The organism is Streptomyces sp. NPDC020983, from assembly GCF_044333485.1.
In the GTDB taxonomy this organism is placed as follows: Bacteria; Actinomycetota; Actinomycetes; order Streptomycetales; family Streptomycetaceae; genus Actinacidiphila.
The window spans coordinates 331072-388083 of record NZ_JBIRRA010000009.1; the positions used below are offsets into that span (position 1 = coordinate 331072).

General features: G+C 74.9%; 49 protein-coding genes (2 of these 49 cut by a window edge). 24 read left to right on the plus strand and 25 right to left on the minus strand.

Going from position 1 to position 57012, the window contains the following annotated elements:
• Positions 1-2626: the 5' portion of a CHAT domain-containing protein gene (locus ACH4SE_RS22415; RefSeq protein ID WP_398545182.1), read on the minus strand. It extends 887 nt beyond the left edge of the window; 2626 of the gene's 3513 nt are visible here — the first part of the coding sequence; it begins with the start codon at positions 2624-2626; the stop codon falls past the left edge of the window.
• A gap of 203 nt (positions 2627-2829) precedes the next feature.
• Between ACH4SE_RS22415 and ACH4SE_RS22420 the strand changes: the two genes are divergently transcribed.
• Positions 2830-4998 (plus strand): CHAT domain-containing protein, encoded by a 2169-nt coding sequence (locus tag ACH4SE_RS22420; RefSeq protein ID WP_398545183.1) that lies wholly within the window; start codon positions 2830-2832, stop codon positions 4996-4998.
• A gap of 64 nt (positions 4999-5062) precedes the next feature.
• Entirely contained in the window at positions 5063-7267 is a 2205-nt protein-coding gene (locus tag ACH4SE_RS22425) for a CATRA conflict system CASPASE/TPR repeat-associated protein (protein WP_398545184.1), read from the plus strand.
• A gap of 42 nt (positions 7268-7309) precedes the next feature.
• On the opposite strand, the gene ACH4SE_RS22430 is transcribed toward ACH4SE_RS22425, so the two are convergent.
• Together ACH4SE_RS22430 and ACH4SE_RS22435 are read right to left on the minus strand one after the other, a co-directional pair.
• Positions 7310-8530: a helix-turn-helix domain-containing protein gene (locus tag ACH4SE_RS22430; protein ID WP_398545185.1), complete on the minus strand. Its 1221-nt coding sequence runs from the start codon at positions 8528-8530 to the stop codon at positions 7310-7312.
• Positions 8531-8998: 468 nt separating this feature from the next.
• Positions 8999-9949: a hypothetical protein gene (locus ACH4SE_RS22435; protein WP_398545186.1), complete on the minus strand. Its 951-nt coding sequence runs from the start codon at positions 9947-9949 to the stop codon at positions 8999-9001.
• A gap of 298 nt (positions 9950-10247) precedes the next feature.
• On the opposite strand from ACH4SE_RS22435, the gene ACH4SE_RS22440 reads away from it, so the two are divergent.
• The 5 genes from ACH4SE_RS22440 to ACH4SE_RS22460 all read left to right on the plus strand — a co-directional run bounded on the left by ACH4SE_RS22440 (position 10248) and on the right by ACH4SE_RS22460 (position 14901).
• Positions 10248-10988 carry a M24 family metallopeptidase gene (locus ACH4SE_RS22440; protein WP_398545187.1) on the plus strand — a complete coding sequence of 247 codons (741 nt, stop codon included), beginning with the start codon at positions 10248-10250 and terminating at the stop codon, positions 10986-10988.
• A 242-nt stretch (positions 10989-11230) separates the two neighbouring features.
• Positions 11231-12079, plus strand: a complete 849-nt coding sequence (locus tag ACH4SE_RS22445) for a YqcI/YcgG family protein (protein ID WP_398545188.1) — start codon at positions 11231-11233, stop codon at positions 12077-12079.
• Between the two features lie 154 nt (positions 12080-12233).
• Complete coding sequence (locus ACH4SE_RS22450) at positions 12234-12959, plus strand: B3/4 domain-containing protein (protein WP_398545189.1); 726 nt, start codon at positions 12234-12236, stop codon at positions 12957-12959.
• A 353-nt stretch (positions 12960-13312) separates the two neighbouring features.
• Positions 13313-14251, plus strand: coding sequence for an NADP-dependent oxidoreductase (locus tag ACH4SE_RS22455; RefSeq protein ID WP_398545190.1), 939 nt, complete (start codon positions 13313-13315; stop codon positions 14249-14251).
• A complete protein-coding gene (locus ACH4SE_RS22460; RefSeq protein WP_398545191.1) occupies positions 14248-14901 on the plus strand; it encodes an HD domain-containing protein in 654 nt (217 codons plus the stop codon). The genes ACH4SE_RS22455 and ACH4SE_RS22460 overlap by 4 nt, the downstream gene beginning before the upstream one ends.
• Before the next feature lie 192 nt (positions 14902-15093).
• Here the strand turns inward: ACH4SE_RS22460 and ACH4SE_RS22465 are convergent, their stop codons facing one another.
• Together ACH4SE_RS22465 and ACH4SE_RS22470 are read right to left on the minus strand one after the other, a co-directional pair.
• Positions 15094-15909: a crotonase/enoyl-CoA hydratase family protein gene (locus tag ACH4SE_RS22465; RefSeq protein WP_398545192.1), complete on the minus strand. Its 816-nt coding sequence runs from the start codon at positions 15907-15909 to the stop codon at positions 15094-15096.
• Between the two features lie 23 nt (positions 15910-15932).
• The gene (locus tag ACH4SE_RS22470; RefSeq protein ID WP_398545193.1) at positions 15933-16505 is read right to left on the minus strand and encodes a helix-turn-helix domain-containing protein; all 573 of its coding nucleotides are present in this window, start codon (positions 16503-16505) and stop codon (positions 15933-15935) included.
• A 78-nt stretch (positions 16506-16583) separates the two neighbouring features.
• Between ACH4SE_RS22470 and ACH4SE_RS22475 the strand changes: the two genes are divergently transcribed.
• From ACH4SE_RS22475 to ACH4SE_RS22485, 3 genes are all read left to right on the plus strand, one after another.
• Complete coding sequence (locus ACH4SE_RS22475; protein WP_398545194.1) at positions 16584-17318, plus strand: AzlC family ABC transporter permease; 735 nt, start codon at positions 16584-16586, stop codon at positions 17316-17318.
• Positions 17315-17638, plus strand: coding sequence for an AzlD domain-containing protein (locus tag ACH4SE_RS22480; RefSeq protein WP_398545195.1), 324 nt, complete (start codon positions 17315-17317; stop codon positions 17636-17638). The genes ACH4SE_RS22475 and ACH4SE_RS22480 overlap by 4 nt, the downstream gene beginning before the upstream one ends.
• 216 nt (positions 17639-17854) lie before the next feature.
• On the plus strand, positions 17855-18952 hold the full coding sequence (locus ACH4SE_RS22485; RefSeq protein ID WP_398545196.1) for a phosphatidylinositol-specific phospholipase C domain-containing protein: 1098 nt from the start codon (positions 17855-17857) through the stop codon (positions 18950-18952).
• Positions 18953-18981: 29 nt separating this feature from the next.
• Here ACH4SE_RS22485 and ACH4SE_RS22490 read toward each other — a convergent pair whose 3' ends face one another.
• The 6 genes from ACH4SE_RS22490 to ACH4SE_RS22515 form a co-directional block, all read right to left on the minus strand.
• Positions 18982-19374, minus strand: coding sequence for a nuclear transport factor 2 family protein (locus ACH4SE_RS22490; protein ID WP_398545197.1), 393 nt, complete (start codon positions 19372-19374; stop codon positions 18982-18984).
• A 233-nt stretch (positions 19375-19607) separates the two neighbouring features.
• On the minus strand, positions 19608-20531 hold the full coding sequence (locus ACH4SE_RS22495; protein WP_398545198.1) for a L,D-transpeptidase family protein: 924 nt from the start codon (positions 20529-20531) through the stop codon (positions 19608-19610).
• Positions 20532-20643: 112 nt separating this feature from the next.
• Entirely contained in the window at positions 20644-21348 is a 705-nt protein-coding gene (locus ACH4SE_RS22500) for an alpha/beta hydrolase (protein WP_398545199.1), read from the minus strand.
• Positions 21349-21636: 288 nt separating this feature from the next.
• The gene (locus ACH4SE_RS22505; RefSeq protein WP_398545200.1) at positions 21637-22383 is read right to left on the minus strand and encodes a Mut7-C RNAse domain-containing protein; all 747 of its coding nucleotides are present in this window, start codon (positions 22381-22383) and stop codon (positions 21637-21639) included.
• Positions 22384-22476: 93 nt separating this feature from the next.
• Complete coding sequence (tsaA, locus tag ACH4SE_RS22510) at positions 22477-22905, minus strand: tRNA (N6-threonylcarbamoyladenosine(37)-N6)-methyltransferase TrmO (RefSeq protein ID WP_398545201.1); 429 nt, start codon at positions 22903-22905, stop codon at positions 22477-22479.
• A 69-nt stretch (positions 22906-22974) separates the two neighbouring features.
• On the minus strand, positions 22975-23805 hold the full coding sequence (locus tag ACH4SE_RS22515; protein ID WP_398545202.1) for an exodeoxyribonuclease III: 831 nt from the start codon (positions 23803-23805) through the stop codon (positions 22975-22977).
• An 85-nt stretch (positions 23806-23890) separates the two neighbouring features.
• On the opposite strand from ACH4SE_RS22515, the gene ACH4SE_RS22520 reads away from it, so the two are divergent.
• Positions 23891-24400, plus strand: coding sequence for a GNAT family N-acetyltransferase (locus ACH4SE_RS22520; RefSeq protein WP_398545203.1), 510 nt, complete (start codon positions 23891-23893; stop codon positions 24398-24400).
• A 35-nt stretch (positions 24401-24435) separates the two neighbouring features.
• Here the strand turns inward: ACH4SE_RS22520 and ACH4SE_RS22525 are convergent, their stop codons facing one another.
• The 7 genes from ACH4SE_RS22525 to ACH4SE_RS22555 form a co-directional block, all read right to left on the minus strand.
• Complete coding sequence (locus tag ACH4SE_RS22525; protein WP_398545204.1) at positions 24436-24678, minus strand: LapA family protein; 243 nt, start codon at positions 24676-24678, stop codon at positions 24436-24438.
• Positions 24679-24860: 182 nt separating this feature from the next.
• Positions 24861-26096: a M14 family zinc carboxypeptidase gene (locus ACH4SE_RS22530; protein ID WP_398545205.1), complete on the minus strand. Its 1236-nt coding sequence runs from the start codon at positions 26094-26096 to the stop codon at positions 24861-24863.
• 486 nt (positions 26097-26582) lie between these two features.
• Positions 26583-27497, minus strand: a complete 915-nt coding sequence (locus ACH4SE_RS22535) for an LD-carboxypeptidase (protein WP_398545206.1) — start codon at positions 27495-27497, stop codon at positions 26583-26585.
• Positions 27494-29470: a prolyl oligopeptidase family serine peptidase gene (locus tag ACH4SE_RS22540; RefSeq protein WP_398545207.1), complete on the minus strand. Its 1977-nt coding sequence runs from the start codon at positions 29468-29470 to the stop codon at positions 27494-27496. Before ACH4SE_RS22540 ends, ACH4SE_RS22535 begins: the two co-directional genes overlap by 4 nt.
• Positions 29467-30861, minus strand: coding sequence for a M20/M25/M40 family metallo-hydrolase (locus ACH4SE_RS22545; RefSeq protein WP_398545208.1), 1395 nt, complete (start codon positions 30859-30861; stop codon positions 29467-29469). Before ACH4SE_RS22545 ends, ACH4SE_RS22540 begins: the two co-directional genes overlap by 4 nt.
• Positions 30862-30913: 52 nt before the next feature.
• Positions 30914-31750 carry a M55 family metallopeptidase gene (locus ACH4SE_RS22550; RefSeq protein WP_398545209.1) on the minus strand — a complete coding sequence of 279 codons (837 nt, stop codon included), beginning with the start codon at positions 31748-31750 and terminating at the stop codon, positions 30914-30916.
• 11 nt (positions 31751-31761) lie between these two features.
• Positions 31762-32484, minus strand: coding sequence for a class I SAM-dependent methyltransferase (locus ACH4SE_RS22555; protein WP_398545210.1), 723 nt, complete (start codon positions 32482-32484; stop codon positions 31762-31764).
• Between the two features lie 579 nt (positions 32485-33063).
• Between ACH4SE_RS22555 and ACH4SE_RS22560 the strand changes: the two genes are divergently transcribed.
• Entirely contained in the window at positions 33064-34662 is a 1599-nt protein-coding gene (locus ACH4SE_RS22560; RefSeq protein ID WP_398545211.1) for an MFS transporter, read from the plus strand.
• 194 nt (positions 34663-34856) lie between these two features.
• Here ACH4SE_RS22560 and ACH4SE_RS22565 read toward each other — a convergent pair whose 3' ends face one another.
• The gene (locus ACH4SE_RS22565; RefSeq protein WP_398545212.1) at positions 34857-37427 is read right to left on the minus strand and encodes an MFS transporter; all 2571 of its coding nucleotides are present in this window, start codon (positions 37425-37427) and stop codon (positions 34857-34859) included.
• A 202-nt stretch (positions 37428-37629) separates the two neighbouring features.
• Positions 37630-38079, minus strand: coding sequence for an SRPBCC family protein (locus ACH4SE_RS22570; protein WP_398545213.1), 450 nt, complete (start codon positions 38077-38079; stop codon positions 37630-37632).
• A gap of 126 nt (positions 38080-38205) precedes the next feature.
• Between ACH4SE_RS22570 and ACH4SE_RS22575 the strand changes: the two genes are divergently transcribed.
• The 9 genes from ACH4SE_RS22575 (at position 38206) to pssA (ending at position 49609) form a co-directional block, all read left to right on the plus strand.
• Positions 38206-39258, plus strand: coding sequence for an Rv2578c family radical SAM protein (locus ACH4SE_RS22575; RefSeq protein WP_398545214.1), 1053 nt, complete (start codon positions 38206-38208; stop codon positions 39256-39258).
• Positions 39259-39612: 354 nt separating this feature from the next.
• Entirely contained in the window at positions 39613-41457 is a 1845-nt protein-coding gene (locus tag ACH4SE_RS22580; RefSeq protein ID WP_398545215.1) for a 3-hydroxyacyl-CoA dehydrogenase family protein, read from the plus strand.
• A 99-nt stretch (positions 41458-41556) separates the two neighbouring features.
• Complete coding sequence (locus tag ACH4SE_RS22585; protein WP_398545216.1) at positions 41557-42348, plus strand: TetR family transcriptional regulator; 792 nt, start codon at positions 41557-41559, stop codon at positions 42346-42348.
• Positions 42349-42751: 403 nt separating this feature from the next.
• On the plus strand, positions 42752-44161 hold the full coding sequence (ccrA, locus tag ACH4SE_RS22590) for a crotonyl-CoA carboxylase/reductase (protein ID WP_398545217.1): 1410 nt from the start codon (positions 42752-42754) through the stop codon (positions 44159-44161).
• Positions 44158-46194 carry a protein meaA gene (locus ACH4SE_RS22595; protein WP_398545218.1) on the plus strand — a complete coding sequence of 679 codons (2037 nt, stop codon included), beginning with the start codon at positions 44158-44160 and terminating at the stop codon, positions 46192-46194. Before ccrA ends, ACH4SE_RS22595 begins: the two co-directional genes overlap by 4 nt.
• Positions 46195-46196: 2 nt before the next feature.
• Entirely contained in the window at positions 46197-46715 is a 519-nt protein-coding gene (locus ACH4SE_RS22600) for a MaoC family dehydratase (RefSeq protein WP_398545268.1), read from the plus strand.
• A 1-nt stretch (position 46716) separates the two neighbouring features.
• On the plus strand, positions 46717-47931 hold the full coding sequence (locus tag ACH4SE_RS22605) for an acyl-CoA dehydrogenase family protein (protein ID WP_398545219.1): 1215 nt from the start codon (positions 46717-46719) through the stop codon (positions 47929-47931).
• Between the two features lie 192 nt (positions 47932-48123).
• Positions 48124-48771 (plus strand): phosphatidylserine decarboxylase, encoded by a 648-nt coding sequence (locus ACH4SE_RS22610; RefSeq protein ID WP_398545220.1) that lies wholly within the window; start codon positions 48124-48126, stop codon positions 48769-48771.
• Positions 48758-49609 (plus strand): CDP-diacylglycerol--serine O-phosphatidyltransferase, encoded by an 852-nt coding sequence (pssA, locus tag ACH4SE_RS22615; RefSeq protein ID WP_398545221.1) that lies wholly within the window; start codon positions 48758-48760, stop codon positions 49607-49609. The genes ACH4SE_RS22610 and pssA overlap by 14 nt, the downstream gene beginning before the upstream one ends.
• Positions 49610-49878: 269 nt before the next feature.
• Here pssA and ACH4SE_RS22620 read toward each other — a convergent pair whose 3' ends face one another.
• Complete coding sequence (locus ACH4SE_RS22620) at positions 49879-51015, minus strand: glycerate kinase (RefSeq protein WP_398545222.1); 1137 nt, start codon at positions 51013-51015, stop codon at positions 49879-49881.
• Between the two features lie 101 nt (positions 51016-51116).
• Between ACH4SE_RS22620 and ACH4SE_RS22625 the strand changes: the two genes are divergently transcribed.
• Positions 51117-51620 carry an NUDIX domain-containing protein gene (locus tag ACH4SE_RS22625; protein ID WP_398545223.1) on the plus strand — a complete coding sequence of 168 codons (504 nt, stop codon included), beginning with the start codon at positions 51117-51119 and terminating at the stop codon, positions 51618-51620.
• A 6-nt stretch (positions 51621-51626) separates the two neighbouring features.
• Here the strand turns inward: ACH4SE_RS22625 and ACH4SE_RS22630 are convergent, their stop codons facing one another.
• Entirely contained in the window at positions 51627-53036 is a 1410-nt protein-coding gene (locus ACH4SE_RS22630; RefSeq protein WP_398545224.1) for a PLP-dependent aminotransferase family protein, read from the minus strand.
• A gap of 47 nt (positions 53037-53083) precedes the next feature.
• Between ACH4SE_RS22630 and ACH4SE_RS22635 the strand changes: the two genes are divergently transcribed.
• Positions 53084-54283 (plus strand): MFS transporter, encoded by a 1200-nt coding sequence (locus tag ACH4SE_RS22635; protein ID WP_398545225.1) that lies wholly within the window; start codon positions 53084-53086, stop codon positions 54281-54283.
• Here ACH4SE_RS22635 and ACH4SE_RS22640 read toward each other — a convergent pair.
• Both ACH4SE_RS22640 and ACH4SE_RS22645 read right to left on the minus strand, forming a co-directional pair.
• The gene (locus ACH4SE_RS22640) at positions 54256-54726 is read right to left on the minus strand and encodes an SCP2 sterol-binding domain-containing protein (protein ID WP_398545226.1); all 471 of its coding nucleotides are present in this window, start codon (positions 54724-54726) and stop codon (positions 54256-54258) included. The genes ACH4SE_RS22635 and ACH4SE_RS22640 overlap by 28 nt on opposite strands.
• Positions 54727-54974: 248 nt before the next feature.
• Entirely contained in the window at positions 54975-55874 is a 900-nt protein-coding gene (locus ACH4SE_RS22645) for an aminoglycoside phosphotransferase family protein (RefSeq protein ID WP_398545227.1), read from the minus strand.
• A gap of 300 nt (positions 55875-56174) precedes the next feature.
• Between ACH4SE_RS22645 and ACH4SE_RS22650 the strand changes: the two genes are divergently transcribed.
• The gene (locus ACH4SE_RS22650; protein ID WP_398545228.1) at positions 56175-56507 is read left to right on the plus strand and encodes a hypothetical protein; all 333 of its coding nucleotides are present in this window, start codon (positions 56175-56177) and stop codon (positions 56505-56507) included.
• 34 nt (positions 56508-56541) lie between these two features.
• On the opposite strand, the gene ACH4SE_RS22655 is transcribed toward ACH4SE_RS22650, so the two are convergent.
• Positions 56542-57012, minus strand: partial view of a phytoene desaturase family protein gene (locus tag ACH4SE_RS22655; protein WP_398545229.1) — the end only. Its footprint extends 963 nt past the window's final position; 471 of the gene's 1434 nt are visible here — the last part of the coding sequence; its start codon lies off the right edge, out of view; the stop codon is at positions 56542-56544.

Consider the following 57012-nt stretch of genomic DNA (forward strand, 5'->3'; position numbering starts at 1 on the left):
CGACCGCGTCCAGCCACCGGCCGCTGCGTTCCAGCACTTCCGCGTGGGACACCCCCGGCAGGTCGACGACCGCCGTCCCGCCCGGGCGGATGACCAGGGTGTGGCAGCCCAGCCGGCTGGTGTTGGCGAGGAGGACCGGCCCGGGGAGGTCGGAGCCGTCCAAGGCCGGGTGCGAAGCGGCGGGGAAACCGGCGAATCCGTCCAGTCCCTGCACGTGTGCGACGAGAGCGTCCCATCTGCGCGCCAGGCGGCGGCGTTCGACGAGCGCCTCGTCGGGCGACGGCCCCGCGCCGGCCGCCCGCAGCCGCCGGATCCGGGACCACTCGGCCGGCTGGTCGAGCCGGGCCCGCACCGTCCGCAGTTCGGCGGCGATCTCGGGCGCGACGTCGTCCAGGTGCTGGAGGGGGGTGCGCAGACGCGTGGTGTGGGCCCACAGCACCGACCGGCCCCGTTCGGCGAGCTCCACCGCCCGGTCCGCCCGCCCGATCGCGGCCAGGCAGCTGACGGCCTGGGACACCAGTCCGCTCCAGGCCGCGAGCGTGTCCTCCTGGGTGTCCCGGTCCAGGCCGGGCCATGCGAGCAGCGGCAGCAGTCCGACGGCCGCGGTGTAGCCGTCCGCAGCGTGTTCGCGGCGCCCCAGGTCCCAGGCCCACCGGCCCCAGCGGTACGCGGCCTCCAGCCGGTCGGCCGCGGGTGAGCTCTCGCACCGCGCGGCCTCGCGCACATGGTCCAGCGCCTGCGTGAGTTCGTCCGCGTCGCGGGCGAACGTGCCGTGGGCGTGGCACGCCTCGGCGAGCACGGTCAGGAACCCGGCCCGGTCGGGGTGGTCCTCGGGTGTCCCGGCCAGCGCCGCGCGGGCGTGCCGCCGGGCCTCCCGCACGTCGGTGCCGTCGCCGCCGTGGCCGGACCTGAGGAGGAGGGCCGAGGCCAGCGCGGCCGTGTACGCGGGCTTCATCAGATCCCGGTCGTCGGAGGACGAGACCGCGCGGCGGCCGAGTTCCACGGCTTCGTCGAGGTCCCGCGGGTTGCCGTCGACGTCGAAGCGATCCCGGAGCGCGAGGCCGAGGTTGTGCCGGTACATGGCGATGTCGGGGTGCGAGGTGTCGCAGGCCGCGACGGCGTCGCGGCTGAGGCGCACGCAGTCCGCGAGATCCTCCCCGGCCGAGGTGCGCGCGTGGCGGGCGTGCAGCGCGGTGGCCAGGTTCGACAGGAGCGGGGCCCGGCCGTAGCCGGCGCCGCGGGCGGCCTCCACCGCCCTGCGGGCGACGCGGATGGCCTCGTCCAGGTCCCGGGCGACGCCGAGGCGCTCGTGGCGCGCGCGCAGGCTGAGCGCGAGGTTCGACAACCGGTTCACCAGCTGCGGGTGGTCGTCCGGGAGGTTGCGCACGGCCCTCTGCTCCATCTCGACGGCCTCGTCCAGGTCGCCCGTCGAGCCGGTGCGGAAGAAGCGTTCCCGGAGTGCCATGCCCACGTTGGCCAGGCACATCGAGTGGCGGACGTCGTGTTCGGAGGTCTTCCGCGCGGCCTCGGTCCCGACGCGGACGGCCTCGTCGAGGTCGCCGGGGTCGCTCGTGTAGGTGTACCGCGCGCACAGCATGCCGCTGAGGTTCCCCTTGTACAGCACCAGGTCGGCGTGTCCGTCCGGCAGGAGCGCCACCGACGCCCGGCCGGCCTCGACCGCGGCGTCGAGGTCGGCCGCCTCGCCGAACCGGTCGAAGCGGGAACGCAGCGCCAGAGCGGTGTTGGCCAGGTACGCGGGGAGGTCGGGGTCGTCCTCGCCGGTCGCGTCGACGGCTTTCCGCAGGGCGTCGAGCGCCCCGCCGATGTCCTCGGGCGCCTCCGACCGCTCGAAGCGGCACAGCAGCGCCAGTGCCAGGTTCGACTCGTACATCGCCCCGTCCGGGTCGTCCGGGTCGGCGGTGCCGACCGCCTCCCGGCCGAGGCTGACGGCGGCTTCGAGGTCCGCGTCGTCGCCGTACCACTCGTACCGGGTCCGGAAGGCGCCGCAGAGGTTCGACAGCCAGGCGGGCCGGTCGGGGTCGTCGGCGTCGGCCGCGTCCGCCGCGCGCCGGCCGGTGTCGATGGATTCGTCGAGGTCCCCGGCCTCGCGTGTCTCGTCGAACCGGACGCGCAGGGCGAGGCTGAGGTTGGCCAGGTACATCGGCAGCATCCCGTCCCCGGGGGGTGCGGCGGCCACCGCGGCCCGGCCGGACGACACCGCGCGTTCCAGAGGGGCCAGGGCTCCCGTGTGCTCCGCGAGCGCCCGCAAGCCGTTGCCCAGGTTGGACAGGTGCATCGCGTGCTGGGGGGACCCCGGGTCCCCTGCGCCGACGGCCGCCTCGGCGTACCCGACCGCCGATTCGAGGTCCGGGAGCTCTCCGGTGCACTCGTACCGGACGTGCAGCGTGTTCGCGAGGCAGGACAGGTGGAAGGCGCGGTCGGGATGGTCGGGCGCGGTCAGTTCGACGGCCCTGCGCCCGTGCTCGACGGCGGCGTCGATGTCCGCCGTCACGCCGGTCTGCTCGAACCTCGCCCGCAGGGCCAGTCCCAGATCCGCGGCCCGGACCGCTTCGTCGGCGCGAGGGGGATCCGGCTCCTGCGGGACTTCCGGCTTCCGCCCGCCCATGGCCGTCCAGTTTATCCGCCCGGCGCCGATTGGTGGGCTGATACGTCGGCATGACGGTCCGGCAGGACGGTGGCCCGCCGTCCGCCGCCTGCGGCGACGGGGCCGCGTCACGGCGGATTGCGGCGCACGGCCCCGCGGCGGCCGTGTGCTCACTACGATGGGATCCGCCGTGTACCAGCCGTGCCAGCCGTTGGGCGACAGCTATGGACGTCTACAGACCCGACCGGTTGGCCGAGGCGCTGAGAGGACCGGTCGCCGAGGCGATCGCGGTCGTCGGGCGGATGATCGACGGTGCCGAGGAGCAGGGCGACCGGTCGACGGCGGCCCAACTGGCGGTCGAAGCGGCGTTGCTGTGCGTCAAGGCGGGCGACACCGGCCGCGCCGAGTCCTACATGGGCACGGCGATGGCGGCCGCCGAAGCCAGTGGCAGCGAGACCGTCCGGCTGGTCGTCGCGTGGCGGTACACGGCGATGATGTCCATGCTCGACCGGACGGCCGACGCCGTCCGGTACGCCAAGGCGCTCAGCGCGTCGCTGGAACCCGGACACCCCCTGCACGTGCGCGTGATCGGCCTGTCGGTCTCGGGCACGGTGGCCGCGGCCAGCGGCCGCTGGCGGGAGGTCCTCCGCGTGAGCGAGGCGCTGTCGGAACTGCTGGCCGAGGGCGCCGGGTCCGACGCGCGGCCCCTGCAGGGCCTGGTGGCGCAGGCGGAACTGGGCATCGCCGAGGCGTCGATGCGTCTCGGCGACGAGGGCCGGGCGACCGTGCACGCGAGCAGGGCCTTCGAACTCGCCCGCCGCCACGGGATGTCCGCCGTCGGCTCCAGCGCCCTCGGCATACTGTTCCTGACGAAGAGCACGCCCCCCGGCGTCGATTTCGGCTCCTGGCTGGAGGCGGCCGTCGCCGGGTACAAGGAGCGCGGTGACGTGCTCGGGCAGATCGGATCCGGCCTCGTCCTCGCGTGGCTGTACCGGGAACAGGGTGCCACCGAGCGGGCGCTCGCCCTCTTCGCCGACCTCGAGGAGGCCGCCGTCGCGGCCGAGCAGGGGTTCGCGTGGGCGAAGGTGATGATCTGGCGGGCCCAGCTGCGCACCGACGTCGACCGGGCACTGCACGAGCTGACCCGCGGATGGGCGGTGCTGTGCGAGGTGGCGGGCGCGATGGCCGACCCCGGCGCACGCCAGTCGCTCCTGATCGACTGGCGCACACTGGCCGCCGACACCCTGGAGTGGCTGCACGGCCGTTGTCCCCGGCCGCTCCCGGCGGCGGCGGGCCGGCTGGCGGTGACCGTGATGACGGCGCTCGCCGGCGACGGTGTGGCCGCGGCCCTCCACGGGGGCGGCGAGGACGAGGACCCGGCGCAGGAGGGTGCCGGTCCCGCACTCGACGACCTGGCGGACGCGCTGGCCGCCCGGTGGAGGGCCGACGCGCTGGCGCCGCCCGACACCCTGGAGTCCCTGGCCGGCCGCGACGTACTCGCCTACCGCGTACTGGAGGCGCGCGCCGACCTGCTGCGCGGATGGCGTGTCCACATCGACCCGTACGGGGCGGTGGAGGTCGCGCCGTTCGCCGTCGAGGGGGCGGCCGCGCAGGAGATCAAGCGGCTGGCCGACGGCGATCCCCGCGCGCCGTCCCCGGACCCGGAGGTGTGGCGTCAGGCGGGCGCGGCCCTGCTCCCGGCGGGACTGGCGGCCGGCGCCGCCGAGGAACTGCTGCTCGTGCCGCACGGGCCGCTGTGGCTCGTTCCGTTCGGCGCCCTCGACCTGTGCGGCTCGGCCCTGGTCGAGCAACGGACGCTGAGCCACCTGCCCTCGCTGTCGCAGCCGCGGGGCACAGCCGTGGGCCGCCCCCTGACGGCGGCGGTCCTGGCCGATCCGCTCCTGCCCGGCATCGAGCTGGAACTCGGGGCGCTGGCCGAGGTGACCGCCCGGCCGCCGGTCACGGCGGCCACCGCGGCGGGGCTGGAGCGCGCACTGGAGGACGCCCCCGAGATCCTCTTCCTGGGCGCCCACGGCGAGGGCAGCGGACCGGCCTTCCGGCTGGAGCTGGAGGAGGAGGAACTGGCGCTGGAGCGCCTGCTCGCGTGGCGCCTGCCGGGGTGGGTGATCGCCAGTTCGTGCCTGTCGGGCCGCCACAACGCGGAGGTCTGGCCGCCGAGTCTGGTCACGGTCTGCCGGCTCCGGGGCGCGGCTCACGTCCTGGGCGCCACGTGGGAGGTGCCCAGCCGTCCGACCGGCCGCATCGTCGCCGACACGATCCGCAACGTGGGCGGCGGGGACGGCCCCGCCCTCGCCCTGCGCCGGGCGCAGCGGGCCGCCCGCGCCAGGGGCTGGCCGGTCCGGAACTGGGCCGGGCTGGTGACTTTCGGATAGCGGTCGGACGGCGCCACGACCGGTGCACCCGGGCGCCACGGGACCAGGAGGGGGCGGAACGCCCATGACAGCCGGTTTCCCGGCTCAGGACCGGATCGGTCGCTCGGTTCGCGCCGCGCTGTCCGACCTCGCGCAGTGGGACCTCGGTGAGGCCGGCTGGGTGAAGGTCGAGCGCGTGCTCGTGGGGATGGACGACGCCCTCGCCAGGGGCGAGACCGGCGCGGTCCGCGACGCCCTCGACGAGCTGGACATGCTCAGCCCGGTGCGCGCCGCCCGCCGGCTCCAGAGGATCAGGGCGCCGCGCACGGTCCAGCTCGTGGCCAACCGCCTGGTCCACCGTCTCGGTGAACGGGCCGGCGACCCGGCCCTGGGCACGCCCTTCCTGACCGGTCCCCTGCCCCCGCGCACCGCCTCGGTCACCGGGCAGGAGACGGTCGTCCACCGGATCGCCGCGGCGGACGGCGACCACGCCGACCGGGCCTACCAGCAGCTGCGCCGCACCTGGCTCCGGTGCCGCCGCAGCCTCGGCACGAACCGGGCGGTCGACGCGCTCGGCCTCCCGGCCGAACTGCCGGCCGAACTGCCCGAACTGCCCGAACTGCCGCTGTCGTCGCCGATCGCCGCCGCCACGACGCAGGACGACAGCGCCCAGGCGCTGCTGTGGCGCGAGCACGACGTCCTCGTCCTGTCCGTCATCCTCGGGCAGGACCCCGGCGGCGCGCAGGAGGCGCACGCGCGCTGGGAGGACCAGGACGCGGCCTGGGACCTGGCCACCGCGGGCGACAGCGACCACCTCCTCGGGTCGGTCCGCCTCTACCTCGGCGCGGCCCCGCCGGACGGCGCGGACCCGGGTCTCGGCCGGGATCCGGAGCACACCACCCGGGCCGGGGGCTGCACCGTCACCGACCTGACGCAGCCGGGCGACCCCCGGGCCGAGCGCCGGCTCGTCGTGCTGACCGACGCGTCCGGGCCGGACTCCCTCGGGGACTGGGCCTGGTCGCAGGGGCAGCACGGCGTCTTCGCCCGGTACCTGGTCACGGCGGCCAAGCTGCGCTACCAGGCGAGGGTCCGCCAGGCCCTCGGCGAGAGCATCGACGTCGCCGACGAGCCCGTGCAGGGGCTGACCCGCCTCCTCACCGAACTCGACGACATGAGGACCACGGCGCGGGTCGCGCGGCGGAACATGGCGAAACTGCTCGGGCCGGTGCCGCCCGGCGGATTCGCCGCCGACGACGGGGAGATCGGCGACTGGCTCCTGGACCAGCTCGACGCCGACACGGCCTACCTCCAGCACGAACGGACCCGGCGGTCGGCCACCGCGGTGACCCGCGGACGGCCGCAGGGGGCGGGACCGCCCACTCTCGCCCTCGTCACGGCGATGGCCGAGGAACGCACCGCGGCGTCGCTGGTACTCGACGGCCCGGAGCCCGACTGGGTCGACGGCGACCCGGCCGACTACACGGTGGGCACGCTGCCGAGCGTCGATCCGGCCCAGCCGCACCGCGTGGTGCTGTGCCAGCTCGGCGGGACGGCCACCGCCTCGGCGGCCGAGTCGGTGGCGCACCTGATCCGCAGCTACCCGAGCGTCGACCAGATCGTCATGACGGGCGTCGCCGCGGGCTTCCCGGCACCGTCCGACCCGGCGCGGCACGTGCGCCTGGGCGACATCCTGGTCGCGACGTACGGCGTGGTGGCGTACGACCACATCGTGGACCGGGCGGCCGGGTCCGAGCTGCGCGCCGGGTTCCCCCGCCCGTCGGTACTGCTGAGCCGCCGGGTCGAGCGCCTGAGAGGCGGCGTCCTCCTGGGAGAGCGGCCGTGGGAGGCGCTGATCGAGCGGGCCGTCCGGGCCGCGCCCGGCTTCGCCCGGCCGGACGACGCCACGGACGTGCTCCACGACGGCGACGGCGACGGCCTCGTCCCCCATCCGGATCCGGCGCTCAGCGGCCACCTCGCCGGGCGGCCGAAGATCCACTACGGGCGCATCGGCAGCGCGGACCGGTCCCTCAGGCACGCGGTGAACCGCGACGAGCTGGCCCGGCGCTTCGGGATCATCGGTGTCGAGATGGAAGGGGCCGGGGTCGGCACCGCCGCGTTCGCCACGGGCCGGAGCTGGTTCGTGGTGAAGGGGGTCAGCGACTACGCCGACCGGCACATGAACCAGGCGTGGCGGAACTACGCGGCGCTCGCCTCCGCCGCGTACGTCAGGTCGCTGCTGGCGGTCTGCCCCGTCGTCGCCCCGCACGCGGCAGGCGCCCGTGCGCTCTGACGTCCGGCCGCGGGCCGTACGTCCCGTCCCGGGCGCCCGTGGTCAGGCGGTGACCCGGACGAGCCGCTCGTCGCCGGCGAGCACCGCGGTCAGCGCCTCCCATTCCCGGACGTTGAACCCCAGCAGCTGCACCTCGGTCAGCGGGGTCCGCGGACGGTCGGCCAGGAAGTGGACGGCGGTGTCGACCATCGTCATCACGGTCGACCTGACGTGCCCTCCCCCGGTGCCGACCCCCAGGAGCGGGAACAGGACCGTACGCACCGCGGGGTCGGCGGCCGCGACGCGCTCGGCCTGCGCCAGCACGTTGGTCACGCAGGCGGCGATGTTGTAGACCTGGCGAAAGCCCGCCGCCGGTTCGCCGGCCACCGAGGCCACATGGATGACATGGCGTACGCCGTGGCTCTCGGCCAGGGCGCCGGACCCGGTGACGAGCGCCGTGCCGGGGGCGACCGACGGATGGTGGCGGACCCGCTCGGCCAGCTCGTCGGCGATGACGTCGTCGACGATCCGGCCGGAGCCGTCGCGGCGCGCGCCCCAGTACCGGATGATCGCCGAGATGGAGAACTCGCTCGGCCGCGCCATCATCATGTCGGTGTTCTCGCTGTTGACCCAGATGTCGGCGCCCCGGGAGCGGTAGAGGCTGCCGGCCACCGCCGCGATGCAGCGGCGCGGGCCGTCCGTACCGGCGATCGCGTAGCGCTGGCTACCCGCCTGCACGGGCCGGCGCAGGTCGTCGACCTGCGCGGCGTGCGTCCGCGCCTGACGTTCCAGATCGGACGCGGACGAGCCGTGCCCCGCGTCCCGGGCGGGCGGCGGGGAACCCGCGCCCCCCGCACCTCCGGCAGCGCCGTCCGCCGACGGCGCGGACGTCGGCGGCGGGCCGGCCGCGGTGTGCGGGTCGGCGCCCTGGGGCACGGCCGCGGCCTCCTGGCGGAGCGCCCGCTCGGCCCGCCGCTGGAAACGCCTCAGCTCGCCCAGCGCCTCGGAGAGCCGGCGGACCTCCAGCACGGCGCGCTCGTCCGCTCCGAGGGCCTGGGCGATCCGGGCCGCGGCGTCGGACCGCGGCGCCTTCATCCCGTTGAGGATCTCGCTGACGTAGCCCGCCGAGAGCCCGGCGCGCCCGGCGATCTGGCGGACCGACAGCGGGCGCCGGAGCCTCAGCATGCGGAAGCGGTCGACGAGGTCGCGCGCCGGACCGGGCGGGAGCACCTGCCCCGGCCCCTGCGACGGGTGAGCCTCACCGGAGTGCCGTGACGCCGTCAATCCGGCCTCCTCCCCACGAACGGAGATCCCCCCACCAGGACCCTACGAGGGCGGGAGGCGACGGGGAAGCGGCCGGGCCGCGGGCGGTGTTCGCCGCCGTTCGCGGGGCGAACACGAGGTGCCGGCCGTCCACCGAGGCCCGCGGTCCGCCCGTACCCGGTGTTCGCCGGCGTTCGGCGTTCGCCGCCGCCGGCCGCGAACTGCGGTGAGGTGCTCCTGCGGCCGCGCGGCGGCCGACCGCCGGGAGGAGTGACCGCCCGGGACCCCGGTCCCGGTGCGGCACAGCGGCGGGGAGGGGAGGTGACCCGCACGGCATGGAATGGCATGGGCTGGTCCCGCTGTCCCCGGGCACGTGACGTGAGGCGCCCTGGTGGTCCGGGACGTGAACTCGCCGCTGCCGGACGGCGGCAGCGGCGTGGCGGAACGGCTGGGCGGGCACCGGACGGCGGTGCCCGCCCGGCCCGCCCGTCAGGAGTGCCACTGGGCGCCGTATCCGAGGTGCATCGCCGGGGCCGCGAACTCCAAGCGCACCTCGCCGGACGGGTCCGGCTCGAGCAACTCGCCGGACGGGCGGCCCGCGTCGAACTCCCGCACCGTCTCCCCGTGGACGCACCGGACCCACGACGGCGCGCTGTCCGGGGCGAACCGGACCCGTAAGGTGAACAGGTCGCACCGCATCTCCGGCACGAACAGGTAGTGCGGACGCATCGCTTCCGCGGGCATGCGCAGGAGCAGGCCGAACTCGTGGCTCTGGCCGCTGCGCAGCGGCCACGGGAGCCGGACCGTGTAGCGGAAGCGGCCCGGGCCGGGAGCCTCGCTCCGGACGAGCGTGCCGCCGAAGGCCACCTCGACGGACGGCGCCGGCGGCTCGGCTCCGGGCCGTGCGGGGGCGTCCAGCCAGGCCGCGACCTCGCTGAGGCCGTCGCGGGTGGCGACGATCCGCCGGGTCTGGTGCGTCTCGGGTGCCGCCTTGTCCAGACGCAGGAGGGCGTGCAGTTCACCGAGGTACCACCCGCCGGAGCTGTCGCGGACGCGCGCGCTGCGGCGGTCGAGTTCGTCGGCGACCTGTTCGGCCAGGAGCTGCCCGGCGGTGTCCATGCGCCGCAGCGCCGTGCGGAAGTCGCGTTCGAGGTGCTGGGCCAGCCACGCGACCCGGTCCTTGAAGTAGATCATGTCCGCGGTGTCGGCCGTCAGCCCCAGGGCCGCCAGGGCAGCGGTCCGCAGATCCGGCTGGAGGTGGCCGGCGCACCTGCCGAGTTCGGCGGCGAGCGCCTGCCGGCGGGGATCGGCCCCCCGCGTCCGCGCGTCGACCAGCTCCCACAGCCGCGGGCTCACCCGCCTGTCCAGGTCGGCGGCGCGTAACCCGCGGCCCTTGCGCAGGACCCGCAGATCCTCCGCGATGCGTCCGATGTCTGCCATCACGAGTCCCTGGCTGGCGCGTTGCGTTCCCGGTGGGCCGGCCGGTCCCGGCCCGCGCACCGCCGGGTGGCCGGGCCGCCGACGGGCGGGACACGCCACGGTTCGATACCGCCCGTCAGGATGCCGCCGCACGATAGCCTAACCGGCGGCGGGATCACGGGCGGGTGTTCAGACATCTCTTTTCTTCGGCGCAATCGCCCCGCCTCATCGTGCGGCGGCTGACGCCCGTGCCCGGCCCACGTGTCCGAGTGAGCGGTTGTCCACTGCACCGCGCGAATGTCATGGAGCAGGTTTTCACATGGGCTCTGTCAATCCTGCGGCGGTGCGTGCCCGCACCCCCGCCGGGTCCACCGGTCGGTCGGAGGCCGACCGGGCGGCCGCGCTGCTGGCGGCCGAAGCCAAGGCGGTCGAACTGTTCGACGAGGTCGAGCGACGCGGGCTGATCGCCGCCGGCCGGCGGGACCGGGAAGTGAGCGACCTCATCCGCGACCTGTCCGGCGAGATGTTCGGCGTACGGCGGTTCTGGCACAAGCGGATCGTCCGGTCCGGCCCGCACACCCTGCAGCCCTACCGGCACAACCCGCCGGACCGGGTCATCGAGCCGGACGACATCGTCTTCTGCGACTTCGGCCCGATCTTCGAGGAGTGGGAGGCCGACTTCGGCCGGACCTTCGTGCTCGGCGAGGACCCGGTCAAGCACCGGCTGCGCGACGACCTGCCCCGCGTCTTCGACGCCGGGCGCCGGTACTTCGAGCAGCACCCGGACGTCACCGGTGAGCAGCTGTTCGAGGAGGTGCTGCGGCTGACCGAGCAGGCGGGGTGGGAGTACGGCGGCCCGCACGCCGGGCACCTGGTCGGGGAGTTCCCGCACGAGCGGATCAACGGCGACGCGTACGAGTTCTACATCACCCGCGGCAGCACGCAGCCGATGCGGCGGGCGGACCGCGCGGGGCGCCGGTGCCACTGGATCCTGGAGATCCACCTGGTGGACCGCGGCCGCGGCATCGGCGGCTTCTACGAGCAGCTGCTCAGCCTCTGACCGCCCCGCGGCCGGGCACGGCGGCGGTCCGGCGCCGCGGTGCCCGGACCGCCCTTCCGTGTGCCCGGCGGTGTCCTGGCGCGTGTCATGTTTTCGCCGTTCCCGGCGGTGGGTGTCGTCTTCCCCGGCTTGTGTCACCCGGCGTGAGTGTTGCGCCGTGACGGCGGCTGCCACGCTCGTCCGGCGGAGCTCTCGCTCCGGGGGGAGAGCAGCGGCAGCACACGGAAGAAACCGGGGTAGAGATGAACGACTCTGTCATGCCGGCGGTCATCGAACACGTTCCCGTCCTGACGAATCTGGCCGACGCGACAGGCGCCCACCCGCTCGCGCCGTTCGCCGCCGCCGTCCGCGCACGGATGGTGGCGGCCGATTTCCCCTGCACGTTCGTCAGGGGAGCGGTCAACAAGCACAGCATCTACTGCGCGCACGTGGACCCGGCCGACGAGACCTGCGTGCCGGACGCGCACGCGCTGATCGGCCGCTACCTGGAGCGCGTGGACGCGTGCCCCACCGAGACCGAGGCCGCCATGACCGTGCTCCTGCTGGACGTCGAGGTCACGGCGGGCAGCGGGCCGGACGCCGTACGGGACCTCGCGTGGAACCTCCTGCGGCAACTGCACGAGTACGACGTCCGCTCCGGCCGCACGTGGCCGTCCTTCGTGCCGACCGACATCGAGGACACCAGCTGGGCGTACTGCCTCCACGGTGTCCGGCTCTTCGTCAACATGACGTCGTCGGCCCTCGTGCTGCGCCACAGCCGCGATCTGGGCAGGCCCCTGGTCCTGGTCGTCCAGCCGACGGGCGGGCTCCACTACATCGCCCCGCTCGACGAGTCGGGGGACCGGATCCGCGACCGGATCCGCGACCGCATCGACAGCTACGACGCGATACCGCACTCGCCGGCCCTGAGCAACGCCGGTGCCGAGGGGAACTCGGACTGGCGCCAGTTCTGGCTCGGCGACTCCAACGACGGCTCGGACTGGACCCCGCCGGCCATTCCCGCCACCTCATGTCCCTACCGGCACACGGCGCCGGCGGCGGACGACGGCGGCCGGAGCGGCACGGGCGAGGTGCTGCCCGTCGTCGCCTGACCGCCGCCGCCCCGGACCGCTCCGGCCGCCCACGGCCGGGCGGTCCGGGGCGTGCGGCGCGACCGTGTTCCCCCGATCCCCGCGTGAACGGCCCGCCCCGTGGAGGGGCCGGTCGCCAAGGACAGCCCGAACCGCCCGACAAGGTACGAGGACCATGGAATTCCGCTTCGCCCCCGCGGTGTGCGACCGCTTTCCCGACCTGTTCGCCAGCATCCTCGTCGTCCGGGGGTGGGACAACACCGTCACCGGAGCCGCGGCCGGCGAGATCCTGGACGTGCTGCGCGAGAGCGAGCGCGGCCTGCGCGAGCGCGTCGCGTCGAAATCGGACCTGCAGAACGACGTGCTCGTGAGCTCCTACTTCGACATGTTCCGCTCCTTCGGGGTGAACCCGAAGCGTGTGAAGCCCAGCCACTACGCGCTCGCGGAGCGCGTGGTGGCCGGCGGTTCGCTGCCGGACATCAACCCTGCGGTGAACCTGTACAACGCCTTCAGCGTCGGGCACCTGGTGCCGTTCGGCGGCGAGGACCTCGACCGCGTCGACACCTGCTTCGAGCTCACGATCGCGGACGGCACGGAGCCGTGGACGCCCATCGGCTCGGACGCCCCGCAGACGACACGCGCAGGCGACGTCGTGTGGCGCGACCGTTCGGACGTGTCCACGACCTCGCTGAACCACCGTCAGTGCGAGAAGACGAAACTGACGCCGCAGTCGCGCAACGCCTACTTCATCTCGGAGGGCTTCCGCGGGGTCAACGACGCGCACGTCGCCGAGGTGGCCGGGCTGTTCCGCTCCGCCTTCGGCGACCTCCTGGGCGGACGGTTCGAACAGTTCGTGATCAGCTCGGACGCGCCTTCGGCGAGCACGTCAGGAGGTCTGTGAGGCGAAGGGCCGGTCCCGGCCCCGGGAAGCGTGGTCCCGGCCCCGTGGGGCACCGTCGGCGGGCGGGCGCCCCACGGGGCGGCGGAGCTGCCGCAGCCCGTGAGCCCGCCCGGTCCCGCTCCCGGCGCGGGAGAGGCCGGCCCGCTGCCTTCGGCCCGCGGGGGCCCGGCGGCAGGACCGGCCCGAGCTCCGGAGCCGCTCCCGGAATGGCTCACGGTTTCGCCGCCGAAGTGGCCCACGCGGGCGGATCGCGCGCGGCATACGGTCGAATGCACGACGCGGCGCGTACCGTACCCGCCCTTGCGGGCATCTGTGTGCCCGATCGCCGCCACTCAGCTGCCAGAGGAACGCTCATGCAAGCCATCACCGTCCAGGACCGGGACGCCGGCACCGCCGGACTCACCCTGTCGGAAGTGCCCTACCCCCATGCCGCGGAGAACGACGTCGTCGTGCGCGTCCACGCGGCCGGCTTCACCCGGGGGGAACTGTCCTGGCCGGCGACGTGGACCGACCGCGCCGGCCGCGACCGGACACCGAGCGTGCCCGGGCACGAGCTGTCCGGCGTCGTCGCCGAGCTGGGGTACGGGACCACCGGCCTCACCGTCGGCCAGCGCGTCTTCGGCATGGCCGACTGGGCCCGCGACGGGTCGCTGGCCGAGTACACCGCCGTGGAGGCCCGCAACCTGGCACCGCTGCCCGCGGGCGTCGACCACGTGGCGGCCGCCGCGCTGCCCATCTCCGGGCTCACCGCCTGGCAGGCCCTGTTCGACCACGGGCGGCTCGCGGCCGGGCAGACCGTCATGGTCCACGGCGCCGCCGGGAGCGTCGGGTCGATCGCGGTGCAGCTCGCCCGTGAGGCCGGGGCGCGGGTCGTCGCCACCGGACGGGCCCGGGACCGGGACACCGCCCTCCGGCTGGGCGCCGAGACCTTCGTGGACCTCGAGAACGACCGCCTGGAGGACGCCGGGCAGGTCGACGTCGTCCTCGACGTGATCGGCGGCGAGATCCTCGACCGCTCGGCCGCGCTCGTACGCGCCGGCGGCACCCTCGTCACCATCGCCGCGCCGCCCACGGTCACCCCGGCACACGCGCGCGCGGTGTTCTTCGTCGTCGAACCCGACCGGACCCGTCTCGCCGACCTCGCACGGCGGCTGGCCGACGGGAGTCTCACACCGGCCGTCGGGGAGGTGCGCACCCTCGCCGAGGCCCCCGAGGCCCTCGGCCGCCGCGGACACGGGCGGACGATCATCCGTGTCGTGGACGACGTCCCCGCGGAAGCGGGGAGCCGGTGAACCGCGTCACGCTCGCCGCGCTGCCCCTGCCGCGGACCCCGGCATCGGCCGCCGCCCTGGAGGTGGCGCGCTCCTACCAGTCGACCGCGCTGCTCCACCACACGCTGCGCTCCTACCTGTGGGCGGCCGCCCGCGGGGAGGCGGAAGGTGTCGCCTACGACGCGGAACTGCTCTACGTCGCCGCGCTGTTCCACGACCTCGGGCTCGTACCCGCCTTCGACAGCCACACCGTCCCCTTCGAGGAGGCCGGCGGCCACGTCGCCCGGGTCTTCGCCGCAGGCGCCGGGTGGCCCACGCAGCGCCGCGACCGTCTCGCGGAGGTGATCGTCCGCCACATGGGGCCCCCGGTCGCGGCCGCCGCCGATCCGGAGGGCCATCTGCTGGCCCGCGCCACCGCCACGGAGATCACCGGCGCCGGAGCGGACGACTACCCGGCCGATTTCCGGTCCGAGGTGCTGGAGCGCTACCCGCGGCTGGAGCTGGCCGAGCAGTTCCTGGCCTGCTTCCGGGACCAGGCCGCCCGCAAACCCGACGGTGCCGCCGCCCACGCCGTCCGGTCGGACCTGGCCGCACGGATGGCCGCCAACCCGCTGGACGCCCCCGCCCGAGGCCCGGCCGCCCCCGGGAGCCGGGCCCGTCCGGGCCCGTGACGCACCGGCCGGCCACGCCCTCGTCCAGGGCGTCCAGGGCGCGGGCCGGTCCCTCACGGGTGTACTGCTGCCTGCCGCGCGGCGGTCCACGGCGACGTGCCCGCGCCCGGCTCCGGCCTGCGCCGGGGCGGGGCGGAACGCCCGGACGACGCGCCGGCCCGGGGAGGGCGCCCCGGCCCGGGCGGGGCCGCGTCAGCCGCCGAACGCTCCGTGCCGCCCCTCCCCCGCGGCGAAGCGGGCCGCCCCCTCCGCCGCCCCGGCGAGCGAGACCCGCCCGTGCGCCAGCTCCACGGCCAGCGCCTCGCCTTCGGGCAGGCCCTCCTGCTCCAGCAGGGCCAGCCGGTCCCGGCGCAGGCACACCTGCGGGAAGGCGGCGATCTCCGCGGCCAGCCGTTCGGCCGCGGCGCGCGCGGTGCCGTCCGGCACGACGCGGTCGGCGAGCCCGATGGCCAGCGCCTCGGCCGCGTCCACCGGGCGGCCGGTGAGCACCAGGTCCATGGCACGGCCCGCGCCGACGATCCGGGGCAGCCGCACCGTGCCGCCGTCGATCAGCGGGACGCCCCAGCGGCGGCAGAAGACGCCGAGCACGGCCGACTCCTCGACGACCCGCAGATCGCACCACAGCGCCAGCTCCAGCCCGCCCGCCACCGCGTGGCCGGCGACCGCCGCGATCACCGGCTTGCCGAGCCGCATCCGGGTCGGGCCCATCGGCCCGTCCCCCTCGGGCCCGGGTCCCGCCGACGGGTCGGTGACACGGTTGCCGCGCTCCGTGCCGATCGCCGTGAGGTCGGCGCCGGAGCAGAAGGTGCCGCCCTCCCCCCAGAGCACGGCGACGGACGCGTCCTCGTCGGCGTCGAAGGCCCGGAAGGCGTCGGCCAGCGCACGGGCGGCCGGGCCGTCCACGGCGTTGCGCACCACCGGACGGGACAGCACGACGGTGGTCACCGGACCGTTGCGCTCGCTGCGTACGGGGGGCCGCTCCCGGCCCCCGGGCTGGTCCGCCGCCACCGCGGCTCCTTCCGGCCGACGGGTCAGCGGTGCTCCTGGACCAGCACCGCCGAGGTGCCGGGCTCCAGGGCCCGGAAGACATGGGCGACGTCGCCGGGGTAGGCGATGTAGTCGCCCGGCCCCATCTCGACGGGCTCCTCGGCGACACCGACGAGCGCCCGCCCGGTGCTCAGCACCAGGTGCTCCACGACCCCCGGCATGTGCGGATCGGAATCCCGCGCGCTGCCGGGCTGGGCGGTCACCCGATAGATGTCGCGCCGGGTGCCGGGCGGGGACGAGGCGAGCAGCACGGCGACGTACTCGGCCCGCTCGGCGGCGAACGCCGGTCCCTCACCGGCCCTGATGACCTGCACCTGGGGCCGCGGCGGCTCCACGAGCTGGGCGAAGGGCACGTCGAGGGTGACGCTGAGCGCCCAGAGCGTCTCCACGCTGGGATTGCCCGTGCCCGCCTCCAGCTGGGACAGCGTCGACTTGGCGATCCCGGCCCGCCGCGCCACCTCGGCCAGCGACAGTCCGGCACGGCGCCGCTCCCGCTGCAGCCCGGCCGCGATCACGTCCAGCGGCGGTCCGCCGCGCGGATTCCCGTCCTGCGGCACACCCGCTCCTTCGTTCGGTCTATCAGTCGATGCGTTCGCCTTGACGAACACCACCTCTGGTGTTCAGTATATGCGGCGATGCGTTCGACACAACGAACAAGACGGCTCCCCTTCTCCCACCGCCTCCCGCGCCTCGTCCCGGACGCCCCGGACCTGGCCCGGGACATCGCCCTGGTCTGCGCCGCCGACGCCGTGGTCGGCGTCTCCTTCGGCGCGCTCTCCGCCGGCCTCGGACTGCCCGCCTGGCTCCCGGTGCTGCTGTCCGTGGTCGTCTTCGCGGGCGCGGCGCAATTCCTCTTCATCGGCCTCGTGGCGGCGGGCGGCAGCCCGATCGCCGCGGTGGCCGCCGGGCTCCTGGTGAACGCCCGCCACATCCCCTTCGGCTTCGCCGTGGGCGACGCCCTCGGGACGGGATGGCTGCGCCGGGTCGCCGGCAGCCACCTGATGGTCGACGAGACCGTGGCCTTCGCCCTCGCCCAGCGCGATCCGCTGCACCGGCGCACGGCCTACTGGCTGTGCGGCACCGGTCTGTTCGCGAGCTGGAACGCCGGCGTGCTGCTGGGCGTCCACGGCGGCCACGCACTGCACGACACCGGCGCCCTGGGCCTCGACGCGGCCTTCCCCGCGGTACTGGTCGCCCTGCTGCTCCCGTCGCTGCGGACGGCCGGGCCCCGCAGGGCCGCCCTCACCGGCGCGCTGGTCGCGCTCGCGGCCACGCCCTTCCTGCCGGCCGGACTGCCCGTCCTGCTCGCCCTCAGCGGTGTCGCCGCCGCGGAGTGGCGCCGCCCCGACACCGGGGAGGGCGCCCGGTGACCGGCACCGCCCAGTTGCTGGCGGCCACCGCCGTGCTCGGCGCGGGCACCTTCGCCTTCCGCTTCGCCGGCCCCGCGCTCCGCTCCCGCGTCACCCTGCCGCCCGCGCTGGAACGCCTGCTGGCGACAGCCGTGGTCGTGCTGCTCGCCGCGCTCGTCGCCACCTCCGCGCTCACCGACGGGCACGCCCTGGCGGGCCCGGCCAGGCCCGCGGGTGTCGCCGTCGGCGCGCTGTGCGCGTGGCGCAGGGCCCCCTTCCTCGTCGTCGTCCTCGCCGCCGCGGCCGCCACCGCCGTACTGCGCCTCCTCTCCGTCCCCTGACCCGTCGCCGGTGGCGCCGCACCGCCGTCCGGGGCCACCGCTGCGCCGGCCGCGGGCCCGCTCGGCCACCGCCCGGCGAACCACCGTGCCCCGCTGCAGAGTTGGCCGAACTCGGAGGCGACAGCAGGAATGCAGGTCGTGTTACGTGTCATGTCTCCGTCGCTTCATGCCCGGGCGTCACCGTCCTGACGGAGAGCCATCCCCACAGGAGGACACGTGACCGGTCCGCTCACCCGCCGCCTTCCGCTCCGCCACGCCACCGTGCGGGCGGCGCGCGCCGCACTGCTCGGCGCGCTCGCGGCATGCCTCGCCTTCACCGCCGCCGGCCCCGCCGCGTCGGCCGCCGGCACCGACACGCTGCCGCTGTCCGGCGCCACCACGTCGGGCCTGCACAACAGTTACGATCCCGCCTCCTTCAGCTATCTCGCCCAGGCGCTCGACACCGGCACCTCGATGATCGAGCTCGACGTCTGGGACGACTTCGTCACCCAGGAGTGGAAGGTCAGCCACTCCAACCCGCTCGGCAACAGCAACAACTGCGTCAACGCCTCCACCGCCTCACAGCTCTACTCCGGCGGCGCCAACAAGGACCTGGAGAGCTGCCTCGACGACATCCGCGTGTGGCTGGGCGCCCACCCCGGCCACGGCCCGCTGTTCGTCAAGCTGGAGATGAAGGCCGGTTTCCAGGGGACCTTCGGCATGGGCCCGGCCAAGCTCGACCAGTCGATCAGCGCCCACCTCGGCAGCCTGGTCTTCAAGCCCGCCGATCTGCTCGCCAAGCCGGGCGGCGGCCAGTACGCCACCCTCGACGAGGCCGCGACCGCCGGCAACTGGCCCACCCGCGCCCAGCTCGCGGGCAAGGTGGTGCTGGAGGTCATCCCCGGCACGGTCGAGGAGTCCAACCCGACCGACTCGCTGTGGACGGACAGCGAGTACGCCGGCTACCTCAGGGACCTGCACGCCCAGGGCAGGACCGCGCAGGCCAACGTCTTCCCCTCGGTCCACAACGCCCAGGCCGGCGACCCCCGCACCCGCTACTCCGACACCTCCCTGCGCCCGTGGTTCGTGGCCTTCGACGGTGACGCGGCCACCTATCTGAACGGCAGCATCGACACCTCCTGGTACGACACCCACCACTACCTGCTCTTCATGACCGACGCGCAGAACGTGGCGCCCGCGCTGGACGACGTGAACCCCGCGCCCGCCGACGCGCAGGCCAGGGTCGCCCAGCTGGCCGAGGCCCACGCCACGGTCGCCTCCAACGACTGGCGCGGCCTCACCCAGGTCCAGTCGACGGTGCTGCCGCGCGGCTGATCCCGGCCCACCGGCGGCCCCGCCGGGGGTCAGTCGTCGTCCAACCCGTTCCGGCATCCGGTCGGGCTGAGGTGCACAGCGGCCAGCCTCCACCGTGCGCCGTCCGCGACGATCATCTGCGTGACGCGGAAGTGGCCGTCCGCGTCACGCCCGTCGTAGATGCTCTGCTGGCCCTGCACGCCCACCGCGACCGCGGCCTGGCCGTGCCGGCGTATCGTCACGTCCTCCCAGGTGAAGGAGTCGTGTATGAGGGCGCCCGAGGCGTAACGGTCCATCCACTGCTTCTTGTCGAGCACGAAGCCCTGCGGGCCGACCGCCGTGAAGTCGTCGGTGAGCAGCTCGTCCAGCGCCGCGGTGTCCCCGCGGCGCTCCGCCTCGGCCCAGCGCCGCGCGAAGTCCGCCAGTTCCCGGTCGTCGTCCATGCCGTTGCCTCCCTTGCGCCCGGGGACGTCGGGCGTTCCGTCCTGCCCTCAAGACTCCCCCGGCGGCCCGGATGTGACATCGGCCCACGGCATGGTTTCCCGCTACTCCTCCGGTCAGCGCCGCCACCCGGACGGCGTACTCCCCCGGGAGTAACCCGGCGGCCGCCGTGCGACCGGGAACTGACGCCGCGTCGCTCCGTCGGCCCGCGACCTGCGGCGCAGCCCTCCGGCGGCTACGAGGACAGCGAGCCGCGGTCGCCCATCACGATGACCGGATGATCGGCCGGCTGCAGCGTGTGCAGCAGGTCGACCATGTGGGCGGCCGAGATGCTGACGCAGCCGTGCGTGGGGCCGCCGTGGTCGACGTGCACCCAGATCCCGCCGCCGCGGCTCGCCCCGAGCGGCTGGCTGCCGTCGAGCGGGGAGGTGCCGGGCACCCGGTTGTAGTCGATCGCGATGACGTAGTCGAAGGCCTCGTCGAGCGCTTCCCCGTCGAAGCCGACGCCCCCCGCGTGGAAGCGGCTGGAGTGGTGGTACGGGAGCTTCGCGCCCGGGTCGGGCTCGAAGCCGCCCGCGTCGCTGAGGGTGAAGACGCCGATCGGGCTGTGCAGGTCGTTGGAGTGGTGCGTGGCGGTCCAGCCGTGCAGCGCGTTGTGCGCGGGCCAGGCCTCACCGGGCAGCCAGCGGCCGTTGGCCGCCCTGGTCCACAGCGTGACGACGCTGTCGGAGGAGTCCCTGGCGGCCCCCGAGGCGACCAGTACCTGGCGGCTGGCGGCCGGGATCTCCGCACGGGTCCTCGGGCCGAGGCCGGTGATGGAGGGCAGCGAGCCGGCGGGCGACACGGCGGGCACCGCGGCGCCGGGCGGCGGCCCCTCGGCCCGCGCGGGAACCCCGGCGTGCACGGTGGTGCCGCGGTCCTTCGCGGTCGTGGCGGAGTGGTGGGCGGTGGCCAGGTAGCCCATGCCCGCGACGGCGAGCGCGACCACGACGGCGGCCACGGCCCCCGCGCGCCAGCCACGGCGGCGCGGCCGGCGGTGCCGGTTGCGGCCCTGGTCCCCGCGGTTCCCGCCCTCGCCACCCGGGTCGCCGGGGGCCTGCGGAGCGGGCCCCGGGGTGTGCCGCGGTTCGGCGTACGCGTCGGAGGGAGTGGCAGTCATCGGTACGATCCTCGCAAACACCCGGCTCCCACTCGTCACCCAGCCCCCACGGACGCCCGTTTTTCCCTGCGCGTCCACATTCGCACCCCGGGGCGGGCGAAGAGCGGCAGCGTCACGCCTCGTCGAGCAACTGTGCCGTCAGTTCACGCGGACGGCTGAGGGCGAGCAGATGCCCGCCGGGAATCACCTCGACGTCGATGCCGAGCCGGTCGCGCACCACCTCGCGCTGGAAGTCCAGCGGGAAGAACCGGTCGTCGCGGCCCTGGACGAAGCGGGTCGGCACGTCCGGCCACGCCTCGCGCGGCCACGGCTGCGCGAAGAGCGCGGACGGCGGCCCGGACGGCGGGGCCGCGAGCGCCTCCTCGGTCACCTCGGGCGGTACGTCGTGGAAGAAGTCGGTCCGCGGGTCGAAGACGGCGTCCGGGTCGCGCCCGGTCGCCCTGGCGTACGCGGCCCTGGCCGCGGGCTGCCCGGTGTTGGCCCACCACGCCCCCGCCGTCTCGCCCGGCCGCGGCACCATCGCGTTGACCAGGACGATACGGGCGACCAGGATCTGCCGGTCCACCACCAGCGGCGCGGAGAAGCCGCCGAGGGACTGCGCGACGAGCACGACCGGCGCTTCGGGCCGCGGCGCCGCCCCACGCACCGCGGCGGCGATCGCGTCCGCGAAGGCGTCGAGGTCGGCCCCGTCGTCGTCGGTGTCGGCGGGCAGGTCGACGGCGACCACGGCGTGACCCCGGTCGCGGAGTTCCCGCGCGACCAGGTGCCAGTACCAGGCCCTGCCGTCCGCACCGGGAACGAGCACATATGTCGCCATGGCGCCACGGTACCGCCACCGGCGGGGCTGACCCGACGTCAGGTGCGGCCGCGGCCCGGCCTGCGGGCGGTGCCCGTGACGGGGCCCGCGGGGACGCCCTCGCCGGGCGCCGCGGCCCCGGAGCGGGCGGCCACCGCGCCGGGACGGCGCTCCCTGACCGGGCGGCGGGCTCGCCGGGCCGTTCCCTCGGACGGGTGACGTCCCCGTACGGGTCGTCCCCGGCGACGGTGGAGTTGCCCCGCACCGACTTCGCCGGACCGCACGGGGCGGGGCGTGCCGGCCGGACGCTCAGCCCGCACGGCGCCCGCGACGGTCGGCGTGCTCGCGCAGCGCCCGGTCGACGACGGCCGCGAGTTCGGCGTGGTGGGCGCCGCGCCAGTAGACCCGGCCGCAGGCGGTGCACTCGGCGAAGACGTCGTAGGTCCTGCGGGTGCCGTCGGCGAGGCGGTCGCGCACGGAGTCCTTGTCGGCGTCGCGCAGCTCACCGTTGCAGGCCACGCAGCGCGTCCAGGGGGCGAGGGCCGGTTCGAAGCGGTCCAGCACATCCTGCAGCTGCTCCTCGGGACGGTCGCTGTAGACGTAGCCGCCCGCCCACAGCTCGCGGCGGCGCAGCAGGCCGCGGTCGCGGGAGAGCAGCACGCGGCGCTCGCGGGCGGAGAGCGCGGCGAGGGCCGGGTCGCCGATGTCCTCGCTCTCGTAGGCCGCGTCCACGCCCAGCAGGCGCAGCCGGCGGGCGAGTGTGCCGAGGTGGACGTCGAGCAGGAAGCGCAGCGGCGCGCCGGGCACCTGCTGCGGCCGGGCGACCGGGCGCACCTCGATCACCTCGCCCGCCGCCGGCACGTGGCGTGCGGGCACGTCGCGGCCGTCGACGACGAGCCCGCCGACCTCGGTCAGCGGGATGCCGAGCGATTCGACGACGTGCCCGAGCGAGGACGAGCCGTCCGTGGTCAGCGCCAGCACCGCGGCGCGGCGGTCGGCGGACAGGAAGAGGCGCAGGCCGGCAGGGATCCTGACGGTCACTTGTGGTCGGTTCACGGCGCCAGGATGCCACCGCGGCCGCGCACCGCTCCCGGCCTTTTCCGCACCCCTGCGGCGGCTTCGGGCCGGGAGCGCCCCCGAGTGCCGCCGTCAGCGGTCGGCGATGTCTCCGAGCAGCGGCTTGATGTCGACGACAGGGGTGCCGTCCAGCGCTTCGAGGCCGCTCACCCGCAGCCGCGGCCCCGTGGTGTGCGGCTCGATCGCGGTGACCCGCACGCGGTGCAGGCCCACGGGGTTGGGCCGGTCCGGGGAACGCGTGGTGAAGACGCCCTGGGGCGCGCGGGCCGCGTCGCCGCGCGGGTGCACCAGGAGCCGGGCGCGGTCGGCCCGGTCCAGCCAGGTCAGCACGAGGACCTCGGTGCCGGGCAGCAGGCCGCTCAGCCCCTCGGCCACCTCCGGCCGCAGCGCCAGCCAGGCGTCGGGCGCGCCCTCGTCGCCCTGGCGCGGCGCGTCCTCCCGCGCGAGGAGCGGGGATTCCACCCGCCCGATCGGTTCGACGGCGTACATCGCATCGCTCATGCCCCCGAGCGTATGCCGGACGGGGCCCGCCGTATGACGCGGCGTCACCGCCGGGGGGGCGGGACGGTGTCAGACGGTGTACGTGACGGTGACCGGCGCGTGGTCGGACCAGCGTTCGGCGTAGGTCGCGGCGCGCTCCACGACGGCGGTGGTGGCCGCCGCGGCGAGCTTGGGGGTGGCGAGGTGGTAGTCGATGCGCCAGCCGGTGTCCCGGTCGAAGGCCTGGCCGCGGTAGGACCACCAGCTGTACGGGCCGTCCGCACCGGGGTGCAGCTCCCGGACGACGTCCGTCCAGCCGCCTCCGGCGCCGAGCAGGTCGGCGACCCAGGCGCGCTCCTCGGGAAGGAAGCCGGAGTTCTTGCGGTTGCCGCGCCAGTTGCGCAGGTCGGCCTCGGCGGGGGCGATGTTCCAGTCGCCGACGACCAGCGCGTGGCCGCCTGCCGCCGCGGCACGGTCGCGCAGCGCGTCGAGGTGGCGGCGGAACTCGGCCATGAAGCGGTACTTCGCGTCCTGCCGTTCGGTCTCGGCCTCGCCCGTCGGCAGGTAGAGGCTGCCGACCGTGATGCCGGGGCCCGAGCCGCCGGCCGTGCCGTCGCCCGGCAGGTCGACCTCCAGGTAGCGGCCGGAGGCGTCGAACTCGGCCGAGCCGAAGCCGACGCGCACGGCGGCCGGGGCCACCCGGGAGAAGACCGAGACGCCCGCGCGGCCCCTGGTCGCCGAAGGCGCGTGGTAGGCGTGCCAGCCGTCGGGGTCGCGCAGCTCGTCGGGGAGCTGGTCGGGCTCCGCCCGCACTTCCTGGAGGCACACGACATCGGCCGCCGTCCGCTCCAGCCAGGGCAGGAAGCCCTTGCGCGCGGCGGCCCTCAGCCCGTTGACGTTCACGGTGGTCACGATGGTCACCGCAGGGACGATACCCGCAGCCGCCGGCCGCCGGAAAGCGCGGGTCGTACACCTGTGCGACGAATTGTCGGAGCGACCCCTTACGATGGCGGACGTGGAGATCAGGAAGACGCGATACGACGAGCCGGCCGCCGTCCGGCTCGACGAGCTGGTGCAGCAGGAGTACGCCGAGCGCTACGGCGAGGGCGATCTGACGCCGATGGCCGCCGACCACTTCGACCCGCCGGACGGGCTCTACCTGGTGGCGTACGACGCCGAGGGCGAGCCGGTGGCCAGCGGCGGCTGGCGCGCGCAGGACGCCTCACCGGAAGGGCACGAGGACGGGGACGCGGAGATCAAGCGCATGTTCGTGGTGAAGGAGGCGCGCGGGCGCGGGCTCGCACGGGCGATCCTCGCCGAGCTGGAGGCGAGCGCCGCGGCGGCCGGGCGTACGCGCATGGTGCTGGAGACGGGCTCGCGGCAGCCCGAGGCGATAGCCCTCTACACGTCCTGCGGCTACGTGCCGGTGAAGAAGTTCGGCTACTACCGCCACGAGGAGCTGAGCATCTGCATGGGCAAGCCGCTACGGGTGCCGCAGGCCGTGCCCGGCGCCTGACGGGCGAGGCGGCCGCCGGATCCGGCGGCGGGAGGTCAGCGGCGGCGCGAGCCGCGCAGGACGCGCCCGCACAGCCAGCCGATGACGTACGGGATGAGCAGCGCCAGCCACAGCGGCATCGTGACCTCGGGGACGAGCAGCCGGATCCGCACGTCCTGGGTGTTCTCGAAGATGAAGACCAGCGCGAGGACGCCCAGCACGAGCACGGCGACCCTGCCCGGCGTCAGCCGGTCGCGCAGGCCCCCGCGGGGTTCCTGGCCGGACTTGCCGGGTGCCATACGCCCACCTGCCTCACGCCGGGTCCGCCGCGGTGCGGCCGTGTTCCCTGCCGTCCATGGTCCCCGGAGGGCGCGGCCGGCGCAGCCGGTGCGGCCGCGGGGTGCTCCGAACGGGTGCCGGTGAGGGCGCGGGGGCGAGCGGCCCGGCGGCCGCGCGGGGGGCGGCGGCGCGGCCGCGGCGGTCAGGCGGACAACTCCTCGTAGACCGCGAGCACGCTGCGCGCCTGCTGCTCCACCTGGTCGGCCACCGGCACCCACCGGGGGCGGTAGGCGCGCTCGTACTCCTCGCACCAGGTGTCGACGAGCCGGGCCACCTGCGGGACGTCGGCGACCCTCCGCAGCATCGCGGCGGCCCGCAGCGGGATGCGCTGGGCGAAGACCTCGATGCTGGTCACGCGCGCGGTCGTCATGTCCGGCAGCGGGGCCGCGTCCGGCGGGCGCACCGCCGGGTCCCACTCCGCGGTGAGCGCGGGCCCGAGGCCGACCAGCTCGCGCACGGTGCGCAGCAGTGCGCAGTCCGCCTCCTGGAGAGCCCGTCCGGGGAGCACCGCGGCCAGCACCCGGGCCACGGCGGGCAGGTCGCGGCGCAGCGCGGCGCCCGCCCTCCGCAGGGCGAGGTCAGCGTCGGGATGGGGGGTGGTGTCGGCGCTGCGGTCGCACGCCCACATCGGCACCTCGATGACCGCCGTCACCCCGTGGTAGCGCTGCGCGTGCACCCATGTGGAGTGCGCGCCGTCGCCGATCCCCGGGTCGCCGCACGGCGGCATCACGTAGACGCCCGGCCCGGGGCTCGGCCACTGGAAGGCGTCGGACGACCCGTTCTCCAGTGGGATGTCCAGCTCCGCCGCGGACTTGCCGATCCGCTCCGGCACCCCCGGCACCTCGCTGGTGAGCTGCACGAAGCTGCCGCCGACGTCGATGCTGTGCAGCGAGCACTGGAGCACCGGACGGAGCGCGTCGAGGACGTCGACCAGCGCCCGCGTCTCCGGCAGCGCCGGCCCCGGGCCGCTTCCGCCCGCCGGCAGCCACTCGGGCTGCTCCGCCGTGCAGGGCCGGAAGAAGTGCTCGTAGTGGCCGCGCAGGGTGTACGGGCCGGAGAGCCAGGGCTCGTTGAGGGCGGCGCCGTCCGGGTCGATGCACAGCAGGAAGTGCCAGCTGCTGCCGTCGTCGTCGCCCGCCGCGCGGCGCCGGGCGATCGTGCGGGCGAGCCGCAGGGCCGTCGCGCCGCCGACCGCGGCCTCGTTCGCGTGCGGGCCCGCGACGACCAGCACGTTGCGCTCGCCGTGGCCGACCGAGAGCATCAGCAGCGGGCGGCCCGCCCGGGAGGTGCCGACGACCCCCAGCCGGCAGTGCTCCGGGTGGCTCAGCGCGATCGCGCGCGCACCCGCAGTGACTTCCTCGGTCGTCGGATAGCGCATCCCCGTCATCCCCGTCACCGCAATCCCCCAGGGCCCCGGGGCGGAGCGCGCGGCCCGGGACCGGCTTACGACATCGAGCGCGATCCCGTTAGTACGACACGGCGGTGCGGGGGTGTCAACGGTGCTACGCCGCTTCCCGCCGGGGCGGGCGCGGCGCGGAGACGGGCGGCGCATCCGGCGTCACAGCTGCCGCAGGCGCCCCGTGCGCGTCGCGTCCGGCGGGGCCGGGGCCCGGGAGGGCCGGACCGGATACAGCGTTGCGCGTGCGCGCGGGCGGACCACGGGCGGGGGCCACCCGGGCACGGCGGGGTGGGTGCGCTTACAGCATCTGGGCGAGGTGCCGTGCCCACGCCGGGCGGGCTCCACGGACGGGCGGGCGCTTCCCGCGCTTCCGGTCGCACGCGGGGTGCCCGCGCCCCTCCCGCGGCCGCCCGCCACCTGGCGCGCGCACCGCCGCCCCGGGCCCCGACCGGGCGCGGGGCGCGGCTAGCCCAGGGGCGGGGGGAACGTCAGGGTGGCCGTGGCCGTGTCGAGGGTGGCGGGGGTGTTGAGGGGGAGGGTGAGGGCGGGGAGGCAGTGGCCGAAGGGGAGGGAGCCGAGGACGGGGACGGACAGCGGGGCGAGGCGGTCGAGGAAGAGGGCGCGCAGGTCCTCGGAGGGGCCGCAGTCCTCCCAGGAGCCGAGGACGACCGCCGCGACGCCGTCGAGCCAGCCGCTGCGCAGGAGCTGGGTCAGGAAGCGGTCGAGCCGGTACGGCTCCTCCCCGGTGTCCTCCAGGAAGAGGATGCCGCCGGCGGCGGAGGGGCGGCCCGTGGGGGTGCGGAGGTCGGAGGCGAGCAGGCTCAGGCAGCCGCCCATCGTGACGCCCCGGGCGCGGCCGGGCACCAGCGCGCGGGCGGACGGGGCGTGCAGCACCTGGACCTCCTCGGGGGTGAAGAGGGTGCGGCGCAGGTGCTCGCGTCCCTCGGCGTCGGCGAGGAAGCCGGGGGTGCCGGGCATGGGGCCGTGCAGGGTGGCCACGTCGAGGCGGGTGGCGAAGGCCTCGTGCAGCACCGTGACGTCGCTGTAGCCGACGAAGACCTTCGGCTCGGCCGCCGCCATCGCGTCCCAGTCGACGAGGTCGGCCATGCGCTGGGTGCCGTAGCCGCCGCGGGCGCAGATCACGGCGGCCAGGCCGGGGTCGCACCACGCGTCCCGCAGGTCGTCGGCGCGGGCCTGGTCGGTGCCCGCGAGGTAGCCGGCGGGGTGGGTGTCCAGGACGTGCGGGGCGAGGACGGGTTCCAGGCCCCACGCGCGCAGCTCGGCCAGCCCCGCCGCGAGCAGGTCCGCCGGTACGGGCCCCGCGGGGGCGACGATCCCGACCCGGTCCCCCGGCACCAGCCGGCGGGGCCGCACGGTCACGGGGTGAGGTCCAGCACCGGCACGCCCGGCGGGCGGAAGCCGAAGACCTGGCCGTAGAGGGACAGTTCGGCCTCCAGGCAGGTCACGAGCGTGTCCAGGCGGCGGAAGCCGTGGCTCTCGCCGGGGAAGGCGAGGTAGGCGTGCGGCAGGCCGCGCCCGGCGAGGGCCGCGAGGAAGCGCTCGCACTGCACGGGCGGGCAGATCGGGTCGTCGAGCCCCTGCATGAGCAGGAAGGGCACGGTGACCTGGTCGCTGCGGTGCACGGGCGAGCGGTCGTGGTAGCGCTCGGGCACCTCCAGATGCGGCCCGATGAGGGATTCGAGGTACCAGGACTCGAAGTCGTGGGTCTCGCCGCCCGCCGGTGACCAGCCGGCGAGGTCGAGGATCGGGTAGCTGATCGCGCCGCAGGCGAACGTGGACACGGTGGTGAGCGCGGCCGCGGTGGTCCAGCCGCCGGCGCTGCCGCCGCGGATCGCCAGCCGCGCGGGGTCGGCGGCGCTCTCGGCGACGAGGCCCTCGGCGACGGCGACGCAGTCCTCGACGTCCACGACGCCCCACTGCTCGCGCAGCCGGTTGCGGTAGGCGCGGCCGTAGCCGGTGGAGCCGCCGTAGTTCACCTCGGCGACACCGATGCCGCGCGAGGTGAAGTAGGCGATCTCCAGGTCGTGGACCATCGGGGTGCGGCTGGTCGGCCCTCCGTGCACCCAGATCGCGTACGGGGCCGGGCCGTCGGCGGTGTGGCCGGGGTGGTGCGGCGGGTAGACGTGGGCGTGCACGTCGCGGCCGCCGGGACCGGCGAAGACGCGGGCCTCGGGCGCGGGCAGGTAGGCGGGGTCGACGACGTCGTGGTGCGGGTTGCCGATGACGCGGACACGGTCCTCCGCGGCGTCGAACCGCACGATCTCGGGGCCGCTGCGGTCCGAGGCCGCCACGCCCGCGACCTGCCCGCCGCTGACGGCGAGGACCGGGCTCCATTCCGTCCAGCCGCCGGGCGGGTCGCCGATCCGCCCGCTCGCCGGGTCGAGGAGGCCGAGGCGCTGCGCCCCCACCCCGTGCAGCACCGCGACCGGCCCGTGCGGGAGGGGCGCGAACCACCGCAGCCCGATCCGCCACAGCGGCCCCGCGAACTCCTCCTCCCGCGGGCACAGGTTGACCGCCTCCCCGGTGACCGGGTCGACGCGGTGCAGGTTCCACCAGCCGGTGCGGTCGGTCGCGGCGAGCAGCGTGCCGTCCGCGGCCCATTCGACCTGGGCGACGGATTCCTCGGGCCCGCCGATGAGGGTGCGGGCGGGGCCGAGCGTGCCGTCGCCGCGCAGGTCGGCGACGAGCAGTTCGGTGCCGTCCCAGGGCATGCGGGGGTGGTCCCAGCCGATCCAGGCGGCCGTGCCGCCGTCCGGCGACAGCCGCAGGCCGGTGACGAAACGGTGCCCGGCGGGGCCCATCTCGCGTACGGCGGCGCGGTCCTCGGCGGCGGAGCCGTCCAGCGGCACCGCGGCGTGCAGCCGGCGCAGGTCCGCGGGGCGTTCGCCGGTGAACTCCTCCAGCACCGCCCAGACCTCGCCGCGCCCGGGGTGCACGACGGGCTCGGCCCAGCGCAGCCCGCCGCCGACCGCGGAGACCGGGCTGAGCGGGTACGGCTGCTCGCCGGGGCGGTCCGGGTGGAAGGCGTAGAGGCGCTGGTCGGCCTGGTGGGTGAAGACGACGAGCGGTTCGCCGCCGACGACCGCGCCGCCCCACGGGGTGCCGCCGTACTCCATGACGCGGTTGCGGACGTTCCAGGGCGCGGGCAGCGGGCATTCCTCGGTGCCGTCCGGGCGCCGCCGGACGAGTGCGCGGCGGCCGCCCTCGGCCGGGCGCGGGGCGGTCCACCACAGTTCGGCGCCGACGACCCCGAGGTCGTCGGGCCGGCCGTCGTGGGAGGCGGCGGTGGCCGCGTCGATCGGGGAGTCCCACTCCCCGTAGGTGCCGCTCATACGGTCCCCTCCTCGGCCGTACCGGTACCGCGCAGGAACCGGTCGAGCACGCGCACCCCGAAGTGCAGCGCGTCGACGGGCACGCGCTCGTCCACCCCGTGGAAGAGCGCCTGGTAGTCGAAGCCGGGCGGCAGCCGCAGCGGCGAGAACCCGTATCCGGTGATGCCCAGCCGGGAGAACTGCTTGGCGTCGGTGCCGCCGGTCATGCAGAACGGCACGACGTGCGCCTCGGGGTCGAAGTGCAGCAGCGCCTCGCGCATCGCGGCGAACGTCGGCGCGTCGACGGGGGCGGACAGCGGCACCTCGTGGTGCTGGTAGGCCCACTCCACGTCCGGCCCGGTCAGCTCGTCCAGGGTGGCCCTGAACTCCTCCTCGCCGCCGGGGACCACGCGGCCGTCGATGTGGGCGGTGGCGCTGCCGGGGATCACGTTGACCTTGTAGCCGGCCTCCAGCATCGTCGGGTTGGTGCTGTTGCGGACGGTGGCCCGGACGAGGTAGGCGGCCTCGCCGAGCCGGTCGAGCAGCGCGTCCGGGTCGGCGAGGTCGGAGGGGCCGACGGTGATGCCGTACAGCGCCGCCACCTCCGTGAGCGCGGCCTCGACGGTGGGGGTGAGCCGGACGGGCCAGCGGTGCTCGCCGATACGGGCGACGGCGGCGGCCAGCCGGGAGACGGCGTTGGCGTGGTTGATCTTGGAGCCGTGGCCGGCGGTGCCGCGCGCGGTGAGCTCGACCCACGAGGTGCCGCGCTCCCCGGCCGCGACGGGGTAGATCCGCAGCGGCCGGCCGTCGGGGCCGTCGCCCGCGTGGAAGGTGTAGCCGCCGGACTCGCTGACGCCCTCGGTACAGCCCTCGAAGAGCCCGGGGTGCTCGGTGGCGAGGTAGCCGGCGCCGTAGTAGGCGCTGTCCTCCTCGTCGGCGGTGAAGGCGAGCACGAGGTCGCGTGCGGGGCGGTGCCCGGTCCTGGCCCACGAGCGGACGACGGCGAGCGTCATCGCGACGGCGTTCTTCATGTCGAGGGCGCCGCGGCCCCAGACCACGCCGTCGCGGACCTCGCCGGAGAAGGGGTGCACGGTCCAGTCGGCGGGCTCGGCGGGCACGACGTCGAGGTGGCCGTGCAGCAGCAGCGCGCCCGCGCCCGGATCGGTCCCGGCGACGCGGGCGACGACGTTGCTGCGGCCGGGCGCGCGCTCCATGATGCGCGGCTCGATCCCGGCGCCGGCGAGCTGCTCCGCGACGTACTCGGCGGCGGGGCGCTCGTTGCCGTCGCCGCCGCCGCGGTTGGTGGTGTCCAGCCGGATCAGGTCGCTGGTGAAGCGCTCGACCTCGGTGAGCGCGGTGTCGTCCACGCCGTCCGGGCCCTTCCGGACCGGCCCCGGTGCCTGCTCAGCCATGCCGCTTGTGCTCCGCTCCTGTCGTCGGTACGCCACGGGTGTCCCGCGGCGGCTAGCCGTACTGCTCCTCCACCGCCTGCGACACCAGCGTCGTGACCGCCTTGAAGGCCCGCAGCGCGGCGTACATCGTCGGCAGCGTGTAGGCGACGCGCCGCTCGCCGGTGCGCTCGACGCCGGGCACCGCCGTCGCGGCCCCGACCAGGTGCCACGCGTCGAACTCCAGCTCCACCGTGAACGGACCGGCCTGCACGGGCTCGTGCCGCACGGCGAGGGCCGCGGCCTGCGCGGCGGCGGCGCGGATGTCCGCGGCGGTCCTGGCGGGCGGGCGGCAGACGGCGGCGTAGCGCGAGACGTAGTCCTTGACGGCGACCGTGCGGGCCTGCGGGGCGTAGGAGCGGGCGTCGAGGCCCGTGCGGTCGTCGCCGGTCACCAGGACGACGGGGACGCCGTACTCGGCGACGACGAGCGCGTTGAGCCGGCCCTCGCTCGCGGGCTCGCCGTTGACCCACACACCGGTGATCGAGTTGGCGAGGTAGGTGTGGGCGAGGACGCCCTCGGTGCCGGCGCCCGTGTGGTAGCCCACGAAGGCGATGCCGTCGACGTCGCCGTGCTGGACGCCCTCGACCATGGACAGCTCCTTGTGCCGTCCGGTGAGCATCTCGGCGCGCCCGTCCAGCTGCTCCAGCAGCAGGTTGCGCATCGTCCAGTGGGCCTCGTTGACGAGTACCTTGTCGATGCCGGCGTCGAGGAAGCCGGCGACGGCGGCGTTCACGTCCGAGGTGAACATGTGGCGGCAGCGCTGCCACTGCTCGGTGCCGGGGAGCACGTCGGCCGGCCAGGTGACGCCGGTGGCGCCCTCCATGTCGGCCGAGACGAGGATCTTCCGCATGCGAGGTCACATTACGCGGACATCCCCGCCACCAGCCACAGTGACGGCAGCTCGATCCGTGCGCCGCCGGGGCGGAACTCCGCGGTCACCAGCGGCTCCTCGCCGGCGGCGAGCACCGTGAGGCCCGCGGCGGCGAAGTAGCCGGGCATCGCGGCGTCCTCGGCCCCGGCGGGCGCGACGCCGTGCCGCAGGACGGCGCCGAGCCCGGGCGGCGGACCGGCGGGGCCCTGCGCGATGCCGAGCAGCACCCCCCTGGCGGCCCCGGCCGGCTCCACGGCGAAGACCCGGCCGCGGCTTCCGCAGAGGATCGCGATGCCGTCGACCAGCCGCGCGCGGTCGGCCGGCTCGCTGTGGTGGAGGACGTCGCGCAGGTAGACGTTGGCGTCGCCCAGCTCGTCGTGCAGGGCGCGCACCGCGTCGGTGTCGACACCGTCGAGCTGCTGGTAGGCGGCCAGCCCGTGCGGGTCGTCGCGGGTGGCGCGGGCGACGGCCGCGTGCGCGAGGTCCACGCCGACGACCCGCTCGTAGCGGCCCGCCAGGAAGCGGGTCAGCGTGCCGTTGCCGCAGCCGAGGTCGACCAGCGGCAGGCCGGGGTCGAAGTGGGCGGTGAGGCGCGCCAGGTGCCCGCCCGCGGTCAGTTCCGGTTCGGCGTCCCAGAAGACGCCGCCGCGCCCGTCCGGGGCGGCCTCCCAGAAGCTCTCCCACCTCCTGGCGTATCTGCCGGAGACGTTCACGCGACCCCTCACTCCCCTCGCCGTGACCTGCGAGCGCCCCGGTGGCGGGCGCGGCCCGGCCCACCCCGCTGTCCTGCCCGCGCCCCCCGCCGGGCCGCCGGGAGCGGCGGGCGGGGCGCCGTCGCGGAGGTGGGAGCGCAGACGCTTCCCCGCCCCGGTGCGACACCCGGCCGGCGCAATCCACGATGACCACCGCGGGCGGGATCCGGCCGGGGAGATCCGGGCCTGCGTGGTCCGCCGGGCGACTTCCACCGGCAGCCGCGAGGCGGCTCCCCGGCAGGTGGGGCCACCCGCGTGCGCAATATCTGCGATGCCGGCACCACGGTACGACCGGTACGGTGGAGCGCGGGCCGTAACCACCGAATCCGCCGTACGCCCGCGCGCGGGCAACCGCGCGCGGCGTGCTAGCGTCCGAAGCCTGTGTCGAACCCCGATCCGGGCCTGCTGAGCGTCGGGGTCGGACCCGCCGGAAGCCGCCCGGCCGGCAACGCAACGTCCCCTACCGGAAGAGGCCTTGTGACGACCTGGCAGCCTGCACAGGTTTCCGCTCCACGGAAACCCAGGGAACTGCTGCGCCGCGTGAACGTGCGCCACCCGGTCGTCGTGGCCACCGCGGTGGCCGCCGTACTGCACCTGCTCTGGGCCTTCTACCTGGCCAAGGACTCCGGCGACATGGCCGCGCAGTACGCGTGGACCGACTTCATACGGGCCCACCCGTCGGCGTCGTACAACTTCTCCTGGTACGGCGGTATGCACCCCGCCTCGTACAGCATCCTCTCGCCGTACATCATGGCGGCGCTCGGGGTGCGGACGACCGCGGTGATCGCCGGCACGCTGTCCGCCACGGCCGGCGCGGCGCTCCTGGTCCGCATCGGCGTCCGCCGTCCGATGGTGCCGGCGCTGTGGACGACGTTCGCCCTGTGGTGCGACGTCGTCTCCGGCCGGGTCACCTTCGCGCTCGGCATGCTCTTCGCGACGGTCGCCACACTGGTCCTCTTCCCGGCCGCGCAGAACCTGCGGGGCCGCTCCCCGCAGCTGGCCACCGCGGCGGCGATGACGGCGCTGGCCACCATGTGCAGCCCGGTGGCCGGCCTGTTCGTCCTGGTGCTGGCCGCCTCGCTGTTCCTCACCGGGCGGCGGGTCGACGCCTACGTGCTGACGGCCGTGCCGCCGCTGGTCGTGGGGGCGACCTCGCTGCTCTTCCCCTTCTACGGGGTGCAGCCCTTCGCCTGGTACTTCGCGATCATCCCGTTCGCCATCGCCGTCGTCACCGCACTCGTGGTGCCGCGCAGGTGGCGGGAGATCCACGCCGGCTCCTGGGTCTACGCGGGCGGGGTCGCGCTCACCTGGATCGTCCCCTCCCCCATCGGCAGCAACGTCGAGCGCCTGGCGCTGCTCTTCGGCGGCACGGTGATGCTCCTCGTGGCGCGCGACAGCACGTGGACCGGCTACCGGCTGGTGGCCGTGTGGCTGGCCTTCGCCGGGGTCGCGGCGTGGCAGATCACCAAGCCGATCGTGGACCAGGTCAACACCACCGCCGTCACCTCCACCGTGCGGCACGCCCCGCCGCTCATCGCCGAGCTGCAGAAGGTGCAGGCCGACCGGGGGCGCGTCGAGGTCGTCCCGCTGCGCTCCCACTGGGAGGCCTCGGGCCTGTCCCCGTACGTCAACCTGGCCCGCGGCTGGAACCGGCAGGCCGACGTCGAGCGCAACCCGCTCTTCTACGACGGCACGCTCAACCCCGACACGTACAAGGCGTGGCTGGAGCACTGGAGCGTCTACTACGTCGTGCTGCCCGCCGACGAGCCGGACGGCGCGGCCGTCGCCGAGGCGAAGATCGTCCGCTCCGCCCCGGAGTGGCTCCACCCGGTGTGGAGCGACGCGAACTGGCAGGTCTTCAAGGTCGCCGGCGAGGTCGAGCCGCTCGCCGACCCGCCGGCCACCGTCGAGGAGGCCGGACCGGCCGAGCTGACCGTCTCCATGCCGAACGCCGGCAGCGTGCTGCTGCGGATCCCGTGGTCGCCGGTGCTCGGGATCGAGGGGGCCAAGGACAACCGCCACGGGTGCCTCGCCGCGGACGGCGAGTGGACGCGGCTCTACGTTCCGGCGGCGGGCACGTACCGCATCGGCGGCTCCTACACCGACATCCGGGGCACCCAGTGCCCCAAGCCCGACTGACCTCCCCCTTCAGGGTGCCCGGCGCCCCCGCCGGGCACTGCCCTCCCCGGGGAGGGCCGAGCCGCGCGGACGCCCCCGCGGCCGGCCGGTGGTCTCGGACGGAACCGGGCGGCCCGTGCGGGTCGTGACGGTCCGCGCCCCCGTGGGACGTGCCGGCGCCGTGCGGCGCGGCCCCTGGTGCACCCGCGCGCGGGCTAGTCCGGGTGGCCCAGCTGGAGGTCGCGTTCGGTGCGGCCGCCGCCCGCGACCTGGAGGACCGTGGCCACCGGCGGGTAACCCGCCGCGATGACGGTGTACTCCCCCGCCGCCAGGTCGACGAAGCGGAAGGTGCCGTCGGGGCCGGTCGTGACGGAGTCCACGACGTTGCCCGCCGCGTCCAGCAGGGTCACACGTGCGTCCTCCACCGTGCGGCCGCCGGGCGCGCGGACGGTGCCGCGCAGGACCGCGCCGCCGGCCAGCTCGACGTCCTGCCGGGTCTCGCGGGAGGCCTGGACGGTGACGGGGAGCGCGGCCGGCCGGAAGGCGGGGGCGCTCGCGGCCAGCGTGTACTCGCCGGCGACGAGCTCGGTCAGGACGTACTCGCCCTCGCGCCCGCTGCGGGCGGTGCCCACGACGTCGCCGCGGACGTCGGTGAGCGTCACGACGGCCTGGCGCACCGGTGTGCCGTCCGCGGTGCGCACCGCGCCGGCCAGGCGCCCCGCGCCGCCGAGGACGACGTCGAGGTCGACCGGGTGCTCCCCCACCGTGACACTGACCGCCTGCGGCTGGTGCCCGCCGGCCGCGGCGATGAGCACGTAGCTGCCCGCGCCCGGCGCGCTGAGGGCGAAGCGGCCGTCCGTGGCGGTGGCGCCGCGGCCGACCTGCCGGCCGGTGCCGTCGATGAGGGTGAGCGCGGCGAGGCCGACCCCGCTGCCGTCGGAGTGCTGGACGTTGCCGCACACGGCGACCCCGCTGTGCTGCGGGGACGCGGCCGTCCGGGCGCCGGGCAGCTGCGGGTCGCCCGCCGTGCCGTCCAGGTGCCCGGCGGGGCCGTCGTACGCGGTGGTCGTGGCGGTCGCGGCCCCGGGGCCGTGCTGGGTGACCAAGGGTTTCTCCTTGAGCAGGAAGGCGAAGAGGAAGCCGAGGACGAGCACCGGCACCAGGTAGAGGAAGATGCGCGGCATGGCGTCGGCGTAGGCCCGCACGTAGCCGTCGCGCACCGCCGCGGGCAGGGTGCGGACGAGTTGCGGGGTGACCGACTGCGGGTCGGGCAGCCGGGCGCCGTGCGGCAGTTCGACGGCGAGGCGCTTGCCGAGGCGGTCGGCGAAGAGCGTGCCGAAGACGGCGGCGCCCACGGAGCCGCCGATCTGCCGGAAGTAGTTGTTGGCGCTGGTGGCGGCGCCGATGTCGGAGGGGCGTACGGAATTCTGCACGGCGAGCACCAGCACCGGCAGCACCAGGCCGATGCCCAGGCCGAGCACCGCCATGTAGACGCTGTAGGTGACCTGCGGGGTGTCCGCGTCCATCAGGGACAGCAGCCACATGCCGGCCGCGGACAGGGCGCCGCCCAGGACCGGGAAGACCTTGTACCTCCCGGTGCGGCTGATGAGCTGGCCGCCGACGACGGAGGCGACGACGACGCCGAGCATCATCGGGAGCATCAGCAGGCCGGAGCTGGTGGCGCTCGCGCCGTCGACCATCTGCAGGAAGGTCGGCAGGTAGCTGGCGGCGCCGAAGAGGGCGACGCCGACGACGCAGCCGATGACGGCCGTGACGTTGAAGACGCCGTCCCGGAAGAGCCGCAGCGGGATGACGGGCTCGGCAGCGTACCGCTCCACGACCAGGAAGAGCAGCGCGCAGCCGACGGCGCCCGCGCCGAGCCCCAGGATCTCCCGGGAGCGCCAGCCGTAGGTGGAACCGCCCCAGGTGGTGAGCAGCACCAGGCAGGTGGAGCCCGCGGCGAGCAGCAGCGCCCCGAGCACGTCCAGTTTGGGACGGGCGGCCGGCGTGGGCAGTTTGAGCACCAGCGCGATGACGGCGAGGGTGACCAGGCCGAAGGGGATGTTGACGGCGAAGCACCAGCGCCAGGAGGCGTGGTCGGTGAAGAAGCCGCCGAGCAGCGGTCCGGCGACCGAGGCGAGCCCGAAGGCGGCTCCGATGGTGCCCATGTAGCGCCCGCGCTCCCGGGGCGGGACGATGTCCGCCATGATCGCCTGGACGCCGATCATCAGCCCGCCGCCGCCGATGCCCTGGACGGCGCGGAAGGCGATCAGCTCGTTCATGGAGCGCGACCAGGCCGCCAGCGCGGAGCCGGCGACGAAGGTCAGGATCGCGAACTGGAAGACGCCCTTGCGGCCGAAGAGGTCGCCGAGCTTGCCGTAGATCGGCAGGCCGATCGTGGAGGCCAGCAGATACGCGGTGACGACCCACGACATCCTGTCGAGGCCGTGCAGCTCGCCGACGATCTTGGGCAGTGCCGTCGCCACGATCATCTGGTCGAGCGCGGCGAGCAGCAGGGCCAGCATCAGGCCCAGGAAGACCAGCCGGACCCGGCGCGGCGCCAGACCGGCGGGCCCTGCACCCTCCGGCTCCTGCGCCTCGCCCTGCGCGTCCCGCGGGGGGCCGCCGCCCGCGTCCAGCAGGACGACCGCGCCCCCGGCGCTCTCCGCCGCCTCCCGCGGGCCGGGGCCGCGGGCCCCGCCCCGCTCCCCGTCCTCGCCGCTCCCGCCGCCTGTGCCGCCCTCGGCCAGTGCCGCCGTCCGCGCCGTGAGCGCGCTGCCTGCCACCCGTCACTCCCCTCGTCACACCTGCTCCGCCACCGTCTCCGCCATGAGGCGACAACGAAGCAGGGGCGCGGCGATTCTCAGGAAGTAGGCAGAACCACCCGTATCAGTGAAAGATCGTGAAACCGGTCGGGTGACGGCCCGGGCCAGGGCGGCGGGCGGCGGTCCGGCCCCGTCCGCGGCGGCCGGGCGGCGGGGCCCCGGCTCAGCCGCCGGTCTCGACCTCGGCGGCGAACTTCGCCAGGATCTCGTCGTAGATGCGGTTGAGGCCCTTGGGCGCGAAGGTGCGCTCGAAGAAGCCGCCGACGCCGCCCGCGCCCTGCCAGCGGGTCGTGGCGACGACCTTGCTGCGGCCGCCGCCGGCGTCGCTCACCGTCCAGGCGGTGGTCATGCTGGAGTTGCGGTCGCTCTCCAGCAGCTGCAGCTCGGCGGGAGCGGTGACGTCCAGCAGGCAGTCGCGCACCCGCTTGCTCGTGGCCTGGAGCCGCCAGTGCACGAGAGTGCCGGCACCCTTGCCGCCCTCGCGCACCTCGTACTCACTGAACTGCTCAGGCAGCACCCGGCCGCGGGTGCCCGCGTAGTCGGCGAGGGCCGCGTAGACCCGCTCCGGCTCCGCGGCGACGATCCGCTCGGTGGTGGCCTCGACCAGCGCCATTGATTCTCCTCGGTCCGTGTCGGTGCGCGTTCCTCACGCGCCGCACAAGCCAACCACACCTGATTTTCGAATCTGTGTTCTATTGTGGAGGAGAACGGCACACCGGACGACCGCAGGGAGGGCGCGATGCGCTGGGAACAGCTGGGCGGGGAGGACGCGACAGCCGCGCTCTTCGGCACCGACGCGGTGACCCGCCGGTTCGACACGCCCGAATTCCGCGGCATCACCTTCCACGAGGTGCGCGCCCGGTCGATCCTCAACCGGGTGCCGGGCGCGTCGCGCATGCCCTTCGAGTGGACGGTGAACCCCTACCGCGGGTGCAGCCACGCCTGCGTCTACTGCTTCGCGCGCAAGACGCACAGCTACCTGGACCTGGACACCGGGCTCGGCTTCGACACCCAGATCGTGGTGAAGACCAACGCACCGGAACTGCTGCGCCGGGAACTGGCCGCGCCGCGCTGGCGGGGCGAGCACGTGGCGATGGGCACCAACGTCGACTGCTACCAGCGCGCCGAGGGCCGCTACCAGCTGATGCCCGGCATCCTCGCCGCGCTGCGGGATCGCGCCAACCCCTTCTCGATCCTCACCAAGGGCTCGCTGATCCTGCGCGACCTGGAGCTGCTGCGGCAGGCCGCGCGCGTCACGGAGGTGTCCATCGCGCTGTCGGTCGGCTTCCTCGACGGTGAGCTGTGGCGCAGCGTCGAGCCGGGCACCCCGTCCCCCCAGACGCGCTTGGCGGTCTGCCGCACCCTCGCGGAGAACGGCATACCGGCGTCGGTGCTGATGGCGCCGGTGCTGCCCTTCCTCAGCGACTCGCCGGAGCAGCTGCGCGCGACGGTGCGGGCGATCGCCGCCGCGGGCGCCGGCTCCGTCACCCCGCTGGTGCTGCACCTGCGGCCCGGCGCCCGGGAGTGGTACATGGCGTGGCTGGCCCGCGAGCACCCGCATCTCGTTCGGCGCTACGAGGCGATGTACGCGGGCGGCTCGTACGCGCCGACGTGGTACCAGCGCCGCATCACCCGCCAGGTGCACGAGTTCGCCGCGGAGTTCGGGTGCGGCCCGGCCGGCGGCTTCCGCAGGGCGGGGGCGGACGGCGGGGCGGCCCGGGAGCGGGAGCCGGAGTCCGGAGGGGAGCGGGACCGGGCCGAGCCGGGCGACACGCAGCTGACGCTGCTCTGACGCCGCGCGGAGGCGGCCGTCCGTGCGCCACGGGGGCGCGCGGGCGGCGCCCGGCTCCACTCCCCGGGCCGCTCATCTGTCGGCGACCCAGATCACATGCGCGCGGGGGTGGCGCTCAAGTTACCCGCCGGTTACCCTCGAAAGCACCGTGCGAGGCGGCCTGGTGACGCAGCCGCCGCGCACCGCACGACCACGTTCGGTCCGGCATCGTCGCGGCCCGGCCCCGGGACAGGGCCGGGCCAGGTCTCCCGCGGGCGCGCCCCCACCACACCGGCTGCCCCGCGACTCCACCCACCCTCGTCCCGCCGTGCGCGCCGCGGCGCGCACGCGCTTCCCAGCGTCTGGAGTCACGCGATGTCCCGTCCCTCCGCACCCCCCGCGTCACCCGCATCCGCCACCCGCGCGGCGCAGCCCGCCGCCGCTCCCCTGTCCGTCGTCGCCGTCGTGGGCCTGGGCACCATGGGCACCGGGATCGCCGAGGTCCTGACCCGCGCCGGGCACGAGGTGATCGGCGTGGACACCGACGCCGGCGCCGCCCGCCGCGCGGTCGCCGCCCTGGAGCGGTCGACGGCCCGCGCGGTGGAGCGCGGGCGCTGCACCGCGGACGAGCGGGCCGACGCGCTCGCCCGCTTCCGCACCTTCCCCGACCTGCGGGCGGCCGCCGCCGCGGATCTGGTCGTCGAGGTCGTCGACGAGCGCTACGAGGTCAAGCGGGACGTCTTCACCGCCCTGGACCGGCTGGCCAAGCCGGAGGCGATCCTCGCGACGGGCACCAACGCGCTGTCCGTGACCCGCCTCGCGGCCGAAACCGGGCGCCCCGACCGGGTGCTGGGCCTGCACTTCTTCGCGCCCGCACCCGCCATGAAGCTGGTCGAGGTCGTCTCGACGGTGCTGACCTCGCCGCAGACCACGGCGGCCGTCACCGCGCTGGTGCGCAGCCTCGGCAAGGAGCCGGTCCCCGTCGGCGACCGGCCCGGCTTCATCGCCGACGGCCTGCTGTTCGGCTACCTCAACCAGGCGGCCGCGATGTACGAGTCGCGCTACGCCACCCGCGAGGACATCGACGCGGCCATGCGGCTCGGCTGCGGCCTGCCCATGGGACCGCTCGCGCTCCTGGACCTGATCGGCATCGACACGGCCACGACCGTGCTGGACGCCATGTACGAGGCCACCAGGGACCGCCTGCACTCCCCCGCACCCGTGCTGCGCCAGCTCGCCGCGGCGGGGCTGCACGGCCGCAAGTCCGGCCGCGGCTTCTACCGCTACCAGGCGCCGGGCAGCTCCGCGGTCGTACCCGAGCCGGGCCTCCCTGACGTCACGGCCGCACCCGCCGCCCGCGGGCGCGAGGTCCGCACGGTGGGCGTGGCCGGGTCCGGGACGATGGCGACCGGTATCGCCGAGGTCTTCGCCAGGTCGGGCTTCCCGGTGCTGCTGGCGGCCCGCAGTCCGGAGAAGGCCGAGCAGGCGGTGGCGCGGGTCGCCGCGGGCCTGGACCGCGCGGTGGCCCGGGGACGGCTGGACGCCGGGCAGCGGGACGCGGCGGTGGCGCTCGTGACGCCCGCCGTCTCCTACGACGACCTGGCGCCGGCCGATCTGGTGGTGGAGGCGGTGGCGGAGGACCTGTTCGTGAAGCAGGAGCTGTTCCGGACGCTGGACAAGGTGTGCCGCCCCGGCGCGGTCCTGGCCACGACGACGTCCTCCCTGCCGGTGGTGGCGATCGCCCGGGTGACCGGGCGCCCGCAGGACGTCGCCGGGATGCACTTCTTCAACCCGGCGCCGGCGATGAAGCTGGTCGAGGTCGTCTCCACCGTCCTGACCGGGGAGGACGTGCGGGCGACACTGCACGGGGTGTGTGCGCGGGTGCGCAAGCACCCGGTGGACTGCGGGGACCGCGCGGGCTTCATCGTCAACGCGCTGCTCTTCCCGTACCTCAACAACGCCGTGAAGATGCTCCAGGACCACTACGCGAGCGTGGACGCGATCGACGCAGCGATGAAGCTCGGCGGCGGTTACCCGATGGGGCCCTTCGAGCTGCTGGACGTGGTGGGCCTGGACGTGTCGCTGGCCATCGAGCAGGTGCTGCACGACGAATTCCGCGACCCGGGCCTGGCGCCCGCGCCGCTGCTGGAGCATCTGGTGTCCGCGGGGTGCCTGGGCCGCAAGACGGGCCGCGGCTTCCGCGAGTATGCCCGCCGCTGAACGCCCGGGAAGCGCCGCGGCCGTGCCCCGCCCGCCCCGAACTGGGGCTCTTTTCCCCCGGGTGCCGGGCGGGGCGGTCCGCCGTGTTACGTTCCCCACATGCCCCAGTCCGCGAAGTCCGGCGTCCCCGAGGCCGCGAACGTCCCCCGTGCCGCCGCCCAGCGGCAGCGCGTGCGGCAGGACCTGGCGGCGGCCGCGATGCACCTTTTCGCGACGCAGGGCTACGAGGCCACGACGGTCGACGAGATCGCGGCGGCCGCGGGTGTGGCGCGGCGGACCTTCTTCCGGCACTTCCGTTCCAAGGAAGAGGCCATCTTCCCCGACCACGACGACACGCTGGTGCGCGTGCAGGAGGTGCTGGACTCCGCCGACCCGCACGAGCACCCGCTGGACACGGTGTGCCGCGGCATCACCGAGGTGCTGCGGATGTACGCGCAGCTGCCCGAGGTCTCGGTGGAGCGCTACCGGCTGACGCGCGAGGTGCCGACGCTGCGGGAGCGCGAGATCGCCTCGGTGGCCCGTTACGAGCGCCTCTTCACCCGCTATCTGCTGGGCCACTTCGACGAGAGCGCGCAGGGCTACGGCGACGACGACCCGCTGCTCGCGGAGGTCGCCGCCTCCGCGGTGGTCGCCGCGCACAACCACGTGCTGCGGCGCTGGCTGCGGGCGGACGGTAAGGGCGACGTGGAGGCGCAGCTGGAGCACGCCTTCGACGTCATCAAGGCGACCTTCGGCACGGGCATCGGGGCGGGGCGGATACCGTCCCGGGGCGCGGCCTCCCGGCCCGCGACGGTGACCCGGCAGGACGAGGTCGTCGTCGCGGTGGCGCGCACCGACGCCTCGCCCGCGCAGATCCTGCGCAGCATCGAGGAGGCCCTCCGCAGGGCCTGATCTCCCCACCTGCCACGAAAAGCCCGCTCGGCGGCCGTCCGGATCACCCGGGCGGCCGCTGTTGCCTGCCGCCCCGGGCGGGGTGACACTGAAAAGAAAAATATGGCACGCAGTGTCTTTACGACTGGCACGCGGTGCCATACGGTATCCCCAGTCCGGGCGGACGGCCGCGGTGACCCCCCGCAGGCCGGCTGTTCCCCATGGCCCGGACGCCTGCGTCACAGGCCCTCCGCGCCACCGCGCGGTTCCTTCGCTCCACCCGTTCCGTTTCCGTCCTCGCCGGACCGACGACGGCACCCTCACCCCACCCGACCCCAGCGTTCCCCCGGCGTCCCGCCGCAGCCGCGCACCCGCGGCACGCGGCGGGGCACGGCGGCGGAACGCTTCGCCGGAGGCGAGTCACATGAAGGAAATCCTGGACGCCGTGATCGCGGCCGAAGGCCCCGGCAGCAGCGCCGACTTCGCGGCCCTGCCGCTGCCCGAGTCCTACCGCGCGGTCACCGTGCACAAGGACGAGGCCGAGATGTTCTCCGGCCTGGCCACCCGCGACAAGGACCCGCGCAAGTCGCTGCACCTGGACGAGGTGCCGGTGCCCGAGGTCGGCCCCGGCGAGGCGCTGGTCGCGGTCATGGCCAGCTCGGTGAACTACAACTCGGTCTGGACGTCGATCTTCGAGCCCGTCTCGACCTTCGCGTTCCTGGAGCGCTACGGCCGCACCTCACCGCTCGCCAGGCGCCACGACCTGCCCTACCACGTCATCGGCTCCGACCTCGCGGGCGTCGTGCTGCGCACCGGGCCGGGCGTCAACAAGTGGCGGCCGGGCGACCGGGTCGTGGCGCACTGCCTGAGCGTGGAGCTGGAGTCGGCCGACGGGCACGACGACACCATGCTCGACCCGGAGCAGCGCATCTGGGGCTTCGAGACCAACTTCGGCGGCCTGGCCGAGATCGCCCTGGTCAAGTCCAACCAGCTGATGCCCAAGCCGGAGCACCTGAGCTGGGAGGAGGCCGCCGCCCCCGGCCTGGTCAACTCCACCGCCTACCGGCAGCTCGTCTCCCGCAACGGCGCCGCGATGAAGCAGGGCGACAACGTCCTCATCTGGGGCGCCAGCGGCGGACTGGGCTCCTACGCCACGCAGTTCGCGCTCGCCGGCGGCGCCACGCCGATCTGCGTGGTGTCCAGCCCCGAGAAGGCGGCGATCTGCCGGGCGATGGGCGCGGAGGCCGTCATCGACCGCAGCGCCGAGGGCTACCGCTTCTGGCGCGACGAGCACACCCAGGACCCGAAGGAGTGGAAGCGCTTCGGCGCCCGCATCCGCGAACTGACCGGCGGCGAGGACGTCGACATCGTCTTCGAGCACCCCGGCCGCGAGACCTTCGGCGCCAGCGTCTACGTCACCCGCAAGGGCGGCACCGTCGTCACCTGCGCCTCCACCTCCGGCTACACCCACGAGTACGACAACCGGTACTTGTGGATGTCCCTCAAGCGCATCGTGGGCTCGCACTTCGCCAACTACCGTGAGGCCTGGGAGGCCAACCGGCTGATCGCCAAGGGGAGGATCCATCCGACACTGTCCCGCTCCTACCCTCTGGCGCAGACCGGCCAGGCCGCGTACGACGTGCACCGCAACCTCCACCACGGCAAGGTCGGCGTTCTCGCGCTGGCCCCTGAGGAAGGCATGGGAGTGACCGACCCCGAGATGCGTGAACGCCACCTGGCGTCCATCAACCTCTTCCGCGACGCGGCGACAGCGGCCCCGGCGGCCGCGCCGGCGCCCGCGCGGTCCGCGGGAGCCGCGGGAGCCGTCGCATGAGCGGCCCCGGGCAGCGCGACCGCCCCTGGCTGATGCGGACCTACGCGGGCCACTCGACCGCGGAGGAGTCCAACGCGCTCTACCGGCGCAATCTCGCCAAGGGCCAGACCGGCCTGTCCGTCGCCTTCGACCTTCCGACGCAGACCGGTTACGACTCCGACCACGTCCTGGCGCGCGGCGAGGTCGGACGGGTCGGGGTGCCGGTCGGGCACCTGGGCGACATGCGGCGGCTGTTCGCGGACATCCCGCTGGACCGCATGAACACCTCGATGACCATCAACGCCACCGCCATGTGGCTGCTGGCGCTCTACCAGGTGGTCGCCGAGGAGCAGGGCGCCGAACTGGCCGCCCTCCAGGGCACGACGCAGAACGACATCGTCAAGGAGTACCTGTCGCGCGGGACGCACGTCTTCCCGCCCGTCCCGTCGCTGCGGCTGACCACGGACATGATCACGTACGCGGTCCACCACATCCCGCGCTGGAACCCCATCAACATCTGCAGTTACCACCTCCAGGAGGCGGGGGCCACGCCGGTGCAGGAGATCGCGTACGCGATGTCCACCGCGGTCGCCGTGCTGGACGCCGTGTTCGCCTCGGGGCAGGTGCCCGAGGAGCGGCGCGGCGAGGTGGTGGGACGGATCTCCTTCTTCGTGAACGCCGGGGTGCGCTTCGTCGAGGAGATGTGCAAGATGCGCGCCTTCGGCCGGATCTGGGACACCGTGACGCGCGAGCGCTACGGCGTCGAGGACCCGCGGCAGCGCCGCTTCCGCTACGGGGTGCAGGTCAACTCGCTGGGGCTGACCGAGGCGCAGCCGGAGAACAACGTGCAGCGCATCGTGCTGGAGATGCTGGCCGTGACGCTGTCGAAGGACGCCCGTGCCCGCGCCGTCCAGCTCCCGGCGTGGAACGAGGCGCTGGGCCTGCCGCGGCCCTGGGACCAGCAGTGGAGCCTGCGCATCCAGCAGGTGCTCGCCTACGAGAGCGACCTGCTGGAGTACCCGGACCTCTTCGACGGCAGCCGTGTCGTCGAGGCCAAGGTCGCCGAGCTGGTGGAGCGGGCGACCGCCGAGATGGCGCGCATCGAGGAGATGGGCGGCGCGATGGCGGCCGTGGAGTCCGGCTACCTGAAGTCGGAACTGGTGGCCTCGCACGCGGCACGGCGGGCGCGCATCGAGTCGGGCGAGGAGAAGATCGTCGGCGTCAACGTCCACCAGGCCACCGAGCCGAGCCCGCTGACGGCCGATCTGGACACCGCGATCACCACCGTCGACCCGGCCACCGAGGCACGTGTGGTGGCCGCGCTGGAGGAGTGGCGGCGCGAACGCGACGAGCCGCGCGCCAAGTCGGCGCTGGCCGCGCTGCGGGAGGCCGCCGAGGGCACCGACAACCTGATGCCGGCGACCCTGGAGTGCGCCAGGGCGGGCGTGACGACCGGCGAGTGGGCGGGGGCGCTGCGCGAGGTCTTCGGTGAGTTCCGCGCCCCCACCGGGGTCGGCGGCGCGCCGGTCGCGGTGACGTCCGGCGACGGCGGGCCGCTCGCGGAGGTGCGCCGCCGGGTCGCGGCGACCGCGCGGGAGCTGGGCGGCGGGCGGCTGCGGCTGCTGGTCGGCAAGCCGGGCCTGGACGGGCACTCCAACGGCGCCGAGCAGATCGCCGTACGCGCCCGCGACGCCGGCTTCGAGGTCGTCTACCAGGGCATACGGCTGACGCCCGAGCAGATCGTGGCGGCCGCCGTGGCCGAGGACGTGCACTGCGTGGGGCTGTCGATCCTCTCCGGCTCGCACAGCGCGCTGGTGCCGGACGTGCTGGAGCGGCTGCGCGCCGCGGGTGCGGACGACATGCCGGTGGTCGTCGGGGGGATCATCCCGGCCGCGGACGCCGCCGCCCTGCGGGCGGCCGGTGTGGCGGCGGTGTTCACGCCCAGGGATTTCGGTATCACCGGGATCATCGGCCGGATCGTGGACGAGATCCGGCGCGCGAACGGGCTCGAAGAGTTCGCCGGGCTCGAAGACCCGGACAAGCTGGAGGTATGACTGTGCAGTTCGGCCGCACCTACGAGGAGTTCGAGGTCGGTGCCGTCTACCGGCACTGGCCGGGGAAGACGGTCACGGAGTACGACGACCACCTCTTCTGCCTCCTCACCATGAACCACCACCCGCTGCACATGGATGCCAACTACGCGGAGAAGACCACCGATTTCGGCCGCAACGTGGTCGTCGGCAACTACGTCTACTCGCTGCTGCTCGGCATGTCGGTGCCGGACGTCTCGGGCAAGGCCATCGCCAACCTGGAGGTCGAGTCGCTGCGGCACGTCGCGCCGACCTTCCACGGCGACACGATCTACGGCGAGACGACGGTGCTGGACAAGTGGCCGTCCAAGAGCCGGGACGACCGCGGCATCGTCCGCGTCGAGACCCGCGGCCACAACCAGGACGGCACCCTGGTGTGCGTCTTCCACCGCAAGGTGATGGTGCCGACCGCCCGCTACGTCGAGCAGCGCGGCGGCGAGCAGCCGGGCCGTCCGCAGCCGCAGCCCCTGCCGGAAGGGAAGTGACATGGCCGACCGTCTCGCACACACCGACGGGCTGACCGAGATCCAGCGGGAGATCCTGAGCACCGTCCGGGACTTCGTCGACAAGGAGATCCTGCCGGTCGCCACCGAGCTGGAGCACCGCGACGAGTACCCCCTGGAGATCGTCGAGGGGCTCAAGGCGCTCGGCGTCTTCGGGCTGATGATCCCCGAGGAGTACGGCGGCCTCGGCGAGTCGCTGCTGACCTACGCACTGGCCGTGGAGGAGATCGCGCGCGGCTGGATGAGCGTGTCGGGGATCATCAACACGCACTTCATCGTCGCGTACATGATCCGCCAGCACGGCACCCAGGAGCAGAAGGACCACTTCCTGCCGCGGATGGCGGCCGGCGAGGTGCGCGGCGCGTTCTCGATGTCGGAGCCGGGCCTCGGCTCCGACGTGTCCGCGATCCGGACGAGGGCCGTCCGCGACGGGGACGACTACGTGATCAACGGCCAGAAGATGTGGCTGACCAACGGCGGCTCGTCGAACCTGGTGGCGGTGCTGTGCCGCACCGACGAGGGGCAGCCGGCGGACGCCCCGCCGCACCGCTCGATGACCACCTTCCTGATCGAGAAGGAGCCCGGCTTCGGCCCCAACGCCACCGTGCCGGGCCTGACCGTGCCCGGCAAGATCGAGAAGATGGGCTACAAGGGCGTCGACACCACCGAGCTGGTGCTCCAGGACGTGCGGATCCCCGCGGACCGGGTCCTCGGCGGGGCCACCGGGCGCGGCTTCTACCAGATGATGGACGGCGTCGAGGTGGGCCGGGTGAACGTGGCCGCGCGCGGGTGCGGTGTCGCCAAGCGGGCCTTCGAGCTGGGCATCGGCTACGCACAGCAGCGGCACACTTTCGGCAAGCAGATCGCCCAGCACCAGGCGGTGCAGTTCAAGCTCGCCGAAATGGCCACCAAAGTGGAGGCCGCCCACCAGATGATGGTCAATGCCGCACGCAAGAAGGATTCCGGCGAGCGGAACGACCTGGAGGCGGGCATGGCGAAATATCTCGCATCGGAGTTCTGCAAAGAAGTCGTCGAGGACGCCTTCCGCATCCACGGCGGCTACGGCTTCTCCAAGGAGTACGAGATCGAGCGGCTGTACCGGGAGGCCCCGATGCTCCTGATCGGCGAGGGCACCGCCGAGATCCAGAAAATGATCATCGGACGGCGACTTCTGGAGGAGTATCGAATCCAGGGGTAAATGTCCGGTTTTGAACTGATTTATCCGAGGCAAACATCACACCGATCCGTGGTTTCGGCTGCCCGGCAGCCACCAGAACCGGCCATCGACTCGCCCTCGCGCTTGCCCAGTTACCGGTGTCAGCCGATACCATCGACCAAAGCCGCCGTCCCCAGAAGCAATTCGCGGCATCCTCCGCTACGAAGGTCTTCCATGCCCCACAGCCATTCCCCTGCACCGCTCGGCCGGGTCCGCCTCGCCCGCGGAGCATCACCGTGGCTCCTCCCGACCGTCGCCACCGCAGCGGTCTCCCTCGTCAAGGCGCGCCACTCCGGCCGCTGGGCGACCGTGGCAGTCCCCGCCACCGCCCTGGCTGCCGGGATGCTGTGGTTCTTCCGCGACCCCGAGCGGGAGATCGCCGAGGGCCGGGTGATCAGCCCGGCCGACGGCGTGGTCCAGAGCGTCATGCCGTGGAAGGACGGGCGCACCCGCGTCGCGATCTTCATGAGCCCGCTGAACGTGCACGTCAACCGCGCTCCGCTGGCCGGCACGATCTCCTCCGTCGAGCACGTCCCGGGCGGGTTCGTGCCGGCGTTCAACAAGGAGAGCGAGAACAACGAGCGGGTCGTGTGGCACTTCGACACCGCTCTCGGCGACATCGAGATGGTGCAGATCGCCGGCGCCGTCGCGCGCCGGATCGTGCCGTACGTGCCGCGCGGCTGCAAGGTCGAGCAGGGCGACCGCATCGGGCTCATCCGCTTCGGCTCGCGCGTCGACGTCTACCTCCCCGAGGGCATCGAGGCGGGCGTCGAGGTCGGGCAGACGACCACGGCTGGGGTGACACGCCTTGACCGTGACTGACGGCGACACGGCGCAGTCCGACTGGGTGACCGAACTCCAGGACGAGGTCGACGACCTCCCCCTGTCCACCCGGCTGTCCATCGCGGACGCGCTCACACTCGGCAACGCGATCTGCGGCTTCCTGGCGGTGTACTTCACCACCACCGGGGTGCTCGTCCCGCACCTGAACGGCACCAGCGACGGCGGCATGTCCAAGCACAGCGCCGCCACTGCGGTCTCGCTCATGCTGCTGGCCTCCGTCTTCGACCTCTTCGACGGCCTGGTCGCGCGCAAGCTGCGCAGCTCGGCGATGGGCGCGGAGCTGGACAACCTCTCCGACCTCATCAGCTTCGGGCTCGCCCCGGCGTACTTCGTGGTCGTGTGGGGCCTGGTCGCCGACGACGCGTACGGCAAGGTCTCCGCGGCCGCGGCCGTCCTCGTCGTCCTCGCGGTCGTGCTGCGCCTCGCGCGCTTCTCCTGCACGACGCTGCGGGACGGCGTCTTCCAGGGCATGCCCAGCCCCTTCGGGGCCATGACGGTGGTCTCCCTGGTCCTGCTGGAGCTGCCCTTCGCGCCGACCATCGCCGCGATCGTGGGTGTGGCGTGGCTCATGGTGAGCCGCGTCGAGTACCCGAAGCCGCGCGGGCGGCTCGCCGCGATCACCTTCGCCTGGACCATGGTGAGCATGGGCTGCCTCACGGCCTGGACGCTGGACGTGCCCGGCGGGCACCAGCTGCTCCAGACCGGGGCCGCGCTCCAGTGCGTGGCCGCGGCGGTCATCCCGTGCTTCGCCACGACGCGCCGTGTGAACACGATCCGCGCCAACCGCCGCGAGGCCCGGGCCACCCCCCTGCGGTAACCGCGCGTTCCCTGCCCGGCCGCGAGGAGTGAGCTTCACTCCGCGCGGCCGGGTTTGCGTTTCCCGCCGCGGGGTGCGCCCGCCCGGCTGCGCCCGCGCCGCCGGGCGGGCGTTTCCCGGGGGCGCGGGATCCGCGCGGGCGGCCCCCCACCGCCCGGCGGCCCGGAGGCGGCGGCAACGCCCCCTTCGGGCCGTGGCCACCCGCCGGTGTCGCGGGGCGGTGGGGGGCCGCCCGCGCGCCCGGTGCGCCCGGCGCGGAGCGCCTGGGCTCAGAGCAGCAGGTCCTCCGCGAGGGTGGCGGCGACGCGTTCGAGGAGGGGGCCGGCCGCGGCGATGGAGCGGGCGGGGTCGGGTTCGAGGGCGGACAGCGGGTACGCCGCGCTGATGCCCGCGGCGGCGAGCGCGGCGGGCGGCACCGCGAGCCGCCCGCACACCGCGGCGACCGGCACGCCGCGGGCGGCGGCGGCGCGGGCGACGCCGACCGGCGCCTTGCCGTGCAGCGTCTGCTCGTCGAGGGAGCCCTCGCCGGTGATGACGAGGGCCGCGCCCTCCAGGGCCTCCGCGAAACCGAGGACGTCCAGCAGGACGTCGATGCCGGGCCGGAAGGCCGCCCGCAGGGCGACGAGCGCCCCGAAGCCGATACCCCCCGCGGCCCCCGCGCCGGGCGCGGCGGCGAGGTCGGCGGCGCCGAGGACGTCCGCGTAGTGCGCGAGCGCCGCGTCGAGGGCGCGGACGTCCTCGGCGTTCGCGCCCTTCTGCGGCCCGTAGACCGCGGCCGCGCCCGTGGGACCGAGCAGCGGGTTGTCGACGTCACTGGCGAGCACGACGCCGGTCGCGGCGAGCCGCGGGTCGAGCCCGGCGAGATCGGCGGTGGCGAGGCCCGCGAGCGCGGCGCCGCCGGGTGCGACGGGGGCGCCTTCCGCGTCCAGCAGCCGGGCGCCGAGGGCGGCGAGCATCCCGGCCCCGCCGTCCGTGGTGGCGCTGCCGCCGACGCCGAGCACGATGCTGCGGGCGCCGGCGTCGAGCGCGGCCCGCAGCAGCTCGCCCGTGCCGTACGTGGTGGCGGTGCGCGGCGCGAAGACGCCGCGGGGCAGGTGGCGCAGCCCGGAGGCCTCGGCCATCTCGACGACGGCGGTGCCCTCGCGGAGCGCGTACGACGCCTCGACGGGCTCGCCGAGCGGCCCGGTGACGCGTACCGTGCGCCGCGTGAAGCCCGCGGCGACGGCGGCGTCCACCGTGCCGTCGCCGCCGTCCGCGACGGGCAGCGATGCGATGTCGAGGCCGGGCGCGGCCGCCCGCAGGCCCGCGGCGACGTGCTCGGCGACCTGCACCGCGGTGAGCGAGCCCTTGAACTTGTCGGCGGCGATCAGCACCCGCCCCGGCGACTTCCCTGCGGTGTCGGCCACTTCGTCAGCTCCCGTCCGATCAAGGTGCAGCGGCAGCTCGGACCCTATCCCGCTGCGCCGGGTGCCCCGCGCCGCGGGGCGGTGGACCGTAGATTCGAGGCATGACGACCGATTTCGCGACGTACATCGCCGGGCTGCCGAGGATTCTCGCCGGGGCCAACATGCTCTTCCGCTCGGCGGACGGCCGGGTCCTGCTCGTGGAGCCCAACTACCGTGAGGCCTGGACGCTTCCGGGCGGCACGATCGAGTCGGACGCCAACGAGACCCCGCGGCAGGCGGCGCGCCGCGAGTCGGTGGAGGAGATCGGGCTGGACGTGGAACCGGGCGCGCTGCTGGCGATGGGGTGGACGACCGCGGGACCGGTGCGTCCGCCCTCGGTGACCTTCCTCTTCGACGGCGGGGTGCTGACCGGCGAGCAGCTCGCCTCGATACGCCTGCAGGAGAGCGAGCTGGACTCCTGGAAGCTGGTCGACCCCGCCGACGTGCACCACTACCTCACCCCGAACACCGCGGGCGCCGTGCGGGCTGCGGTGGAGGCACTGGCCTCGGGACGCGGGCCCGTGGAGCTCGTCGACGGCCGCCCGGCGGCCGGCGCCGGCCGCTGACGGCGGCTACGCCCGGCCGGCGAGCAGGCCGCCGGCGGCCGCGATGCCCTCGGCGACGGCCCGCTCGCCCACGTTGCCGTAGCCGAGCACGATCTGCGCGGGTCCGGCGGCCGGGTCCGCGCGGCAGGGGCCGACGCCGTACAGGCCGACGCGGCGGAGACGGGCCGCGGTGACGACGTCGTGCTCGGTGACGCCCGCCGGCAGCCGGGCGACGGCGTGGAAGCCCGCCGCCAGGCCCGTCACGGGCAGTCCGGGGGCGTGTGCGGCGAGCGCGTCGAGCAGGGCGGCGCGGCGCGCGGCGTAGCGGACCCGCATCCGCCGCAGGTGCCGGTCGAAGCGGCCGGACGCGATCAGCCGGGCCAGAGCGAGCTGGTCGAGGGTGGCCGTGCCGCGGTCGCTGAGGTCCTTGTGCCCGGTGAGCGCCCCCGTGAGGGCGGGCGGGCACAGCACCCAGCCGATGCGCAGCGCGGGGGCGAGGGTCTTGCTGACGGTCCCGATCGCGAGGACGCGGTCGGGCGCCAGGCCCTGGAGCGCGCCGACCGGTTCGCGGTCGTAGCGGAACTCGGAGTCGTAGTCGTCCTCGACGACGACCGCGTCGCGCCGCCGGGCCCACCCGGCGAGCGCGAGCCGCCGTTCGGGGGCGAGGACGACTCCGGTGGGCCACTGGTGGGCGGGGGTGACCACGACGGCGCGGGCGCCGGTGGCCTCCAGGGCGGTGACGTCGAGGCCGTGCTCGTCGACGGGCACCGGGACGGCGTGCAGGCCCGCCGCCGCTGCGGCCGCACGGACGGCGGCCGGCGAGCCGGGGTCCTCGAAGGCCACCGTGCGCACCCCCGTGCCCGCGAGGACGCGCAGGGCCAGGGCGAGGCCCTGCGCGTAGCCGTTGCAGACGACGAGGTGCTCCGGATCCGCGGCGGCGGCGCGCACCCGGCGCAGGTAGCCGGCCAGGACCTCGCGCAGCTCGGCGCTGCCCCGCGGGTCGCCGTAGTCGAGTGCGCTCGACGGGATCGCGCGGGCGGCCTCCCGGGTGGCCCAGATCCAGTCCTGGACGGGGAAGGCGCCGAGGTCCGGCACGCCCGCCCGGAAGTCGGCCACCAGCCGCGGGGGCGCGGCCCGCTCCCGTACGGCGGCCGGCGCCTGCGCGTTCCCGGCGGCGACCCGGGTCGCGGAGCCGGGGCGGGTCACGAGGTAGCCCTCGGCCTGCAGCTGGGCGTAGCACTCCTGCACCAGCCCCCGGGAGAGGCGCAGGGTGCGGGCCATCTCCCGGGAGGACGGCAGGCGTTCGCCGACCCGCAGCCGTCCGGTCCTGATCGCGGCCCGCAGCCCGTGTTCGAGCTGGGCGCGCAGCGGCTCGCGGCTGGTCCGGTCGACGGCCAGCAGTAGTTCGGGGGACGAACCGGCCCACTCCAGCGGCATGCAACCGGAGCTTACCGGCGGGCCGGAAGGACGCTTAGCGTCGCGGTGTGACGGACATCCTCGACTCGGCCCACCGCCCTCCCGCGCCCCGCCCCCCGCTGGTGACGCGGCCGCTCCTGCTGCGCTTCGCCTCCATCCTGGGCGCCTCGGCCGGCTTCTACCTGCTGCTGCCGGTCGTTCCCGGCTACGCCGCCGGACACGGCGGGGGCGGCGGGGCGGCCGGGCTGGTGACCGGCGTGCTGATGCTCGCGACGGTCGCGGGCGAGGTCGTCACCCCGGCGCTGGCCGGCCGCCTCGGCTACCGGACCGTGCTGGCCGCCGGGCTGTTCCTGCTGGGCGCCCCGGCGCTGGTGCTGGACGCGGCGCGCGGACCGTTCTGGATCCTCGGGGTGTGCCTGCTGCGCGGTCTGGGGTTCGCCTTCACCGTGGTCGCGGGCGGCGCCCTGACGGCCTCGCTCATCCCGGCCGAACGCCGGGGTGAGGGGCTGGCGCTGGTCGGGCTCGTCTCGGGGGTGCCGGGTCTGGTGGCGCTGCCGCTGGGCCCGTGGCTGACGGCGCACGCGGGATACCCGGCGGTCTTCACGGCCGCGGCCGTCGTGACGCTCGCGGCACTGCCGTCCGTACCGGGGCTGCCCGACCGGATCCGGGCCGCCGGCCGGCCGGTCGGCCTGGCGGAGGGGCTGCGCGCGCCCGGGCTGCGGCGGCCCGCGGTGGTCTTCGCGGCGACCACCGCGACAGCGGGCGTCGTCGTGACCTTCCTGCCGCTGGCGCTGCCGTCACGGCCGGGGCTGGTCGCCCTCGCGCTCTTCGCGCACTCCGCGGCGGCGACCGCGGCCCGCTGGCTGGCGGGGCGTCACGGCGACCGGCACGGCCCGGCCGTGCTGGTCCTCCCCGCCCTGCTGCTGTCCGCCGCCGGAACGCTGCTGATGGCGGCGACCGGCAGCCGGGTGGCCGTGGTCGCCGGAGCCGTGGTGTTCGGCGCCGGTTTCGGCGTGGCGCAGAACGCGACGCTGACGCTCATGTACGCGCGCGTGCCCGCGTCCGGCTACGCGACGGTCAGCGCGGTGTGGAACGCCGCCTACGACGCCGGCATGGGCGCGGGCGCCGCCGCCTTCGGCTGGCTCGCGGCGGGCACCGGCTACTCCTGGGCCTTCACCCTCACCGGCGCCGCCGTACTGGCCGCCGTCCTCCCGGCGTGCCGCGACCGCAGGGCGGGGAGTCAGGCCTTGGGGATGTCGAAGAAGTAGGTGAGCGAGCCGGCCAGCCGGATGTCGCCCTTGAGCTTGAGCTTGCGGGTGAAGAAGAGGGTGGGCCCCGAGGCGTTGCCGGAGACGAGCTTGAGGAACTCCGGTGCCGCCATGACCAGGCTGAGCTGCGGCTCGCGGTCGGTGCGCTCGGGGGTGACGGTGCAGGCGCCGCCGCCGATGTGGGTCTCGTAGACGTCGTCGGGCCCGCCGTCCGCGGCGGTGATGCGCCAGCGGACGAGGGCGTCGCGGCCCGCGGCGGCGTCGGGCTTGAAGAGGGTGTGCATGCGTCCGAAGACCTCGTCGAGGACCCGGCGGCGCTGCGGCCCGGCCATCAGCTCGGCGATCCGCGCCGCGGGCAGGCCCTTGACGATCCGGGCGAAGTCGCGGGGCTCGACCGTGCCGAAGTCCAGGGTCTCCAGGTCGAGGTCGTCCAGTGCGGCCATCGGTCCACCGTCCTTACTCCAGAGTAAACTTACTGACGGGTAAGACTAGTTTCCCCCCGCGCCGCCCACAACCGCGCCCGTGTACGCGGGGGCCGGGGTCCGTTCGCCCGGGAGCGTGCGCCGACGGGAGGCGCGCCCCCGCCGGCCCCGGGCCTCGCCCGCGCGGTCCGGGAGCCGGCCGCACGGCGCGGCACCGGTGTCCGTGCACCGGTCCGGGCCGGGCCGGGGCCGGCCGGTCCGTGACGGCGTCAGAGGCCCTTCAGGACACGGTCGAGCGCCGACCGCCCCGCGGGCCCCCACCCCGGCTTCCCGCCCGGCAGGCCGCGGTCCCCGTTCTGGCCCATCAGCATCAGGAACAGGCTCTTCATCGCGGCCAGTCCGCGCGCCCGCCGGACCGCCGCCTCGTCGGCCCGCCCGTAGCCGTCGAAGAACCGCGGGGCGCCCCCCGCGGGGAGCAGCACCCAGGCCGCCGCGAGGTCCCAGGCCGGGTCCCCGGCGAAGACGTCGCCGAAGTCGACGACCCCCGCCAGCGTCCCCTCCGCGACGACGACGTTCGCGGGGTGCAGGTCGCCGTGAACCCACACGCGCGGGCCCTCCCACCCGGGAGCCGCGACCGCGTCGTCCCACACGGCCCGGACGTCGTCCTCGGCGACGTGGCCGAGATCCACGGCCCTGAGGAAGTGCTCGAAGCCCTCCGTGCACTCCCCGGGGTGGCCGCCGCGGTCCGAGGCGCCCGGTGCTTCGGCGGGCGCCTCCACGTGCAGCGCCCCGAGGAAGGCCGCCAGGACGTCGGCCGCATGGTCGCCGCGGGTGATCGAGCCGTGGTCGAGCGGCGTGCCCTCGACCCATGTCATGACGGTCCAGACCTTGGGGAAGCGCGCGGACGGGACGCCCTCCCGCACCGGGACCGGGATCGGCAGCGGCAGGCGCGAGGCCAGGACCGGCAGCCACCGGCGCTCCTTGAGCTGCGCCTCGGGGCCGGTGTCCATCCGCTGCATCCGGACCGCCAACTCGTCCCCGAGGCGCCACATCTGGTTGCCCCAGCCGCCCGCCACCTCGCGGACGGGCAGCGCGGCGAGGTCCGGATGCTGGTCCCGCAGCAGGTCGCGGACGAGGTCCTCGCTGATCTCGGTCCCGGGTTCGGTCATGCCGGGACACACTACTTGACGCCCACGCGGGCGACCGCGTCCCCCCGGGATCCCGTCTCCCGTCCCGGCGGCCCGGAGGGCGGCGCCCCCCGGCACCTCGGTGACCGCCGCGGGCGAGGGCCCGGAATCACGCCCGTTCCCGTCCGGCGATCGGGGACAGCAGGCAATTCGGCGACGGAGGGCAACATTTACCCCTAAGCTTCCCACTCGGCGCGGGCGAACTGCGGGTTGCCGCAGGCAATGTGCGGCCCGGGCCGCACTGTCCCCAGCGCGCACTCGCGCACCGCGAAAGGCTCCACCATGTCCCAGCCCCAGACCCAGCAGCTCGGCAACGGCCAGACCACGTCGGCCGAGAGCTTCTGGTACGTCCTGCACTGCATCGCCTTCGGCGCCGGCTACTTCGCCAAGGTCCCGGTCAAGAAGGCCCTCAGCGACTACGGCCTGGTCCAGATGACCGGCGCCGAGAAGTTCTGGTACGTGGTGCAGAACATCTTCTTCGGCTCGGGCTACATGGCCAAGGTCATCTACAAGAAGGCGCTGTCCGAGGTGCGGTTCGGCGTGCAGCCGGGTTACGGCGCGCAGCCCGGCTACCCCGCGCAGGCGGCCCCCGGCCAGTCCCCGTACGCGGGCTGACGCCCCGCCTCCCGCCGCGCGGCGGCCCTGCGCTTCAGCGCCGGGCCGCCGCGCGGCGCAGGTGCCGCAGCACCGCGCGGGCGGCGTTGTGGCCGCTCATGCCGTGCACCCCCGGCCCCGGCGGGGTCGCGGACGAGCACAGGAAGACGCCCGGACGCGACGTCGCGTACGGGATCGCGGCGAGCCGCGGGCGCAGCACCGTCTGGAGGCCCGAGAAGGCGCCGCACGCGATGTCGCCGCCCACGTAGTTGGCGTTGCGCGCGGCGAGCCCGGCGGGGCCCGTGACGGCGCGCGCGAGCACCAGGTCGCGGAAGCCCGGGGCGAAACGCTCGATCTGCCGCTCGACGGCGTCGGTGGCGTCGCCGTGCCAGCCGTTCGGCACGTGCCCGTAGGCCCAGAAGACGTGCTTGCCCTCGGGCGCCCGCGAGGCGTCGACCACGCTCGGCTGGGTGGTGATCAGGAACGGGGTGCTCGGCGGGCGCCCGGTGACCGCGCGGTTCAGGGC

Excerpts from the sequence above, each read along its gene's own strand:
- ACH4SE_RS22625 (WP_398545223.1), top strand. The coding sequence starts at position 51,117 with ATGACGACCGATTTCGCGACGTACATCGCCGGGCTGCCGAGGATTCTC.
- ACH4SE_RS22525 (WP_398545204.1), bottom strand. The coding sequence starts at position 24,678 with ATGGCACCCGGCAAGTCCGGCCAGGAACCCCGCGGGGGCCTGCGCGAC.
- ACH4SE_RS22530 (WP_398545205.1), bottom strand. The coding sequence starts at position 26,096 with ATGCGCTATCCGACGACCGAGGAAGTCACTGCGGGTGCGCGCGCGATC.
- ACH4SE_RS22645 (WP_398545227.1), bottom strand. The coding sequence starts at position 55,874 with ATGACCGAACCCGGGACCGAGATCAGCGAGGACCTCGTCCGCGACCTG.
- ACH4SE_RS22455 (WP_398545190.1), top strand. The coding sequence starts at position 13,313 with ATGCAAGCCATCACCGTCCAGGACCGGGACGCCGGCACCGCCGGACTC.
- ACH4SE_RS22550 (WP_398545209.1), bottom strand. The coding sequence starts at position 31,750 with ATGCGGAAGATCCTCGTCTCGGCCGACATGGAGGGCGCCACCGGCGTC.
- ACH4SE_RS22520 (WP_398545203.1), top strand. The coding sequence starts at position 23,891 with ATGGCGGACGTGGAGATCAGGAAGACGCGATACGACGAGCCGGCCGCC.
- ACH4SE_RS22445 (WP_398545188.1), top strand. The coding sequence starts at position 11,231 with ATGAACGACTCTGTCATGCCGGCGGTCATCGAACACGTTCCCGTCCTG.
- ACH4SE_RS22490 (WP_398545197.1), bottom strand. The coding sequence starts at position 19,374 with ATGGACGACGACCGGGAACTGGCGGACTTCGCGCGGCGCTGGGCCGAG.
- ACH4SE_RS22570 (WP_398545213.1), bottom strand. The coding sequence starts at position 38,079 with ATGGCGCTGGTCGAGGCCACCACCGAGCGGATCGTCGCCGCGGAGCCG.
- ACH4SE_RS22435 (WP_398545186.1), bottom strand. The coding sequence starts at position 9,949 with ATGGCAGACATCGGACGCATCGCGGAGGATCTGCGGGTCCTGCGCAAG.
- tsaA (WP_398545201.1), bottom strand. The coding sequence starts at position 22,905 with ATGAGCGATGCGATGTACGCCGTCGAACCGATCGGGCGGGTGGAATCC.
- ACH4SE_RS22640 (WP_398545226.1), bottom strand. The coding sequence starts at position 54,726 with ATGGCCGCACTGGACGACCTCGACCTGGAGACCCTGGACTTCGGCACG.
- ACH4SE_RS22500 (WP_398545199.1), bottom strand. The coding sequence starts at position 21,348 with ATGGCGACATATGTGCTCGTTCCCGGTGCGGACGGCAGGGCCTGGTAC.
- ACH4SE_RS22425 (WP_398545184.1), top strand. The coding sequence starts at position 5,063 with ATGACAGCCGGTTTCCCGGCTCAGGACCGGATCGGTCGCTCGGTTCGC.
- ACH4SE_RS22420 (WP_398545183.1), top strand. The coding sequence starts at position 2,830 with ATGGACGTCTACAGACCCGACCGGTTGGCCGAGGCGCTGAGAGGACCG.
- ACH4SE_RS22585 (WP_398545216.1), top strand. The coding sequence starts at position 41,557 with ATGCCCCAGTCCGCGAAGTCCGGCGTCCCCGAGGCCGCGAACGTCCCC.
- ACH4SE_RS22545 (WP_398545208.1), bottom strand. The coding sequence starts at position 30,861 with ATGGCTGAGCAGGCACCGGGGCCGGTCCGGAAGGGCCCGGACGGCGTG.
- ACH4SE_RS22540 (WP_398545207.1), bottom strand. The coding sequence starts at position 29,470 with ATGAGCGGCACCTACGGGGAGTGGGACTCCCCGATCGACGCGGCCACC.
- ccrA (WP_398545217.1), top strand. The coding sequence starts at position 42,752 with ATGAAGGAAATCCTGGACGCCGTGATCGCGGCCGAAGGCCCCGGCAGC.
- ACH4SE_RS22450 (WP_398545189.1), top strand. The coding sequence starts at position 12,234 with ATGGAATTCCGCTTCGCCCCCGCGGTGTGCGACCGCTTTCCCGACCTG.
- ACH4SE_RS22650 (WP_398545228.1), top strand. The coding sequence starts at position 56,175 with ATGTCCCAGCCCCAGACCCAGCAGCTCGGCAACGGCCAGACCACGTCG.
- ACH4SE_RS22495 (WP_398545198.1), bottom strand. The coding sequence starts at position 20,531 with ATGACTGCCACTCCCTCCGACGCGTACGCCGAACCGCGGCACACCCCG.
- ACH4SE_RS22630 (WP_398545224.1), bottom strand. The coding sequence starts at position 53,036 with ATGCCGCTGGAGTGGGCCGGTTCGTCCCCCGAACTACTGCTGGCCGTC.
- ACH4SE_RS22575 (WP_398545214.1), top strand. The coding sequence starts at position 38,206 with ATGCGCTGGGAACAGCTGGGCGGGGAGGACGCGACAGCCGCGCTCTTC.
- ACH4SE_RS22595 (WP_398545218.1), top strand. The coding sequence starts at position 44,158 with ATGAGCGGCCCCGGGCAGCGCGACCGCCCCTGGCTGATGCGGACCTAC.
- ACH4SE_RS22610 (WP_398545220.1), top strand. The coding sequence starts at position 48,124 with ATGCCCCACAGCCATTCCCCTGCACCGCTCGGCCGGGTCCGCCTCGCC.
- ACH4SE_RS22440 (WP_398545187.1), top strand. The coding sequence starts at position 10,248 with ATGGGCTCTGTCAATCCTGCGGCGGTGCGTGCCCGCACCCCCGCCGGG.
- ACH4SE_RS22580 (WP_398545215.1), top strand. The coding sequence starts at position 39,613 with ATGTCCCGTCCCTCCGCACCCCCCGCGTCACCCGCATCCGCCACCCGC.
- ACH4SE_RS22605 (WP_398545219.1), top strand. The coding sequence starts at position 46,717 with ATGGCCGACCGTCTCGCACACACCGACGGGCTGACCGAGATCCAGCGG.
- ACH4SE_RS22475 (WP_398545194.1), top strand. The coding sequence starts at position 16,584 with ATGCGTTCGACACAACGAACAAGACGGCTCCCCTTCTCCCACCGCCTC.